The following is a 57671-nucleotide window of genomic DNA, read 5'->3' as shown; positions in this document are numbered from 1 at the left end:
TCGATGGCGTCGCGAAATACCGACAGTTCACTACGGAGCGTCGCCAGCCGGAGCGCCTCCGGCGGCCAGTACGTCTCGATCCAGCTGAGGCCCGAGACGTCGCATTCGTCGTCGAACCAATTTGCCACCTGCACGATCAGGCGACCGATCTCGTCGTTGAGGTCTTCGATGAGTTCATGCAGATCCCACGCCACCGCGGACTCGAAGATCTCGCGGCGTTCGATCGCGTCGGCGATGGACCGGGCGAGCTGTCCGGATCCGCCATGCAGCCTGACGGCGGAGTTTCCCCGCAAGTGGGGCAGGGCGCTCCGGCTCTGGGCGAGGGCATGCGCGGCCAGCGCCTCGATCGAGGACAGCTCGGCGCCTGTCGGGGTGCACGAGCTCATGCGTGATCTCCCGTTTGGAGCGATGCAGGTCGGCTCGGGTCTCGGGGTTCGAGGGCGAAGTCGCGACCTCGAACGAGGACCTTTCGGCGGAGCGGTCCGCGCGTGCGGCGCCTCTCATCGCGGATGTCCCGCAGCGCGTGAATGCGGCCCCGCACCTCGTTCATGCGCTCGTAGATCTCGCCGTCGATGCGGCCGAGCACGGGCGACTCCAACTGCCGGTCGAGCACGAAACCGCTATGCGTCAGCGCGACGAGGAGGCGCCGCGCACCGACGAAGCGGGTGGGCTCGTGCAGCCCTGCCGCGATGTAATCGGCACGCTTGCGAACATGCACCGCGTCGCCGACGTTCGACTTGCGCCGCGAGGTCGTGCCGTAAGCCAGCAGCGCGTAAGTTTGGTCGCCGATCTGCTCGATGTCGAGCACCAGGCAGGGGCGGGCCTTCGGCTTCGCGGTCTCGCCTTCCTCGGCGAGCGGGAACTTGAAAAGCACGATGTCCCCGTGGCGCAGATGATCCCGCCAGGCGGCGCTCATCCGCGGGTCGTATTGCAGTATGTCGAGCATGTTTGCTCTCCTTGTCAGCTTCGTTGCCGACACGCCCGAGCGGCCTTCCTCTCTCACCTTTCCGGCCGAGGTCGTCCGTCGTGCGCGTCACAAAGCGCGCGCACGGCGGAGGAGCCTTGGCCTCCTTGCGGGATCCCGTTTCAGACCGATTGCACATGCCTGGACGGGGCGCCGTTCTTCGCCGTCAGGCGATTTCGGGAGAGCGTCGAGAGGGTGAGGCAGCAGAGCGACCCCGGTGGGTGTCGCGGCGCTGCCGGGCCCTTTCGACCCGGCGCGGGGAGCGCGAGCAGGCGGGGGTTTGGGGGAGGAGTGCGGAACGACGCTCTCCCGGGAGCAAGGGGGTGTTGGGGCAGTGCGGAACGATGACCCGAGCCCGCCGGGAGGCGCCAGGGGGTTGGAGGGGGAGCGGCGAGCGATGGCCCTGCCGCCCTCCGCGCAGGAGCCTCCCGGGCAGGGCCCTCGGAGAGCCCCCGGAGGGCCGACGCGTATTGAGCCCCGAAGGGGCGTCTCGCAATACGCAAAGTCGGTCCCTACACCTTTTCTCCCGCAGCCCCGCAGGGCTGGTCTTGAAAGGATATCCCGAGGGCCCGGTTCGTTTTTTGCGTCACCCTCGGGGGACTAATTCCGCGTCGACGTAATCACTCGGCACGGAAAGAACACAGGAGTGCAGGGCTATCAATTTGCTCACATGGAGACATGGTCCCGTCAAGGCGGCGCGGTTCAGAATGGACGCCAGGAAACGGTGCGGCGCAACGGGCAGCGCAGCTGGTCGGCGCAGCAGATCATCGACGAGGCAGAGCGCGTTCCGGATGCCTGCGAGCACGTGCCCTATACCGGCCGTAAGCCTCTGGTCTTGGAGGGCACCTGCCGCACATTCGACGAGTTGCGAAAGGCGCACGAGGCGGCCTCGACGGTGAAACTGTCATTCCCCTACCGCGACAAGAAAACCGGCAAGACCTCGACCCGGCGGCGCCAGCTGCGGGCGGACACGCACAGCCTCTACACCGCCGTCATCTCGCTGCCGGTGACGGCCGAGGAGGCACTCGCTGATCCAGAGAAGATGCGCGAATGCATGAGCACTTTCCGTATGGCCAAGACGTTCGAACAGCGCCGGATCGAGGCCGCCGGTGGCGAGTTCGCGATGGCGGTGATCCATTATGATGAGTGCCAGGTGCACATGCATCTTTACGGGCTCGACCGGGTCCGCGGCTCGGTCAATGCACTGCATCCGGGACGCGCGGCGCTGGACGATTTCCGCGAGCGGCATGGCGCGCGATGCAAGCGCGGCACCGACCTGTTTCAGCGATCCAAGCGGGCCTACTGCGATGCGATGAGGGAGTGGCAAGGCGACCTGCATCGGGAGGTGTTTTCCAAGGTCGGACTGCTGCGGTACGGGCCGAAACGCGAGCGTCTGGGCCGCTCGGACTACATGAGGACGATGCAGGCGGCCGAGGAGCGGGCACGCATGGCCGTCGATCTGGAGGACAGCCGGAACCACAGAAAAGCTCTCTCGGGCATCGCTGCACTGCTCGACGAGCGGGATGCGGATATCGAAACGCGTGAAGACATTCTCGACACGAGGGAAGCCCAACTCACGGATCTCACTGCATCGCTTAATGAGCGTAGCGAGAAGCTGCGGGAGGCAGCCGAGAAAACGGCCCTGGCAGCTAAGGAAACAGCAGCAGCCACAGCTGGCCTCAGGTCATGTCCCTGGGCGTGGTGTAGCTGAGGCGGCCATCGGGTTTCTCGGTAGGGTCGGGTTGCGAAAGCCAACCTGAACCGAGGGATGCCCCCGATGACCAAACCCATGATGGACCTGAGAGAGCTCGTCGAGAAGAGCGGTGATGCGGATCTTCTACGCGAGATGATCGGCTTTGCCGCCGAGCGCCTGATGGAGCTCGAGGTCGGCGGCCAGACCGGCGCCGCCTATGGCGAGAAGAGCCCTGAGCGTCGGGCGCAGCGCAACGGCTACCGTGACCGGGACTGGCAGACGCGGGCCGGGAACGTGGAGCTGCGCATTCCCAAGCTGCGGACGGGAAGCTACTTCCCCTCGTTTCTCGAGCCCCGGCGAGCCGTGGAGAAGGCGCTGACGGCGGTCATTCAGGAAGCCTATGTGCATGGCGTCTCGACGCGCGCCATGGACGATCTCGTGCAGGCCATGGGCGGCACCGGCATCTCGAAGAGCCAGGTCAGTCGGCTGTGCGAGGAGATCGACGAGCGGGTCGATGCTTTCCTGACTCGACCGATCGAGGGCGAGTGGCCCTATCTCTGGATCGACGCCACCTACCTGAAAGTCCGCCAAGGCGGCCGCATCGTGTCCGTCGCCGTCACCATCGCCGTGGGTGTGAACACCGATGGCCGTCGCGAGGTGCTTGGCATGGCCATCGGGCCCTCCGAGGCGGAGACGTTCTGGACCGATTTTCTGCGCGATCTCGTGCGCCGAGGGATGTCCGGCGTGAAGCTGGTGGTCAGCGATGCCCACGAAGGCATCAAGGCCGCTACGGCTCGTGTGCTGTCCACGACCTGGCAACGGTGCCGTGTACATTTCCAGCGAAACGCCTTGGCCCATGCCGGCAAGAGCAGCCGGCGCGTGGTCTCGGCCTTCATCGCCACGGCCTTTGCCCAGCCCGACCACAGCGCGGCCAGAACGCAATGGCGCCTCGTGGCCGACCAGATGCGGGGCAAGCTGCCGAAGCTCGCCACCCTCATGGACGGGGCCGAAGAGGATGTCCTTGCCTACATGACCTTTCCTCAGCAGCACCGGGCAAAGTTGCACTCCACGAATCCGATTGAGCGATTGAACGGGGAAATCAAACGGCGCACCGATGTCGTCGGCATCTTCCCCAATGAGGCCGCCATCCGTCGCCTGGTGGGAGCGATCCTGATGGAGCAGACCGAGGAATGGGCCGTGCAGCGCTCCCGCTACATGACGCTGGAAACGCTCGCGCCAGTCTGCGACGATCCCATCGTCAGCCTGCCTGCCGCGCAGACGGACTGATCAGCTCGGCCCGCCGACACCAGTCAGGCCAGCCAAGAGCTACACCACGTCGTGGGACACGATCTGGCCTCACTGCTCGCGAGAATGCGTTGAAGGTTCGAGAAGCCGAGGCCGTGAATCGCGAAGCCGAGATCGAGCGCCAAAAGAAAAAGGTAGATGAGCGAGACAAGCGCAGCATCGAGCGTGCTACGGAGTTGGATGCTTCCCTGGCGACCGTTGAGGCGATGACGGCGGGTCTTGCCGTATACGATGAGACCAGCACGAGCCCCGGTATGCGCTCGACTGCGGCAGCCAGGAGCGACAGTGCGTGGCCTGATATCATGGCGCGAATGAAAGCGGCGCCCGCAGCTGCGTGGGCAACCGCGGGACGCATTAGCAAGAGCCTGAGTGAAGCTCGCGCGAAGGCGGCCGCTGACGGGCTTGCGGATGCACGCGCGTCAGCCCGCAAGGAGTTGCGCGACGCATTTGAAGCCGTCCGCAAGGCCTCGGATGCCTTCGGCGCAGTGCATCAGTTTGCTCTCCAGATCATTGATCGGTTGACCGGCAAAGACGACCGCGCGACCGCCAGGCAGAATTTGGAGGAACTGACCAAAAAGGCGGTGAAGGAGACCGTCGCGGTTCATGCCAAAGTGCCGAAAGCGGGTCTCGGGGACGAGGCGATCAAATGAACTCAGGTCGCTCCTCTCGGAGCCTTGGGCGGGGTCGGCAGGATGAGAGTCGGATGCGGCGCTGTTGCGCGCTGCAAAGTCTCGTAAGCCACTCGGAGGGTGCTGATCTCCTCGTAAAGAACATCGACAAGGTCCTGCAATTGATCGCGATCCTTGCAGACGTCATCCAGCGCTTTGTCCAGCGTGGCAATCCGCCTATTCAGGGGCTCCACGGCTTCGCGGGCAGTGCACTCGCGGATCTTGGCCAGTGCCATTCCGTACATACGATGGACTTCGGTCATCTCCGCGGACATCGCTTCAGCTGCACCCTCGAAGAGGGGAAGGCAGTTGTCGTTCGCTCCGGAAATATGCCGCAGCCACACCTTCCAGTGTGTCGAGGGGTGTCCCCTACGATCCAGGGCCTTGTACAAGCTGGCTTGGGTTGGCTCGGTGCCCTGCATGCGCAGGGTCATGCCTGCCGCAATGATCTCGGGCTCGGAATAAGCGGGTTTCTGAGGCATGACGTTCTCCTGATCGCTGATGATCAGGAGGTTGGTTCAGCAGCGCCGACGCCAAAGCATTGCATGGCGGACCCGAGACCGCAGCATGCTCATGCTCATGCTCATGCTCATGCTCATGCTCATGCTCACGATCCGTTAGGTCGAAGACCTTTCCCATCGATACCATCGACGAAAGTGTGGAGGGCCTAAAGGACAAATGCCGCGCGAAAGGCGTCCAGCGCGGCGACTTCATCTCCCGAGGCAAAGGCCTCCATACCGACCGGGCCGTCATAGCCCATGCCGCGGAGTGCCCGTGCCACGCCGACATAGTTGATCTCGCCGGTTCCGGGCTCGCAACGTCCGGGGACGTCGGCCACCTGCACCTCGCCGATCCAGGGCAGGCAGGCCCGGCACAGCTCGATCAGGTTCCCCTCGCCGATCTGGGCATGGTAGAGATCGAGGTTGAGGCGCAGCTGTGGTCGGTCAACCGAGGCGACCAGCGCGAGGCATTCCTCGGCGCGGGCGAAGGGGACGCCGGCATGGTCGACTGGCAGGTTGAGGTTTTCGAGCGTGAAGGTCACGTCGAGTTCCTCGGCGAGGTCGCAGATCCGGTGCAGCGTGTCTCGGGCTTTCACCCATTTCAGTGGCGTGGTGGTCTCGGCAAGTTTGGGCCGGCCGCCATCGCCGAGCCCGGTGCCGTGAAGGTTCAGCCGGGCCACGCCGAGGCGCTTGCCGACAAGCGCGGTTTCGCGCGCCGAGGCGAGCAGCATCTCGGCGCCCTCATCGTCGGCCAGCCGCCCTTCAAGGTAGCCGTTCATGATCGAGAAGGTTGCGCCAGAGCGCTCCAGCGTAGCGAGGTCGTGATCAGGCCAGTTCCACAGCCCGACCTGAAAGCCCATCTCGTGCAGCTGCGCGCAGCGCCACTCGATCGGGCGGTCGCGCCACAACATCTCGGCGCAGGCGGCGAGGGTGAACGCCATGGCTCAAGCCCCCGTCATCGCCGAGGTAACCTCGATCGGTCGGCCTTCGTGGAAGGACAGGTTCGCGGCCTCGGCCAGCGCCAGTGCATTCACGCCGTCCTGCACGGTGGCGGGGACCGGTTTGCCGTCGACGCAGGCGTCGACGAAGGCGGACCATTCGATCGCGTAGGCGCGCATGTAGCGCTCGAGGAAGAAGAAGACTGGTTTAGCCGAAACGGTGCCGGCGGCGGTCGACTTCACCACCGTGTTCTCGATCTCGTTGCGCGCTTCGAGCGTGCCCTCCGAGCCCAGCAGCTCGACCCGCTGGTCGTAGCCGTAGGGCGCGCGGCGGGAGTTGCGGATCGTGGCGATACGGCCGTCGGCATAGGTCAGCACCACGACGGCGGTATCGATATCGCCGGCTGCCCCGATTTCGGGGTCCACCAGGCAGGACCCGTGCGCCGTCACGGTCTTGGGCATGCCAAAGAGAAAGGCGCACATGTCGAAATCGTGGATCATCATGTCGCGGTAGAGCCCGCCCGAGACCTTGATGTAGCTGACCGGCGGCGGTGCGGGGTCATAGGAGGTCACGGCCAGAAGCTCGCCCTTGCCGACCTCGCCCGCCTCGAGCGCGGCCTTCACGGCGGCGAAGTTCGGGTCGAAGCGGCGGTTGAAGCCCATCATCATCGGCTTGTCATGCGTCTTGGCGATGCGCCCGATCTCGAGCGCGCGCTTCAGGTCGAGGTCGATCGGCTTTTCACAGAAGATCGCCTTCCCCGCCTTGGCCCCGGCCTCGATGAGATCGGCATGGGTGTTGGTCGACGACGCGATCAGGATCGCGTCGATGCCGGGATCGGCGAGGATGTCCTCGGGGCTGCGTACGGCGATGTTGTGCTCACGAGCGAGCGCCTGCGCGGCCTCCGGCATCACGTCGGTGACAGCGACCAGCTCGGAGCGGGGGTCCATCTTGATCGAGGCGGCGTGGACCTTGCCGATGCGGCCGGCGCCGAAGAGAGCGACTTTCATGGGGACTACCTTTCGGTTTGCGTTCAAAGAATGACGCGGCGGCCATCACGGGCCGAGACGTCGATGGCGTGGATCACCGCTTCGATGGAGAGCGCGTCGGTGAAATCGGGAAAGACCTGCGCGCCACTGGCGATGGCGCGCAGGAAGGCGGCGGCCTCGATGGTCTTGAGGTCACCGAAGCCGAGCTGGTGGCCGGGGGCAGGGCAGAAGGCGCCATAGGGCGGGTGCTCGGGACCGGTCAGGATGGTACGGAAGCCCTGCCGCGAGGCGGGGCCTTCGTTGGTATAAAGATGCAGCTCGTTCAGCCGCTCCTGGCGGAAGGCGATCATGCCCTCGGTGCCGTGTAGCTCCCAATCAAGCTTGTTCTTGCGGCCCCAGGCCGAGCGGGAGCTGCACAGTGTGCCCTGTGCGCCCGAGGTGTAGCGGATGATGGCCGAGGCCGTGTCTTCGTTCTCGACCTTGGCGCGGCCCGAGCCATCGGGGAGGGGGCGGGTGTCGTGGATGATTTGGGTGTCGGCGATCAGGCTCTCGATCGGTCCCATCAGGATCTGGCTCATCGAGACGAGGTGGCAGCCAAGATCGCCAAGCGTGCCCAGCCCGGCATCGGCCCGCTTCGCCCGCCAGCTCCATGGAAGATCGGGGTCAGCCTGGTAGTCTTCGTCGACCCAGCCGCGAAAATGGACCGGCCGGCCGATCGCGCCCTCGACCGTCAGTTTGCAGGCATGGGCGATGGCCGGATTGTGGATGTAGTTGTAACCGACCATGGTCCGGACGCCGGCCTTACGCGCGGCAGCTTCCATCTCGCGCGCGTCCTCGAGGGTGAGCGCCAGCGGCTTTTCGCAATGGACATGCTTGCCAGCGTCGATTGCGGCGAGGGCCATCTCGCGGTGCATTCCGTTCGGTGTGGTGATCGAGACGATGTCCACCCCCGGATGCGCGACCAGCGCCCGCCAGTTCTCCACGGCCTCAGGGAAGCCGAACTGGTCCGCCATCGCCTGCGCACGCGAAGCAGGCGTGTCGCACAAGGCGACGAGCTCGACCTGCGGCAGGTCGCCGAAGACCGCACGCGCATTGCGATAGGCCAGCGCATGGGCCTTGCCCATGAAGCCGGTCCCGATCAGACCCAGGCCGATACCCATGATTCCCTCCCTAATGGAATATTCATTCCATATCTCCTCATGAGATGTTAAGGGTGGACCTGTCAAGACAAGAGAACTTCATGAGCCCCACGACGGACCAGACCGCCCCGACCAACGTCACCGAAGTGCTGGAGCGCCTCGATGAGCTGATCGGAACCTTGCCCAAGCGGCTCGACCAGTGCGCGGCCTTCACCCGACGCCACCTTCACCTGATCGCGGTCTCGACCGTATCGGACATGGCGCGGGAAGCAGGGGTCGCGCCGTCGGTCTACATGCGCTTCTGCCAAGCGCTCGGCTTCTCGGGGTATTCCGAGATGCAGGCCCTGTTCCGCGTGCAATACACCGCCTTTCGGCCTGCTTATGACGAGCGCATTGCCACGTTGCGCCCAGAGATGGAGGGCGGGCCAGGCGCGCTTCTCGCGGAATTCGCGGAAGCAGGACACAAGTCACTTATGTCCTTGGCAAATACGGTGACGTCCGAAGGTCTCGGTGCCATCGCCCAAGGTATGGCTGCCGCGCCGCTTTTGCACTTGGTCGGCATGCGTCGGGCCTTCGCCGTGGTCAGCAACATGTCCTACATGCTCGGAAAGCTTGAAGTTCCGGCCGTGCTCCACAGCGATACCGGCCGGCTCGGCGGGCCGGGCGTGGTCGGGGCCGGGCAGGCCGTTTTCGCCGCGACCTTCTCGCCCTTTTCTCAGGAAACGCTGGATTTCGCCCGGCTGGCAAAGGAGCGCGGCGCCCTCGTCTACGGGCTGTCCGATGTGGAAGACTGTCCACTGGCCGAATTCGCCGATGGCCTGCTGATCGCACGCGAGAACGAGGTGGCCGGCTTTAGGTCGCTGAACGCATCGCTGACCCTGACGACGGCGCTCGTGGTCGCGATAGGGGCTCTCCAAGAAGGTAATTGACAGAAGCACCGATTCGGTCGCAAATGGAATAAATGTTCCATATGGTCGATATCAGGCCGGGACGTATCAGTTCGGCGTCGCCGAAGCGGAGTGGAGGCTCCGCAGGGTCAACAGGGAGGAACTATGACCAAGATTGCCAAAACCGCCGTGCTGCTCGCCGCGATGGGCGTGGCCGCACCCGCGCTCGCGCAGGACATCATCGTTGTCGCCCACGGGCAGGCCAACGACCCGTTCTGGTCCGTGGTCAAGAACGGTGCCGACAAGGCCGCGGAGGACACGGGGGCCAATGTCGACTTCCGCTCGCCCGAGACCTTCGACATGGTCCAGATGAGCCAGCTGATCGACGCCGCCGTGAACCAGGAGCCGGACGGGCTGGTGGTCTCGATCCCCGACGCCGACGCGCTTGGGCCCTCGATCGAGCGCGCCGTCCAGGCGGGCATCCCGGTCATCTCGATGAACTCCGGCTCCGACGTGGCCAAGGAGCTTGGCGCGCTGCTGCATGTCGGCCAGGACGAGTTCACCGCCGGCAAGGCGGCGGGCGAGAAGCTTGCCGAGATGGGCGGTACCACCGGCATCTGCGTCAACCAGGAGGTCGGCAACGTTGCGCTCGACCTGCGTTGCGAGGGCTTCGCCGAAGGCTTCGGCGGCTCGGTCGAGGTCATCCCGACCCAGAACGACCCGGCCGAGGTGCAGGCCAAGGTTCAGGCGGCCCTCGAATCGAACCCCGACGTCGACACGGTGATGGGACTTGGTGCTTCACTCGTGGGCGAGCCCGCGCTGGCCGCCGTCGAGGCGGTGGGGCGCACCGGCGAGGTGAACGTCGCGACCTTTGATCTGTCGGCGAGCTTCCTCGAGGCGGTCGCCAATGGCGAAGCCGCCTTCGCGATCGACCAGCAGCAGTTCCTTCAGGGCTACCTGCCGGTCGTGTTCCTCGCGCTCAACGCGCAATACGGCCTGGTGCCGGGCGGGGACGTGCCCTCCGGCCCGAACCTCGTGACGCAGGACAAGGCGGCCCAGGTGGTCGATCTGTCCGCGCAGGGCATCCGCTGAATCCCATTCCAGTGTGATGCCGGACGCATCGGGCCGTGGCGCACACCGCCGCGCCACGGCCTTTCTTTATTCATCGGGAGGATGAGGCCATGGCCGAAGTCGTTCAGCCTGCAATCCAGGCCGCAAAGGACGAACGTCTCAAGAAGGAAGGTTTGGGCGCGCGGCTGATGAAGCGCCCCGAGCTCGGCGCCATCGCCGGCGTGATACTGGTGACGACGTTCTTTCTGATCACCGCCGACAGCGCGATGTTCACGCTCTCGGGCATCATGAACTTCATGACACCGGCCGCCCAGCTCGGCATTCTCGCTATCGGCGCGGCGATGCTGATGATCGGCGGCGAGTTCGATCTCTCCATCGGCTCGATGGTGGCCTTCGCCGGCCTGATCTTCGGAGCCGCGACCGTAACACTCGGCCTGCCGCTCATCTTCGCGATCCCGCTCACCATGATCGTGGCGGCCATGATCGGCGCGGTGAACGGTTCGATCGTGCTCAGGACCGGTCTGCCATCCTTTATTGTGACGCTGGCATTCCTTTTCGTGCTGCGCGGTGCCTCGCTCGTCGGGCTCAAGATTGCCTCGGGTGGCTCGACCCAGCTGCGCGGCGTGCGCGACGCGGTCGAGGGCGACTGGCTCGCGCCGCTGTTCTCCGGCGACGCCTTCGGTCCGCTCTTCGTCTGGCTGGCCGAGGCCGGTGTGATCGAAACCTTCAACAACGGCGCGCCGAAGGTGCCCGGCATCCCGGTCGAGATCCTGTGGTTCGCCTTCCTTGCCTTGGTCGCCACTTACGTGCTTCTTCGCACCCCCGCCGGTAACTGGATCTTCGCGGCCGGTGGCGACAGCAATGCCGCGTCCAACTCCGGCGTGCCGGTCCGCAAGGTGAAGGTCTCGCTCTTCATGCTGACCGCGATGTGCGGTGCGCTGGTCGCGATCATTACGGTGATGGACTCGGGTTCCACAGATGCGCGGCGTGGCTTCATGAAGGAATTCGAGGCGATCATCGCAGCGGTGATCGGCGGCTGTCTTCTGACGGGGGGCTATGGCTCGGCGATCGGGGCGTTCTTCGGCGCCATCATCTTCGGCATGGTAACGATTGGCCTGACCTACACCGATTTCGATCAGGACTGGTTCCAGATCTTCCTCGGCGGGATGCTGCTGATCGCGGTGCTCTTCAACAACTTCATCCGCAAGCGTGTCACGGGGGAGCGGTGAGATGACCCAAGACTCGAAATTCCACCACGGCGACGTGTCGACTGATGCCAAGCCGATCATCGAGATGATCGATATCGAGAAGCACTTCGGCAACATCATCGCGCTGGCGGGTGTCAGCTTTGACGTGAAGCCCGGCGAATGCCATTGCCTGCTTGGTGACAACGGCGCCGGCAAGTCGACCTTCATCAAGACGATGTCCGGCGTGCACAAACCGACCCACGGCACGATCACCATCGACGGCAAGCCGATGAACTTCTCCAGTCCACGTGACGCGATGGAGGCCGGGATCGCCACGGTGTTCCAGGATCTCGCGATGATCCCGCTGATGTCGGTCACCCGCAACTTCTTCATGGGGCGCGAGCCGACCATCGGGCGCGGCCCGACCAAGCGGATGGACGTGCAGAAGATGAACGAGACGGTGGTGGAGGAGATGCGCAAGATGGGCATCAACCTGCGCGGCCCCGACCAGGCGGTCGGCACGCTCTCGGGCGGCGAGCGCCAGACCGTGGCCATCGCCCGCGCTGTCTATTTCGGGGCCCGCGTGCTGATCCTGGACGAGCCGACCTCGGCGCTCGGCGTGCGCCAGACCTCGAATGTGCTGGCCACCATTGACCGGGTGCGCAAGCAGGGCGTCGGCGTGGTCTTCATCAGCCACAACGTGCGCCATGCGCTGGCAGTGGGCGACCGCTTCACCGTACTGAACCGCGGCAAGACGCTCGGCACCGCGAAGCGCGGCGAGATCACGCCCGAAGCGCTTCAGGACCTGATGGCGGGCGGCCAAGAGTTGGCTCAACTCGAAGGGTCGCTGGAGGGCACCGTCTGATGGCCAAGGATCTCGATCTCATCACCATCGGCCGGTCCTCGGTAGACCTTTACGGCGCGCAGGTGGGCGGGCGGCTGGAGGACATGCGGTCCTTCGAGAAGTATCTCGGCGGCAGCCCGACCAACATGGCCGCCGGGACCGCGCGGCTGGGGCTCAGATCGGCGTTGCTCACCAAGGTCGGCGACGAACATATGGGGCGGTTCATCCGCGAGCAGCTTGAACGTGAGGGGGTCGACGTGTCGGGCGTGCTGACCGACCCCGAGCGGCTGACCGCGTTGGTGCTGCTGGGCATCCGCGACGAGGACAGCTTTCCGCTGATCTTCTACCGCGAGAACTGCGCCGACATGGCGCTGTCGGAGGAGGATGTCGACGAGGGGCTGATCGCCCGGGCCCGCGCCGTCGTCGCCACCGGCACGCATCTGAGCCATCCGCGCACGGAAAAGGCAGTATTGAAGGCGCTGGAACTCGCTCGCAAGCACGGTGCCAAGACCGCGCTCGACATCGACTACCGCCCGAACCTGTGGGGCGTGGCGGGCCATGGCGAAGGCGAGAGCCGCTTCGTCGAGAGCGAGACCGTCACCGCCAAGCTGCAATCGACGCTGCATCGCTTCGACCTGATCGTCGGCACCGAAGAGGAGTTCCACATCGCCGGCGGCTCGACCGATACGATTCAGGCGCTGCGCGCGGTACGGGCGGTCTCGGATGCCACCTTGGTCTGCAAGCGCGGTGCGGACGGTGCGGTCGCCTTCGAGGGTGAGATTCCCGAAAGCCTCGACGCGGGGCAGACGGGCCCCGGTTTTCCGATCGAGGTGTTCAACGTGCTCGGCGCGGGCGACGGCTTCATGTCGGGGCTCTTGAAGGGCTGGCTCGACGGCGAGGCGTGGCCACGCGCACTGGAATACGCCAATGCCTGCGGCGCCTTCGCAGTGAGCCGGCATGGCTGTACCCCGGCCTATCCTTCGCTGAAGGAACTGGAGTTCTTCCTCGCGCGCGGCGTGAAGGAGAAGGCGTTGCGCAAGGATACCCAGCTCGAGCAGATCCACTGGTCGACCAACCGGACCGGCGATTGGCCCGAAATGCGGATCTTCGCTTTCGACCACCGGATGCAGCTCGAGGATCTGACGGGCGCGACACCTGAGAAGATCGGGCGGTTCAAGGAGCTGTGCCTCGATGCCTGCGAGGCCGTGGCGCAGGGGCGGCCGGGCTACGGCCTTTTGTGCGACAACCGGCTGGGCCGCACGGCGCTGCACCGTGCGGCGGGGCAGGGGCTGTGGATCGGCCGACCGGTCGAATGGCCCGGATCGCGGCCCCTCAAGCTGGAGCCCGAGCTCGGCCCCGATTTCGGGGGCTTGTCGGAATGGCCCGCCGAGCACGTGGTGAAGTGCCTTTGCTTCTATCACCCCGACGACGACGCCGAGACGTGCGCGGCGCAAGAGGCGACGGTGACGCGGCTGTTCCACGCCGCCCGGCGCAACCGGCTTGAATTCCTGCTCGAGGTGATCCCGTCGAAGGTCGCGCCGGTGGGCGACGACACCACGGCCCGGATCATCCGCCGTTTCTACGAGATCGGCGTCTACCCGGACTGGTGGAAGCTCGAGCCGATGACCTCGGATACGGGATGGCAAGCGGCCTGCGACGCGATTCAAGAAAACGACCCGCACACCCGCGGCATCGTCGTGCTGGGCCTCGCCTCGGGCGAGGAAGCGCTGGCCAAGAGCTTCCGCTCCGCCGCACGCTTCCCATTGGTAAAAGGCTTCGCCGTTGGCCGCACGATCTTCGGCGCGGCGGCCGAGGCCTGGATGGCGGGGCGCATGGACGATGCCGAGGCGCTGCGCGACATGAAGGACAGGTATGCCCGGCTCTGCGCCCTGTGGGACGCGGCACGGGCGCAGAGGGAGGATGCGGCATGACGACGATCCGGCTCACCGCCGCCCAAGCGATGGTGAAGTATCTCGCAGCGCAGCTGAACGAGGCGGGCGAACCCTTTCTCGCCGGGATATGGGCGATCTTCGGCCACGGCAACGTGGCCGGGATCGGCGAGGCGCTGCATGCCGAGCGCGAGCGCTTCCAGACCTGGCGCGGCCATAACGAGCAGACAATGTGCCACGCCGCCATAGCCTATGCCAAGCAGTCGGGACGCAGGCGCGCGATGGCCGTCACCTCGTCGATCGGGCCAGGGGCGACCAACATGGTCACCGCCGCGGCGCTGGCGCATGTGAACCGGCTGCCGCTGCTGCTGATCCCCGGCGACGTCTTTGCGAACCGCGGTCCCGATCCGGTCTTGCAGCAGATCGAGGATTTCGAGGACGGCACCGTGTCGGTGAACGACTGCTTCCGCCCCGTGACCCGTTACTTCGATCGCATCACCCGGCCCGAACAGCTGCTGACCGCGCTGCCGCGTGCCTTCCGGGTGATGACCGATCCGGCGGAATGCGGCCCTGTCTGCCTGTCCTTCTGCCAGGACGTGCAGGCCGAAGCTTACGACTGGCCCGAGCGCTTCTTCGCGCCGAAGGTCTGGCGCACCCGCCGACCGCAGCCGGACCCGGTCGAGCTCGACGCGGTGACGGAGATGCTGAAGGGCGCGAGGCGCCCGGTGATCGTCGCCGGTGGCGGCGTGCATTACGCGGGCGCGGCCGAGGCGCTCGCCGCCTTCACCGAGGCGCACCGCATCCCCGTGGTCGAGAGCCAGGCCGGCAAGTCGGCGCTGCCCTGGGACCATGCGCTGAACTTCGGCCCCGTGGGCGTCACCGGCGCGGCCTCGGCCAACGCGGTCTGCGCCACAGCCGATCTCGTCCTCGGCGTCGGCACGAGGTTCCAGGATTTCACCACCGGTTCATGGACAGTGTTCCAGAACCCGGCGCGGCAGCTCGTCTCGCTCAACGTCGCGGCCTACGACGCCATGAAGCACGGGGCGGAGCCCTTGTGCTGCGACGCGCTGGCAGGGCTCGAGGCGCTCACCCGTAAGCTTGGCGACCACGTCTTCGCGGCGCCGGATGCGTCGCTCAAGAAAGAATGGTTCGCGGCCGTCGACCCACTTACCGATGCCCCGCAGGGCAACGATACCTTGCCCACCGACCAGCAGGTCATCGGCGCGGTGCAACGGGCCTCGGGGCCGGACACCGTAGTGATGTGCGCCGCCGGTACCATGCCGGGCGAGCTGCACAAGCTGTGGAAGGCGCCGCGGCCCGGGGCCTATCACATGGAATACGGCTTCTCTTGCATGGGCTACGAGATCGCCGGCGCGATTGGCATCAAGATGGCCGAGCCCGGTCGCGATGTGGTCTGCATGGTCGGCGACGGCTCCTACATGATGGCCAATTCCGAGCTGGCGACGGCGGCGATGCTGGGCCTCGACCTGACCGTGGTGATCACCGACAACCGTGGCTACGGCTGCATCAACCGGCTCCAGATCGGCACCGGCGGAGCGGAGTTCAACAACATGCTCGACCACTCGCATCACGTGAACCCGTCGAAGATCGACTTCGCCGCACACGCGGCGTCAATGGGGGCGAAGGCGGTGCATGTCGGCTCGATCCATGAGCTCGAGGAAGCTCTTACACGTCGTGAGACGGGCCAGGAGCCTTTCGTAGTGGTGATCGACACCGACCCCTATCCCTCGACCCCCGATGGCGGCCACTGGTGGGACGTCGCCGTTCCCGAGGTCTCGCAGCGCCCGCAGGTGCGCGAGAAGCGCCAGGCCTACGAGGCGCAGATCCGGGCCCGCACGCTCAATTGAGCCCGGAGCACCGGGGCCGCGCGCGGATGCCTCCCGCCGCGCGCGGCCGTCTCCCTTCACTTTCCCAATCGAAAGACAGACAAGATGAGCGTCCGGATCGGCATTTCCCCCATCGCCTGGCAGAACGACGACCTGCCCGACCTCACAGCCGCCTTCACCATGGAGCAGGCGCTGCGCGAGGCGCGCGAGATCGGTTACACCGGCATCGAGCGTGGCCGCCGCATGCCCTCGGGCACCGAGGAGCTACGCCGCTACCTCGACGGCCACGGGCTCGCGCTCTGCGGCGGCTGGTGCTCTGGCAACCTTCTGGTCAACGACGTCGCGACCGAGAAGGCCGCCATCGCCGGGCAGGTGGAGCAGTTCGCCGCGCTCGGCGCGCCCTGTCTGGTCTATGCCGAGTGCTCGAACACCGTGCAAGGCGACCGTGCCACGCCGGTGAATGCCCGGCCCAAGCTCTCGCGCGACGAGCTGACGGGCTACGCGCGCAAGCTGACAGAGCTGGCCAAGTGGATGGGCGACAAGGGGCTGCCCCTAACCTATCACCACCACATGGGCGCGATCGTCGAGGACGCGGACGATATCGACTGGCTGATGGAGGGCTCGGGGCCGGAGGTCGGGCTGCTCTACGACACCGGGCACCTGGTCTTCGGCGGCGGCGATCCGATGGCCGTTCTCGACCGCTGGGGCGACCGGATTGGCCATGTCCACTACAAGGACCTGCGCGCCGAGGTGGCGCGCAAGGCACGGGCCGAGGCGTGGTCGTTCCTCGACGCGGTGGTGGCGGGAGCCTTCACCGTGCCCGGTGACCCGGACGGCTCGATCGACTTCGCCGCTGTGACCGACCGGCTGGCATCGATGGGGTATGACGGCTGGATCGTGGTCGAGGCCGAGCAGGACCCGGGCAAGGTCGGGCCCTATGACGCGTCGAAGCTCGGCTACGACAAGATCCGCGACCTCTGCGCGCGGGCTGGGCTGACCGTCGAAGACCGGGTACCGGCGCCGCAGGGCTGAAACCGGTCCAGGGCCCGGCGGGCCTGCGCCCTGACGCGCATGGCCGCCCCGGCCGCCGCAAGGGCCATGACATGCATGACGACAAGGACGAAACCTCATGACCAGCCAGCTGCAACGCAAGCCCTTCGGCACCCGTGGCGAGGTGCACCGGATCACGCCCGAGAGCGCCGGTTGGCGCTATGTGGGCTTTTCGCTGCATAGGCTGCGCGCAGGCGACCGGGTCGAGGACGTCACCGGCGACCGCGAGGTGATCCTCGTCATGGTCGAGGGCAAGGCCCGGATCGCGGGCGCCGGCCGCGACTGGGGTGAACTCGGCGAGCGGATGAACGTGTTCGAAAAGACCCCGCCGCATTGCCTCTATCTGCCGAACGACAGCGACTGGACCGCGGAGGCCACCACCGACTGCACTATCGCGGTCTGCTCGGCACCCGGCAAGGGCGGCCACGCGGCGCGGCGCATCGGTCCGGACGGCATCACCCTCACCGAGCGGGGAAAGGGCACGAACACGCGCCATATCAACAACATCGCGATGGAGCACGAGGACTACGCCGACAGTTTGCTGGTCACCGAGGTGTTCACTCCGGCCGGGCACTGGTCGTCCTACCCGAGCCACCGCCACGACGAGGACGACTTCCCGCGCATCACCTATCTCGAGGAGACCTACTACCACCGCCTGAACCCGGCCTCGGGCTTCGGCGTGCAGCGGGTCTACACCGATGACGGCTCGCTCGACGAGACCATGGCGGTGAAGGACCACGACGTAGTGCTGGTGCCGCGTGGGCATCACCCCTGCGGCGCGCCCTATGGCTTCGAGATGTACTACCTCAACGTCATGGCCGGCCCCCGCCGTAACTGGCGCTTCGTGCCCGCGTCGGAGGTGGAGTGGATCATGGAGCGGGATGGATAAAAACGGCCATTCAGGTGATCGAGGCGTGACTGGTATGGGTGCCATCGGCCAAGGGTACTCAGAACTGTGCAGCAGGCGCCCTTATCGATTGCCATTGGTCGACTTCACCGAAACGGGGGCATCCGCCATAGTGGCAGAGAGACGACGTGCGCCTATGCCTCTGCTGTCCTCTGCCGATGGTGCTTGAGTTTTTAACTCTCAGTCGAAACTTGTTGCCGTATGGTTCATAAGCCTCTTACAGGGCAGCAGATTTCGGTGGCCTCAGGCTCCCGCAACCAAATCCACTAGCATAGAGACAAACCGCGCGTCAGGCGCATGGTCTGAAGGGCCAAGGCCGTCTCGGAAACGCTCCAATGGAGCGTTTCAGGCCGTAGCGGGCGGAGCCCAGGCGCAGGTTCAAATCCTGTCCCCGCAACCAACAAGCGCGTACCGAACCCAGAACCGCCGTGTCCCGCAAGGGCGCGGCGGTTCCGCGTTGCGGATCCCTCCGAAACGAAGGCCAGAACCGAGACCAAAGTACCTTCGATTGGCAAGTAGCCCTTCTGTGTTGGGCAGGCTGCCCAGCAGTGTGGCTACCCCTCTGTGATCACTTGCTTGGTCCGTGGTCAGGGAGAAGCGGACGGGGGCGCTCATGCGTATTGGTGACGGCATGCGACACAGAATTTGTGCCGTCACTAGTGGGGCCGATCAGACGGTCGTGCCTTCATTATGGTCGCAGGCCGGTCGCCCTACAGGGTGCCTTGGGTCGGTAGCGTCGACCATGAGCGTCTCTCTATCCGAGCTTTTGGGCCCAGATCTTTCATCGGTGAAGAAACAGACGCTTTCATCGCGCGGCGTTGAGGGGATTGCCTTTCTTCGATGGCTCGGTAGCACTGGGCTTCGGCACGTCGTGCCGGACCCGCGGGCCGGTCTGCCCGTTTCGTCAGATGGATCCTGAAGTGATCATCGATCTTGGAGCCGCCGCGCCCTATGCGGCCCTTGCGCTGCTCGCCCTTGTTTTCGTCACCTTCACGCTCGAAATCCGTTCTGCCGACATGGTCGCCTTCTGCGGTGCCGTGGGTGCCTTGCTGCTCGGGTTGGTGCAGGTGGATGATGTTCTCGCAGCGCTCGCCAACCCGGCGCCGGCCACCATTGCCACCATGTTCGTGCTGTCAGCGGCGCTGGTGCGTACCGGAGTGCTGGACAGCGCGACCACGCTGCTGCGCGGCGGCATGGCAAGATACCCGCGCCGTACCATCGCTATCTTTCTTGTGACTGCCGCCGTGGCTTCCGCTTTCATGAACAACACGCCCGTGGTGCTGGTGCTGATCCCGGTCGTGATCGGGCTCGCGCGCGAAGCGGGGATGGCGCCGACGCGGTTGCTGATCCCGCTTTCCTACATGGTGATCCTTGGGGGGACCTGCACGCTGATCGGCACCTCGACCAACCTGCTGATCGACGGTGTGACACGGGATATGGGGCTGGCACCTTTCGGCCTGTTCGAGATCGCGCCGCTGGGCTTCGTCGTGGCCGTGGTGGGCGGTGGATTTCTGGCGCTGGCCGGGCCCCATCTATTACCGGCACGACGCGGGGGAGCCGCCGTCGCGAGCGAGACGGGCGAGAGTTGGCTTGTGCGGATGAAAGTGCCGGAAGGCTCGGTGTTGATCGGACGCGCGCCCGACGAGGTCGAAGCGTTCCGCCGCAGCGGCACTCATCTGGTCGATCTGCTGCGTGGCGCGGAGTCGCTGCGTAACCGGATGGCAGAGATCCGGATCGCGGCGGGCGACTTGGTCGTGCTGCGCTGCCCGGAAAGCGAGGTGGCGGCGTTGCGCGACGGCCGCGTGCCAGGGCTGCACCTGCTGGATGAAAGCGGGGAACGGCCGCGCCGCAGCCATGCCGCCAGTCTTCTCGTCGGACCCGTCGCGCGCAGCCTGAACCGGCCGCTGTCGCGTCTGCAATGGCGCCGCCGCTACGGCGTCTACCTGCTCGCCACCGACCGCTCGGGCGAAGCGCGGCCAGAAGCACTAGAGCGGCTCAGGGTGGGCGACAGGCTTCTTGTTGAGGGACGCCTCGAGGACATCGCCCGAATGACGCACGAGGAGCGGTTGATGTCGCTTGGCAGCTTCGAGGCGCGCGCCTTCCGGCGCGGCAAGGCGCCGATCGCCATCGCGACCATGGCCGCCGTGGTCGTGCTCGCCGCCTTCGGGGCGGCGCCGATCCTCGCACTTGGACTGGTCGGTGCCGCGGTGGTGCTGCTCACCGATTGCATCGATGCCGATGAGGGGGTGGGGGCGATCGATGGTCGACTGCTCCTGCTGATCGTGTCGATGCTGGTGCTGGGGCAGGCGATGGATCGCTCGGGCGCGTTGGTCATGGCGGTCGAGGCGCTGCGCCCGCTGCTGGCCATGGCGCCGCCATTGCTCGCGCTGGCGGCGGTCTATGCGGCCACATCGGTCCTTACCGAAATCGTGACCAACAACGCGGTGGCGGTGCTGATGGCGCCGATCGCGGCGGGGCTTGCCGCGGGACTCGGGCTCGACCCGCGGCCCTTCTTGGTCGCGGTGATGTTCGGGGCCTCGGCCAGCTTCGCCACGCCGATCGGCTATCAGACCAACACGCTCGTCCATGCCGCGGGCGGCTATCGCTTCTCCGACTTCCTGCGCATCGGCCTGCCGATGAACATCGTTGTCGGCATCGTCACGGTGCTGGTGGTGCCGCTGCTCTGGCCATTGCGGGGCTGAGCCGGGGCGAATCACTCCGATCGCGTGCCCGTCCGTCATTAACAACAATGTGGCATGGAGGGTGGCATTGTTTCGCCATGGCCCCCTCGGTCGAGCGTGCGCCATGAGAATGCCTCGCTTCCGCCGGCGAGCCGAACGATCTCGGGCAGCGGCCGGCGCGGGCCGCGCGCGATGGGAGAGGAAATGGCGCATTGGGAGAGGTCCCGTTTCCTCTCCGGCGCCAGTTCGCCATGGTGGCCCGGTATGGTGCGGGGGCTATGACAATCCGGCCGGATTTGCGCAGGCCGAAGTCGGGGCAACGCGTCGTATCGGCCCGGGAATTTCTCGCAATTACCGAGATTTAGAAACCCGCGACGTACCGGAATTCTTGGCCGTTGGCGGGGCTGGCCCTAACTTCGACCGGGACGGTGAAACCGGGACTGATCCGGCGCACCGGTCACGATGTTGCCGCAAACGGCGAGGGCGAAGGGCCTGAGATGAAGACCATGGCAGTGAATACCGGACTGACGAATCTGCGGCAGGTCATGCCGTCCTCCGACAGGTTCGTGCGGGATATGGGCCCATCGGGGCGTCTGGACCGGGTCGGCCCCGTCAGGGACGGACTCTATCGGCGCCGCGCCAAGCGCTGGCTCGACATTGGGCTGACGGTATTGCTCGTCCTGCCGGTCACCCTGATCGTGGCGATCATCGCCTTGCTGGTCGCGATCGATGGCGGACGGCCCTTTTACGTGCAGCCCCGGGTCGGGCGCGGCGGGCGGACTTTCCCGATGTTCAAGATCCGCACCATGGTGCGCGATGCCGAGGCGGTGTTGAAGCGTCATCTCGAGGACGACCCATCGGCCCGCGCCGAGTGGCTTCACCGCCAGAAGCTGCGTCACGACCCGCGCATCACGCCACTCGGGCGCTTCCTGCGTCGCACATCGCTCGATGAGCTGCCGCAGTTCTACAACGTGCTGCGCGGCGACATGACCCTCGTGGGCCCGCGTCCGTTCCTGCCAGAGCAGAAGGCCTATTACGACGGCGAGGAATACTATCTGATGCGACCCGGCATCACCGGCTTCTGGCAGACCTCCGAGCGCAACGAGGCGAGCTTCGTCCAGCGTGTCGCCTATGACCGGTGCTACTACCACGCGCTCTCGCCGCTCACTGATATTCGAGTGATCGGCCGGACTCTAAAGGTGGTGCTGCGCGGCACCGGCATGTGAGGCGGCACCCCTTGCGCCGCGTCGGCAACGGGTGTTGCCTGAACCGTGACGCCCGCTGATCGCCATCGCGGCGTCACGACTTCGTCCGGACATCGTGCCAAGGTCGGGATGACACGCTGAACAGGGGCCGCATGCCGAACGCCGTCGCTTCGATCGCCCTGCTGGCTTGGCCACTGGTCACGCTGGTACTGTTCGGGCGCCTGCGGCCGGGCGTGGCACTGGTGGCGAGCCTGCTGGGGGGCTACCTGCTGCTGCCTCCGCTGCCAGCGGAGTTCGACCCGCCGCTGCTGCCATCGCTCAACAAGGACACGATCCCCAGCCTCTCGGTTCTGCTGGCCGCCCTCATGTTGCGGCGGGTGCAGCTGCGCGAGCTTCTGCCGCGCCAGCGATTGATGCGGCTGGCGCTGGCAGTGTTTCTCCTGTCGCCGCTGATGACCGTGCTGGGCAATGGCGATCCTCTGGTCTTCGGGCCGCTGGTGCTGCCCGGGCTGCGGCTGGCCGAAGTGCCGGGGCTGCTGATCCAGCAGGGGTTTCTCGTGGTGCCGCTGCTCCTCGCGCGGGTCTTCCTGCGCGAGGAGCGCGAGCACCGCATGATGCTTTGGGCGCTGGTGGTGGGAGGTCTGGCCTACACCTTGCCGATCCTGGCCGAGGTGCGGCTCAGCCCGCAGCTCAACACCTGGATCTACGGCTATTTCCAGCACAGCTTCGAGCAGATGATGCGCGGCGATGGGTTCCGCCCGATCGTGTTCCTATATCACGGACTCTGGGTGGCGTTCTTCATCGCGATGGCGGTGCTCGCCGCGACGGGGCTGGCGCGCAGCGCACAGAAGGGGCGCGCTCCCCTTCTGTGGGCCGTGGCAGGGCTCCTCGGCGTCGTGCTCGTGCTGTGCAAATCCATGGCGGCGCTGGTCTATACGATGGTGCTCGTTCCGGCTTTGGCCTTCGCGCCGCGCCGGCTGCAGCTCTTCGGCGCCGCGGCGATGGCGGCGCTGTCCCTGGCCTACCCGCTGCTCAAGGGCGCCGATCTGGTGCCGCAGGAGCGGCTTCTCGAATGGGCCGGATCGGTAAGCGCGGACCGGGCCCAGTCGCTCGGCTTTCGCTTCGACAACGAAGACGTGCTCTTGGAGCGCGCCATGGAGCGGCCGGTTTTCGGCTGGGGAATCTGGGGTCGCAACATGCTTTACGACCGCCAGAGCGGACGCGAAATCACCGTGACTGACGGGCGTTGGCTGGTGGTGATCGGCGTGTTCGGCTGGGTCGGTTTCCTTGCCGAGTTCGGCCTTCTGGCCTTTCCGGTGCTGCGACTCTGGGGGGGCTCCGGACGATCGCCGCCCGGTCCCGCCACGGTGACGCTCGCCGTGATCCTCGGCATGAACCTCGTCGACCTGTTGCCCAACGCCACGTTGACGCCGCTGACCTTTCTGGCGGCGGGGGCGGCGTTGGGACTGATCGAGACGGCACCGCGTCATGGGCCGCGGCCCGAGGCTGCGCCACGCCGGCCTGCGCCGATCCGGACCGTCCTGTGAAGGGGCTGGCGGGCCTCGCCGCGCTGCTCCTTTGCGTAGCGCTTGCCGGCCTGCCTGCTCGGGCCGCGCCGCTTCTGGGCATGAACCTCGCGGGCATCTCGGACTGGTCCACCGAGCATCCGTTTCTCGACCTGATGAAAACCTCGCGGCCCTGGATCGGTCATGGCGATGACCAATGGGGCGCGATGAGCGCCGAGCAACTGGTTGCCGAGGGGCATGTCGATCGTACCGGACGCCTGCTCTCGATCCCCGAGGGTATCGCCCGGGTCGGCACGCTGATCCTCACCGACCAGCCCGAAGCGGCGATCTCGCTCGCGGGGCGCTACGTGCTGCGCTACGACGGGCAGGGCGACATCGCGGTAAGAGGGCGCGGCCGCGTGGTCTCGCAGATCCTCGGGGAGATTCGCTTCGACTACGATCCGGGACCGGGCGCGGTCGAGATCGAGGTTGCCGCGATCGACGCGGCGGACCCGCTGCGCGAGATCACGGTGGTGCGCGAGGACCGGCTCGGCCATGCGGCGGCGGGCGCGCTGTTCAATCCCGACTGGCTGGAGCGGGTCTCGGATCTGCGACTGTTGCGCTTCATGGACTGGATGGAGACCAACGGCTCCCCGCAACATCGCTGGGACGACCGGCCACGCCCCGGGGATCAGCGCTGGGTCGATGCTGTGCCGGTCGAGGTGATCACCCGGCTCGCCAATGAGATCGGCGTCGATCCATGGGTGACGCTGCCGCACATGGCCGATGACGACTACGTGCGCAGCTTCGCAGCCTATATGCGGGACCATCTCGATCCCCGGCTCAGGATCCACGCGGAGTGGTCGAACGAGGTCTGGAATTTCGGGTTCGAACAGGCGCATTGGGCACAGGCGCGCGCGCGTGACCTGTGGGGCGAGGATGCGCCCGGAGATGCCTGGATGCAGTTTGCGGGATGGAGGGCGGCGCGGGTGGCGGACATCTGGGCAGAAACCTTTGGCGCGGGCGCCGAAGAGCGGCTGGTGCGGATATTCGCCACCCAGACCGGTTGGCCGGGGCTGGAGGCCGCGGCCCTCGAAGCGCCGCTGGCCGTGGACGAGGGGGCGAGCCCGCCCGCCACGAGCTTCGACGCCTATGCCGTCACGGGATATCTCGGCCATGATGTCGGCGCTGACGATCACCTCGATGAACTGCGCGCGCGACTTGTCGACGGCACCGCGCAGGCCCATGCGCTGGCTCTCCTCGAAGACGACCTTGCCGAGTTGACGCAGAGGTTCTGGCCGCATCACGCCGGCGTCGCGGCCCGGCATGGGCTGCGGTTGGTGATGTATGAGGCCGGACCGCATCTGGTGGCGGGCCCGGCGGGGCGCGACGACGCGGCCGTGACCGATTTCCTGACAGAGCTGTCCTACGCTCCGGAAATGGCGGCACTGATCGACGATCTCATGGCGGGCTGGCAAGCGGTGGGTGGTACCCAAGCCACAGCCTATCTTGACATCGCCGCCCCGTCGCGCTGGGGCAGCTGGGGCGCGCTGCGCCATCTCGACGATGCCTCCCCCCGCTGGGACGCTTGGATGCGCCACAATCGCGAGGGTGCGGATTGGGAAAGCCGGGCGCCGGGAAGCTTCGATGACGGGGTGACGCTGCAGGGAGGCGACAGGGCGGAACGGCTGGTCGGTACGCTCGAGGAAGACCTCCTGCTGGGCGGTGGCGGCGATGATGTGATCCATGCCGGGCCCGGCGATCGTGTCGATGGCGGGGCGGGACATGATCGGGCGGTGCTGCCTGCGGCACTACGCGACCTGCCCGTGACGCGCGAGGGCGAACGGCTGGCGATCGGTGCCGGGCCTTCGCGGCTGCTTCTGGCGGGGATCGAGGAGATCGCCTATGTGGAGCAATCCGCGACCCTGACGGAGACGCCGCGATGACCGCGCCGATGCCGATGGATATCCTGATTCCGGCCAGCAACGAGGCCGGTCTGATCGAAGGCTGTCTCTCGGCGCTGGCCGCCAGCGAGCCGCTGCCCGCTCCCGTACGCGTCACCGTCATAGCCAATGGCTGTCGCGACGCCACCGCCGACGTCGCGCGCGCCGCCGGCGCGGCTCTTGGCGCACGCGACTGGGCGCTGCGGGTGATCGAGCTGGCGCAGGGGTCGAAGATCGCTGCGCTGAACGCGGGCGAGGCGGCGCTGACCCACCCGGCGATCCGGGTCTACCTCGATGCGGATGTGACGGTATCGCCGCCATTGCTATTGCAATTGCACCGGGCGCTGGACCGCCCGGAGCCGCTTTATGCCAGCGGTTTGCCCCGGATCACCGGTCAGGGCCGTATCGCGCGCGCCTATGCGCGGCTCTGGGCGCGGCTGCCCTTCATGACGCATGGGGCGCCGGGTTGTGGCCTCTTCGCGGTCAATCCCGCCGGGCGGGCCCGCTGGGACATGTTCCCGGACCTCATTTCCGATGACGGTTTCGTGCGGCTGTGCTTCTCGCCGGATGAGCGGATTGCCGTGCCGGCGCGTTACGACTGGCCCGTCGCCGAGGGGTTCGCGGCGCTGCTGCGGGTGCGCCGACGGCAGGATGCGGGCATGGCGCAGATCGCGCGATGTCACCCCGATATGCTGGCACGCGAAGACAAGCCTGCGCTCGGTCCTCGGGGCGTCGCGCGCCTCGCCCTGCGCGATCCGGCAGGGTTCGCGGTCTATGGCGCGGTGGCGCTGAGCGTCCGGCTTCGGCCCGCCCCGTCGGACTGGAGCCGCGGCCGGTGAGCGCGGCATTGATCGGTCACCTGCGCTCGCGCGGCATCGGTGGTCGGGCGCTGCGATCGGCCGCGATCATCATCGCGGGTTTCGGGGCGGGGCAGGGTCTGCGCCTCATCTCCAATCTCGCGCTCACTCGGCTGCTCTTTCCCGAGGCCTTTGGCACCATGGCGATCGTCATGGTCTTCATGATGGCGCTGGGCATGTTCTCGGATGTCGGCATTTCTCCCGCGATCATGCAAAGTCGGCGTGGCGACGATCCCGATTTCCTTGACACCGCCTGGACGATCCAGATCGGGCGGGGGTTGGGATTGTGGTTTGCGGCGTTGGGTCTCGCCTGGCCCGTGGCGCAGTGGTATGGCGAGCCCGACCTCGCGCGGTATCTGCCGGTGGCGGCGCTCGCGCTGATCCTCAACGGCTTCAACCCGACCAAGCTCGAAACCGCGCACCGGCATTTGCGCGCCGGTCGCGTGACGCTGATCGAGCTGGCAACCCAAAGCACCCAGCTGGTCACCGGCGTCGTTCTGGCGTGGAGCTGGGGCTCGATCTGGGCGCTGGTGGTGGCGGGGCTGGTCGGCGCGATGGCGCAGCTCGTATATCTCAACCTGTTCCTGCCGGGGCCGCGTAACCGGCTGCGCCTCGAACCTGCCGCCGCGCGAGAGCTGGTGCATTTCGGCAAGTGGATCTTCCTCTCGACCGTGGCAGGGTTCCTGCTGGGCCAGAGCGACCGTGTGCTGCTTGGAGGCTATCTCTCACTGGCGGATTTCGGGGTCTACAATATCGGCTTGTTCCTCGCGACCTTTCCCCTGCTGCTCGGTCACCTCGTAACGCGACGGGTGCTGATCCCGGTCTACCGCGAAAGCCCGCCGGCCGAGAGCCGGGCCAATTTCCTGCGGCTTCAGCGGCTCAGGACGCTGGCGACATCGGGGCTCCTCGCGGCGACGGCGGTGCTGGCGCTGTCGGGCAACCAGCTGATCGGGGTGATGTATGACGGGCGCTACGCGATGGCGGGGGGCGTGGTGGTGCTGATGGCGGTGCTGCAGATCCCGGTGCTGGTCGGGCTGACCTACGAGCAGGCGGCACTGGCCTCGGGGCGCTCGCGCCGTTTCTTCGTGCTGCAAGCCTCGCGCGCGGGGCTGACCATCGCCGGCCTGGCGCTGGGCCTTGCCTTGGGCGGCTTTCTTGGCGGGTTGATCGGGCAGGGCGTGGCCGCGCTGCTGGCCTACCCGGTGCTGGTCTGGGTCGCACGACGAGAGAAGGCATGGGATCCGCGCCACGACGCCTTGGCTGCTCTGGCCGGGATTGCGATCGCCGCTCTGGCCCTGACATTGAACTGGCCTGCCGTGGCAGCGCTGGCTGCGGTCGCGCCGGGATAGCCAGCATGGCCGCAAGCCGGTATCCCGTCGGAAAAGTGCCGCATTCGCAGTCTAGCCAGTTTGCGCAACCACACGGGGCAGGGGAAGAGATCATGCAGGAGGCGAAGGAACGGGATACGGGCGATATCGCCATCACCGGCATGGCCGTGGACCTGCCCGGCGCTGACACGCTCGAGGCGTTCTGGGGGATGCTGGCGGGAGGACGCAGCGCGATCCGTCGCCTTACCCCCGAAGAACTGGCCCGTGCGGGGGTGAGCGAGTCCGAGAGCCGCCGCCCCAATTACGTCCCTTTCGGCGCGCCGCTCGCGGGGCATGACCTGTTCGATGCGGGATTCTTCGGCCTGACACCGCGCGAGGCCGAGATCATGGATCCGCAGCACCGGCGCTTCATCGAGACGGCCTGGTCGGCGCTAGAGAACGCGGGCCATGTGCCCGAAGCTTTCGCGGGCGCGATCGGCGTCTTTGCGGGCTGCGGTGCCAACGACTATTACATGCGCAACATCATGGGCAATGCCGAGCTCGTGGAGAACACCGGCGCCTTCCTGTTGCGCCATACCGGCAATGACAAGGATTTCCTCGCCACCCGTCTGGCGCACATGCTCGATCTGACCGGCCCGGCGGTCTCGGTGCAGACCGCATGTTCGACTTCGCTCGTGGCCATCCACATGGCGGCGCAGGCGCTGCTGACCGGCGAATGCGACATAGCTCTGGCGGGCGGTGTCACGATCGAACAGCCGCATGGCAGGGGCTATCTGTGGCGCGAGGGAGAAATCCTGTCGCCGGATGGGGCATGCCGCGCCTTCGATCACCGTGCCGCCGGCACCGTGTTCGGCTCGGGGGCGGCGGCGGTGGTCCTCCGCAGGCTCGAAGACGCGCTGGCCGATGGCGACCATGTTTGGGCCGTGTTGAAGGGCAGCGCCATCAATAACGACGGTGCCCGTAAGGCCAACTACCTCGCCCCCTCGGTCGAGGGGCAGGCGCGGGCGGTGGCGATGGCCCATCGCATGGCGGGCATCGAGGCCGGTTCCATCGGTTTCGTCGAATGCCATGGTACCGGCACGCCTCTGGGCGATCCGATCGAGGTGGCGGCGCTGACCCGCGCCTTTCGCGAAACGACCGAGGCCGCCGGCTTCTGCCGGATCGGCTCGGTCAAGACCGGGATCGGTCACACCGACACCGCTGCCGGCGCTGCGGGACTGATCAAGGCGGCGCTGGCTCTGCACCATCGGAAGATTCCCGGCACGCCGGGCTTCGAAGCGCCGAACCCGGCACTGGCGCTCGACGGATCGCCCTTCGAGGTCGCGGCGGAAACGGTACCTTGGCCGCAGGGCGCCACGCCCCGCCGCGCCGGGGTCAATTCGCTCGGGGTCGGTGGCACCAATGCCCACGCGGTGCTGGAGGAGGCACCGGAGCCCGTATCCCCGGCCGAAAGCGAGTGGCCGTTCCAGCTGCTCCGGGTCTCCGGCCGCTCCCGCGCCGCGCTCGATGCCACGGCAGCGCGGCTGGCGGCGCATCTGCGCGCGCATCCCGAGCAGCCGCTGGCCGATGTGGCGCATACGCTGGCGGTCGGGCGCCGGGCGCTGCCGCATCGTCGCGTGCTCGTCGCCGAGAGCCATGCCGAGGCCGCCGCATTGCTCGAACGGTCCGATCCGCGCGTCGCGCCCACGCATCTGGCACAGGATGCGCCGGAAGTGGTGTTCATGTTCCCCGGCGGCGGCGCGCAGCAACCGGGCATGGGGCGCGACCTCTACGAAACCGAGCCGGTGTTTCGAGACTGGATCGATCGCGGCTTCGCCGCCATGGGCGCCGAGGGCAAGACGTTGCGTGCGCTGTGGGACCCGGCACCCGGCGACGAGGCGCAGGCCGAGGCCATGCTGCGCCGCCCTTCGCTGCAACTGCCGCTGCTTCTGATCGTCGAGCACGCGCTGGCGCAACTCTGGATCGGTTGGGGCGTGATGCCGGACCGGCTGGTCGGTCATTCGATGGGCGAGAACACGGCGGCGGTGCTCGCCGGCGTCATGTCCTTCGAAGAGGGTCTGGAACTGGTGCGGATGCGCGGCACGCTGTTCGAGCGGACCGAGCCCGGCGCGATGCTTTCGGTGGCGCTCGGCGCAGATGCGCTGCGCGAGGAGTTGGGCCCCGATCTCGATCTCGCGGCGATCAATGCGCCCGGGCTCTGCGTCGCCTCGGGGCCGGTGGCCGCGATCGAGGACCTTGCGGCGCGGCTCGAGCTTCGGGGAATCGAGAGCCGCCGTGTGCCGATCGAAGTCGCCGCCCATAGCCGCCTGCTCGATCCGATCCTGCCGCGCTTCGAGGCGCATCTGCGAAGCATGACGTTGTCGCCCCCGCGGATTCCGATCATCTCCAACCGCAGCGGCCACCTCCTGACCGATGCCGAGGCGACCGATCCCGCGTACTGGGTCGGCCATCTCCGCCATGCCGTCGATTTCGACGGGGCACTCCACAACATGGGCGAGGCCGCGCGGATCTGCATCGAGATGGGCCCCGGCGGCGTGCTTGGCATGCTGGCCGGGCAACAACCCGGGATCGGTCATGAGCGGGTGCTGCCGGGGCTGCGGCCGCCGCAGGAGCCGGGCGGCGATGACCGCTGGATGGTCCTGGCGCTGGGCCGTCTATGGGCGATGGGCGGCCGCTTCGACGAGGCGCAGCTCGCGGGCGTCGGTCGCCGTCGCCTGCCGTTGCCGGGCTATGCCTTCGAGCGGACGCGTCATCATGTCGAACCTGTCCGCTCCGTGGCTGCCCCGGCCGTGGCGCCGCCGGTGCCGCGAGAGGAGGATGTCGCGCGCTGGGCCTGGCAGCCTGCTTGGGTGCGCCGCTATCCCGAGGGCACATTCGAGGCAGGGGACGATCTCGCGGAACTGCCGTCCGAGACCTGGCTCATCTTTCTCGATCGCACCGGGCTGGGCGCCGCCCTTGCGACGCGGCTGCGGGCTGCGGGGCACCGTGTCGCGACCGTGACGGCGGCCGGGTTCGAGGCGCGCGCCGGCAGCGATAGCTGGCAGCTGCCGCCGGAGGCGGGCCAAGCGCCCGTCGAGCGCCTCTTGGCGGCGCTTGAGCGCGAAGATCTGCTGCCGGACCGGGTGCTGCACCTGTGGAGCGTCACCGAGGCCACCGGTCCGGACCTGTCGCCGCTGCACGTCCAGTTGCTGCAGGAGCGCGGCTTCCTGAGCCTGATGCATCTCGCGCAGGCCTGGCACGCCACGCAGGGCGACAGGCCATTGCGTCTTCTGGCGGTAAGCAGCGGTGCGCATGCCGTGCGTCCGGGCGAGCGGCCCGATCCGGCCAAGGCGATGCTCGACGGGCCCGCGCTGGTGATCCCGAGGGAGCTGCCGGGACTTGCCTGTTCGCGGCTCGATCTCGCGCCGCCGCGCCGTGCCACGCTTCGATCTCAGGTCGAGGCGGTGCTGGAAGAGGCGCTGTCGCCGCCCGAATCCGCGCCGGTGGCTTGGCGCGACGGCATTCGCCGGGTCCGGACGCCGCAGCGCGCCGCACTCCCCGCGACGCCCGGGCTGCCATTGCGTCGCGGCGGTGCGGTAATGATCACCGGTGGCCTTGGCGGTATCGGCCTGACCTTGGCCGAGACCCTGATCCGCGATTGGGACGCGCCAGTCGCGATCATCTCGCGCCGCCCCATACCTCCGCGCGAAGATTGGTCCAGCCATGTCGCCACGGGCGGTCCGATGTCCGAGGCGCTGCGTGCGCTGCTGCGGCTCGAAGCCCTGGGCGGGCGGATCGAAAGCTATTGCGCCGATGTCACCGATCCCGATGCGATGCGCATCGCCCTTGCCGAGGCCGAGGCAAGGCTCGGTCCGATCAGCGGCGTCATCCATGCGGCCGGACGTCTCGACGACGCGCCGGTGCTGGGCCGCGCGGCCGAGGCGAGCGAGGCGGTGATCGCTCCCAAGCTGCAAGGGCTGATGGTGCTCGACACGCTGTTCCCCGATGGTCGGCTCGACTGGATGGCCCTCTGCGCCTCCAGTTCGGCCTGGACCGCTCCGGCGGGGCAGGCGGATTACGTTGCCGCAAACGTCGCACTCGACGCCTTCGCGCTGGCCCGCTCGGGCGGCGCGACCCGTGTGGTGGCGATCGACTGGGGCATCTGGGCCGATACCGGCATGGCAGCCGGGGCGGCCGTGCCGGATGCGGAAGAGGCGGGGGGCGCGCCCATTGCCCTGCCGATGCTGGAGCGTCGCGAGATCATCGAGACGGCGATCGGCGAGGAAACTGTCTTCACGGCTCGGTGGACGCCTTCCGAGCGTTGGTTTCTCGACCAGCATCGGACAAGGGCGGGTGACGCCTTGCTGCCCGGCGCGGGCTATGCCGAGCTTCTGGCCGAGGCGGTTGGCCCCGAGGGCTTCACGCCGTTCGAACTGCGCGATCTGCGGTTTCTGGCCCCGCTGCGCACGCCCGATGGCGGCGCGACCCGGCTGCGGCTGCGGCTGTCGCCGGGCGACGACGCAGGCTGGGTCGAGGTCGAGGCCGCGCCACCGGGCGAGCCATGGGGACCTGTCGCCATGGCCCGGCTGCTGGCGACAGGTGGCACACCGGGCCGCATCGATCCGGCGGCCATCGCAGCGCGGCTGCCGGCGCCCGGACCGTTGAGCCTGCCGCAGGCGGCGCATCTCGATTTCGGAGCCCAGTGGCAGGTCACGGGCGAGGCGGCGCTGAGCAAGGATGAAGGGCTGGCTCGGCTTCGGCTGCCGCCGGATGCGAGCACCGGCCTCGCGCTGCATCCGGGGCTCTTGGACATCGCGACCGGCTGGGCGATCGGAATGATCGCGGGCTATGATCCGGCGCGGCTCTGGGTGCCGGCCGGTTATGCGCGGCTGAGCGTCCATGCGCCGTTGCCCTCGGAGATCCTGAGCCATGTCCGGCTGGTCGATCAGGCGACCGGCATGGCCCGGTTCGACATCGTGCTGGCCACCCCCGAGGGCAAGATTTGTGCCGAGATGTCTGGCTTCGAGCTGCACCTGCTGCCGGCGGAGGCCGGTTTTGCTGCCGGCGCGAAGGCCCTGACCTTGGAACAGCCAGTGCCGCAGGACCGGCTGAGCGATGCCCGCCGCCATGGCATCCGGCGCGAGGAGGGCGGGCGCGCCTTCATCGCGGCGATGGGGGCGGGGCTGTCGCAGGTCGCCATGACGGCGCAGCCTTTGTCCGCTTTGATCGCGGAGGCGGCGGTCTCGCCCCCGGCTTCGGAACCGGTCGCGCCCGCCGATCCTGTCGCCGCGGGGTTCGAGACCGAGATGGAAGCGCGGCTCGCCGCGCAATGGAGCGCGCTGCTCGGCGTGGCCGATATCGGTCCAGATGACAGCTTCTTCGACCTCGGCGGACATTCACTGATCGCGGTGCGGCTCTTCGCGGCGATAAGGCGGGAAACCGGTACCGCGCTGCCGATCTCGGCGCTGTTCGAAACGCCGACGATCCGCGGCCTCGCGGCGCGGCTTGCAGGAGACGCCTCCGCTCCGGCAGCAGTGGAGGCGACCGGAAGGCCGGGCGCGGCCCCGGCGATGATCTCCGGCCTAGGCGACGCGGTGCATCTCGTGCCGCTGAGCCAAGGCGGCCCGGGGGCACCGCTCTTCCTCGCGGCGGGCATGTTCGGCAACGTGATGAACCTGCGTCATCTCGCGCAGCATCTGGGCGAAGACCGGCCGGTCTGGGGTCTGCAAGCACGCGGCGTCGCCGGCGATGTCCCGCCGCATCAGGATTTCGTCGCGGCGGCACGCGATTGCCTTGCCGAAATGCGTCGCGTTCATCCCGACGGGCCTTGGTTGCTGGGCGGCTATTCGGGCGGTGGCATCACGGCACTCGAAATCGCCCGGCAGCTGCGCGCAGAAGGCGACAAGGCGGAGGCGTTGCTGTTGCTCGATACGCCGCTGCCGGTCCGGCCGTCGCTAAGTCTGCGTGACCGGATCGCGATCCAGGCGATCGAGCTGCGCAGGGGAGGGCTGCGCTATCCAGCGCAGTGGGCATCGCGGCGCCTGCGCTGGGAGATCGACCGCCGCCGCTTTGGGCGAGACGCCGCGCGCCCGGTCGAAAATCAAGCGGACGCCGCTCTGGAAACCGCCTTCTACGTCGCCTCCGCCGCCTATAGATTGGAGCCTTGGGACGGGCCCATGACGCTGTTCCGACCGCCGCTGAAGGGGCAATGGCGATTGCCGGGCGGGCGACTGGTGAACAAGGAACGGCAATACGTGGTGCATGACAATTACTGGGGCGAATGGGCGTCCGCGCTCGAAGTGGTCGAAGTGCCGGGCGATCACGACACCATGGTGCTCGAACCCAATGCGCGCGCTCTCGCGGCCCGGATGAAGGCGGCGCTCGAAAGCGCCGTCGCTGGGGACGTGCTGAAACTACATGCGGCGGAGTAGCGCGCGATGACATCTGTTCTGACGGTGATCCTGAACTGGCGCACGCCGGAGATGACACTGCGCGCCGCCGAAAGCGCGGTGGTCGCGATGGCCGGGATCGAGGGCGGGATCGTGATCGTCGACAACGATTCCGGCGATGGCTCGGAAGAGCGGCTGCGCGCCGGCGTGGCCGCGCGCGGCTGGGGGGACCGGGTGCGCGTGGTGCAATCCGGCCGCAATGGTGGCTTCGGCGCGGGCAACAACGCGGGCATCCGCGACGCCCTCGCCAAGGGCGAGCGTCCGGACCTCGTCTACATCCTCAACTCCGACGCCTTTCCCGAGCCCGGGGCGATCGCCGCTCTCGTCAAGCACTTGGCGGCCCATTCCGCGGCGGGTCTTGCCGGGAGCCTGATAAGCGATCCGGACGGTACGCCGCATCTCGCGGCCTTCCGCTTCCCCTCGCTCTTGTCCGAGATCGAGGGACCGTTGCGTTTCGGCCCTGTCTCGCGGCTTTTGTCGCGACGAAGGGTATGGATGGAGGTGCCGGAGCAGACCTGTCGGGTGGACTGGGTCTCGGGGGCCAGCCTGATGATCCGGCACGAACTGTTCGAGCGGATCGGCGGTTTCGACGAAACCTTCTTTCTCTACTTCGAGGAAACCGACCTCTGTCGCCGCGCGCGCGACGCGGGCTTCGAGACCCATTTCGTGCGCGAAAGCCGCGTCACCCATATCGGATCGGTCTCGACCAGGATGAACGAGTGGCGCCGCGTTCCCGACTACTGGTTCGAGTCGCGCCGGCACTATTTCCGCAAGCATCACGGCGATGCGGGTGCGGCCGTAGCGACGCTGCTGCATCTCGCGGCAGGGGGGCTTCACCGGCTTCGCTGCGTTGCGATGCGGCGCGATCCGGGCGATCCGCCGCGATATCTGCGCGACTTGCTGCGTCACGAATTGCGTCATTTGCGGGCGACCCGGGCAAGGGAGGAGGCGGCATGAGCGGCAGCGTTGCACTGATCGGCGCCACCGCGCTGAGCCTCGAGGCCGCGCGGTCGCTGCGCGAAGCGGGTTTTCGGCTGGCGCTGGTGGCGAGCCGCTACCCGGAGCTGGATGCCTTCGCCGAGGAGCACGGCATCCCCCGGCACGATCCCGACCGGCTCGACGACCTGCCCGAAGGCATCGACTGGCTTCTCAGCGCCGGGAATCTCGACTTGGTGCCGGCCCCCGCGCTGGCGCGCTTCGCCGCAGGTGCCATCAATTTTCATGATGGACCGCTGCCCGAGAGGGTCGGGCGCAATGCTCCGGTCTGGGCGCTGCTCGAAGGCGCACGTCGCCATGCGGTATCGTGGCACATGATGACGCCGGGCGTGGATGCGGGGGACATCCTGATCCGTCGGGATTTCGACATCGACCCGGACGAGACCGCGCAGAGCCTCAATGCCCGTTGCTTTGCGCTGGCGCTCGAAACCCTGCCGGAGTTGATCGATCAGATGCGCCACGGGCTCCGGCGCCGACCGCAGCCTGCGATGGAAGGCCGGATGCACCGCGCCGCCGACCGGCCGGATGCAGATGCGCTGATCGACGGGCGTGGCCCGGTCGATGCGGCACTGCGATTGGTCCGGGCGCTCGATCACGGTGCGCATCCGAACCCGCTCTGCTGTCCCAAGCTCTCGCATGAAGGTCGGTTGCTGCTGATCGGCACGGCGCAGCTGCTGGAGTCGGGGGCGCAGCCCGAACCGCCCGGCACGATCCGCGCGGCCATGGACGACGCGTTGGAGCTGGTCTTCGAAGACGGTGTGCTGCGGCTTTCGGGACTATCTCGGCCAGATGGAGCGCCAGTCGCGCTGCCCAAGGCCGGTACCCGGTTGGCGCCGATCCGCGACGCTGCGGCACTCACCATGCGTATGCAGCATGTCGCACGGGCCGAGCGGGGCTGGCGAAGGCGATTGGAGGCGCTGCGTCCGGTGCCGCTGCCCGGCCTCGCGACGGCTCTTCCGATGCGTCCCGACATGGCTGAGGAGCGCCGGGCGCTCGAACCGCGTGGGTCGGCGCGCCTTCGCGCCGCGGCCTGGGCGCTGTTGGCGGCGAGGCTCTGCGACGGTGCTGCCGATCTGGCGCTGGTTCGGCCCGCCGCAGAAGACCCTCATGTGGCGGACTGGGTTCCCCTGCGTGTCATTCCGGAACCGGGAGAAAGCCTGTCGCGCTTTTCCGACCGATTCGACGCGGAAATGCGCGCCGCATGCGCCGAAGTCGGTTTCGCGGCGGATCTGCCGATGCGGCTGGGCCTCGTCCCGCCCGCATTGGCACTGGGGCCGACGCGGGCGCCCGGGGCGCGTCTCGGCTTCGATCCCGAGGCTGGCATCCTGCGAGCGGCGGGCGGCACGCTGCTACCCGGTGCGCTGGATCTGCTCGCGGCGCGGCTCATGGCCATGATCGACGCCGATCCCGATACGGCCTGCACGGCGCTGCCCGCGATGTCGCCGGGCGAGCGTGTGCTACTCATCGAGGACTGGAACGACACCGCGGGTCCGGTGCCCGAGGGGACGATTCACGCCGCCATCGCCCGTCGCGCCGCCACCGCGCCGGAGGCCGTCGCGCTGGTCTTCGGTGAGGAGCGCCTCACCCATGCGGAACTGGAGGCGCGCTCCAACCGCATGGCGCGGGTGCTGCGCGAGATGGGGGCGGGCCCGGGCATGCGCGTCGGGCTGCATATGGGCCGCTCGATCGAAATGGTGGTGGCGGCGCTGGCGGTCATGAAGTCCGGCGCCGCCTATCTGCCGCTCGACCCGGCCTATCCACGCGAACGGCTCGCGCTCTATCTCGAAGACAGCTCTGCCGCGATCGTGGTCAGCGCCCCCGACATCGCGTCGGATCTGCCAGCCGGCGAGGCGGCATTGCTGCGGCTCGACGACCCGCGACTGGGCACGGCCGAGTCCGCGCCGCTCGATGAGGCCCCCACGGGTTCGGATCTTGCCTATCTGATCTATACCTCGGGCTCCACGGGCCGTCCCAAGGGGGTGATGATCGAGCACCGCCACGTGCTGAATTTCTTCGAGGGGATGGACGAGCGGGTGCCGCACCGTCCCGGCGACGCGCTGCTCGCCGTCACCTCGATCTCGTTCGATATCTCGGTGCTCGAACTGTTCTGGTCTTTGTCGCGCGGCCTCAAGGTCGTGGTCCAGGGCGACGAGGAGCGGCTCTTGACCTCCTCGGAGACGACGCCAGTGACCGCTGTGGCCGGGCCGTCGCTGAGCCTGTTCTACTGGGGCCACGAGGCGGGGGACACGGACGACTATTCCCTGTTGCTCGACGGGGCCCGCTTTGCCGACGCGCATGGGTTCGAGGCGGTCTGGACGCCCGAGCGGCATTTCCACGGCTTCGGCGCGGCCTATCCCAACCCGGCGGTGACCGGTGCGGCGGTGGCGGCCGTCACTTCGCATGTGGCGATCCGCGCGGGCAGCTGCGTCGCGCCGCTGCATCACCCGGCGCGGATCGCCGAAGACTGGGCGGTGATCGACCGGCTGTCGGGCGGGCGTGCAGGGGTGGCGCTGGCGGCGGGCTGGCAGCCTCAGGACTTCGTGCTGCGCCCCGAGGCGGCGCCGCCCGCCAACCGCAAGGCGCTGCGCGACGCGGCCGATGCCGTGCGCCGTCTGTGGCGGGGCGAGGCGGTGGCCTTTCCCGACGCGGCAGGCGAAATGCAGGAGGTTCAGACCCGACCGCGCCCGGTCTCGTCAGAGCTTCCCTTGTGGATCACCGTTGCGGGCAACCCCGCGAGCTGGCGCGAGGCGGGGCTGGCGGGCGCCAATGTGCTGACGCATCTTCTGGGCCAGAGCGTCGCGGATCTGTCCTCACGGATCGCCGAATGGCGCGCTGCGCTGATCGAGGCTGGGCACGATCCGGCGTCGCGGCGGGTGACGGTGATGCTGCACACCTATCTCGCCGAGAGCCGCGCCGCCGCGCGCGAGGTGGCGCGCGGCCCGATGATCGATTATCTGCGCTCGGCCAACGGGCTCATTGCGCGACATGCCGCGGAATTCCCGGCGTTTCGTCGTGGAAGGGGCGATGCGGTCGATCCCGGCGCTTTGACGCCTGAAGAGGAAACGGCGGTCCTCGACCACGCCTTCGAGCGGTATTTTGAAGAGCAGGGGCTGTTCGGCACAGTCGAAGACGGCTTGGCCCGGATCAAGATGCTGCAGGCCGCCGGGGTGGACGAGATCGCCTGCCTTATCGATTTCGGGATCGCACCGGCCCAGGTGATGGAGGGGCTGCCGCGTCTCGCGGCGTTGGTGCAGCCGGGGCGTCCTGCGGTCGATGATGCCGGGCCACCCCCGAGCGACCGGTCGATCGCGGCGCAGATCCGCCGCCATGATATCACCCATCTGCAATGCACCCCCTCGATGGCCCGGATGCTTGCCGCCGACGCGGTGAGCCGCGCCGCGCTGGGAGGTCTGCGGCACATGCTCGTGGGCGGCGAGGCGCTGCCCGCCGCGCTGGTCGAGGAATTGCGCGGAGCCGGGGTCATGCATCTGGAAAACATGTACGGTCCGACCGAGACCACGATCTGGTCCACCAGCGCCACGATAGAGGCGGGTCTGCCGGCCTCGGTGATCGGTCGGCCGATCCGCAACACCCGGACCTATGTACTTGACGCGCAGATGTCGCCCTGCCCGGTGGGGGCGGAAGGCGAGCTGTGGATCGGCGGCGCGGGCGTGGCGCGCGGTTATTGGGAGCGGGCCGAACTGACCGCCGAGCGGTTCCGCCCCGACCCCTTCCGGCCGGGCGAGCGGATCTACCGAACCGGGGATCTCGCACGCTGGCGCTCCGATGGGGTGCTCGATTTCATCGGCCGCGCCGATGGGCAGGTGAAGCTTCGCGGCCACCGGATCGAGTTGGGCGAGGTCGAAGCGGCCCTCGACGCGATCTCGGGTTTTGGCCCCTGCGTCGCCGTGATGCGCGAGGACACTCCCGGCGATACGCGGCTCGTGGCATATCTGGAGACCACGGAGACAATCGACGAGGCGGAGTTGCGACGCGAACTGGCGACGCGTCTGCCGGCGATCATGGTGCCGACGCGGATCGTTGCTCTCGAGCGGTTTCCGCTGACGCCCAATCGCAAGACCGACCGCGCCGCCTTGCCGCCGCCGCCGGCACACCGTACCGCAGTCTCGCCCACGCCCACGCTCACGCCCACGCCCATGCCCGCAGACCCTGCGCCGAGCCCGGCAACCATCAAGGTCGCGGGCTTGCGTCGCGGTGCCGCCGCAACCGAGATCGCGGAGATCTGGCGGGAGCTTCTGGGGATCGAGGCCGTTTCGCCGAACGATAGTTTCTTCGATCTCGGCGGCCATTCCCTGCTGGCGGTGCGGGCGCATCGCGAAATTCGCGATCGGCTCGGCCTGCCGGATCTGAGGATCACCGATATCTTCGGCCTGCCGCGCCTGGCCGATCTCGCGGCCCGGATCGAGGCGGAGCTGACCGCGCCCGAGGCCGCCGAACCGGTCGCACCGCTCGCTTCGGCGAATGCACGGGACGAGATCATGGCGCGCCGCAGGCAGCTGCGGGCCCGGCGCCAAGGTCTTGGTTGAGCTTGCCGCCCTGATCGAGAGGCTTGGCGGTACTGGCACCGCCGCCGCGGTGGTGCGCATCGGTGCCGGACATGTGCTCTGGCCCGAAGAGGCGCCAGCCATGGCGCGGGCCCGTCCCGCCCGGCAAGCGGAGTTCGCCGCCGGGCGGGCGGCGGCGCGGCTGGCGATGGAACGGCTCGACCTGCCGCCGCGGGCGGTCCCGATGGGACCGGATCGCGCGCCTGTCTGGCCCCAGGGGATGCACGGCTCGATCAGCCATGATGACGGCCTCGCGGTGGCCGCTCTATGCCGGGGGGGCGATCTCGGTCTGGATCTGTCCGCCGCCTTGCCGCTGGAGCCCGCGCTCTGGCCCGAGATCGTCCTTCCGGGCGAAATCGAGGTCACCGGGCTGGAGCCGGGCCTTGCGGCCCGGCTCGTCTTCGGGGCCAAGGAGGCTGCCTACAAGGCGCAATATCCTCGGAGCCGTGCCCTGCTCGGCTTCGATGCCATGCGCGTTCAGGTCACGGGCGAGGGCCTTGCGGCACGGCTGTTGCGAACGGCCGGACCTTATGGGGCCGGGACCGTATTTCGCGGGGGGTGGGGGATATGTTCCGATCGCCTGATCGTGGTCATGCGGGCGCCGCCCGGGTTTCGCGGCCTGCAACAGTGAGTTGACCGGGCGGTTCGCCATGGTCAGATGATGCCCGAGGCCCTAGATTGTGGCTTGGGTGTGGCGGAAATTGGACCGGCGCGGGTGGCCTTCGGCCCTCGCGACGAACGGGAGCTGGTCATGGAACATCTTGCCTCACTGCGCGACCTGCGCGGCGCGCTGCGCCGCCGGGCTTGGGCCATCGCCCTTGTCTGCGTTCTGGGAATTCCATTCGTTCTCTGGTTCGCGATGACGCGTCCGCCGGTCTTTCAGGCAACGGCGGTGATCCAGATCGAGACGCCGCTGGTCGATGCCGGGGGCGACGCCGCCGTCATCGCCGACACGCAGCTCGACCTGATCGAGCAGCAGGTGATGGCGCGCGAGAAGATCCTCGAACTGGCCGAGCGGTTCGATCTGTTCGCCCTCTTGCCGCCGCATGAGCGGCTGGTGCAGACCCGCGCCTCGATCGAGATCACCAAGCTGGTGAACCCGGCCTTGGCCTGGCGCCCCGAAACCGTGCCCTCCGGCTTGTCGATCACGGTCGAACTCGACGAGCCACAGCTGGCTGCCGATCTCGCCAATGCCCTGTTGCAAGAGATCGTTACCGCCGCGCAGAGCCGGCGCGAGGGCCGCACGGCGCGCACGCTCGATTTCTTCGAAAGCGAGGAGGCGCGGCTCGGCGCGGAACTGGCCGCGCTCGAGGAGGAGTTCGCGCGGTTCCAAGAGGCCCGCTTCGACTCGCTGCCCGGCAGCCTTCCGGCCCAGCGCGAACAGCTCTCGGGGCTCGTGGCGCAGCGGATCGACCTCGAACAGCAGATCATCGCCTTCGAGACCAGTTCGGACCGGCTGCGGGAGGACGAGCTGACGCGTCGCCGCAGCCTGCTCGAACAGCAACGGCAGCTGATCGCCGACAATATCGCCCGGATCGAGGCGGCACTCGCGGCCGCGCCTGAGACCGAGCGCCGCTACAACGATTTCGTGCGCCGCCGCGAACAGCTGCAGCAGGCGCTCTCGGCGGTCACCGCCCGGCGCACAGAGGCCGCGATGGCGCAGCTGCTCGAAAGCCGTGACGAGACCACGCGCTTCGAGATCCTCGAACGGGCGGTGCCGCCCGATTACGCGGTCTCCTCCTCGCGCCGAAAGATCGCGGTCGCAGGCGGGTTCGGCGTGCTTCTGGCGGCGCTCGGCCTCGCGCTTTCGCTCGAGGCGGTGAACCCGCAGATCCGCACCGCCGCGCAGATGGAGCGGGCGCTCGGCGTGCGGCCCGTCGTGGTGATTCCCGAATTGGATCGGCGTCAGGCGCGGCGTCGCGCCCGGGCAGCGCAGCGGCGGGATGCCGGGCGTTTTCTGGGGATTTGGGGCCGGCTGCGCAGCGGCATGCGGGGGTGGTGGCGCCGGTTGCCGATCTGATCTCCTAGCCGCTGCCCGAGGCGCGGTCCTCCTCGGCACGGTTCAGGATCATGCCGAGGATCGGCTTGTCCTCGCCGATGCGGCGCACGGCTTCGCGGATCTGCTCGGCGCTGTTGTGGCCGCCGCCCACTACCATCAACACGCAGTCGTAGCGGCTTCGGAACGCGGTCACGTCGTCCTGGCTCAGCGCGGGGGGCAGGTCGAACAGCACCGCGTCGGGGGCGATCTCCTCCTGCATCTGGTCGAGCACGGCCGCGGTCTTGGGGTCCTGCAGCAGCTCGGCCGCATAGGTCTCGGAACGGTCGTTGAGGCCGACCGCGAGCCCGCCGATGCCAAGCAGGTTCTGCCCGACGCGCTGCAACTGGGTGCTGCTGGACGTGGCACCGCGCAACCAGTCGGCGATCGGTCCCGGCGCCGGTGCGCCCATAACCTCGGCGAGTCCCGGCGCCCTCAGGTCGAGATCGAGCAGCACGGTGCGGCGGTTTTCATAGCGCGACAAGGCGATGGCGAGATTGGCGGCGGTGAAGGTCTTGCCACAGCCCCGCGTCGGCGACGTGATCGCCACACGTTTCCAACCATGCTCGTCGAGCGCCTGCAGCAGGCGGGTCCGCAGCAGGTCGAAGGCGGTATGGGCGGGGTCGCGGCGACTTGCGGTGATGACGAGGTTGCTCTCGAGGACGGCTTCGTTCACCGGGATCCGGCGCAGGCTGCCCCACAGGTCATGCAGCTGCGGCAGCCGGACCTCGTCCTTGCCCAGCACGGCGGCGCGCAGCGCCCGGGTGGTGTCGTCGGTTTCGGCCGGGGCTGGCCCGGCGGGCGAGGGAGACGCGGGCTTTGGCTGCAGCGCCGCGATCCGGTCGAGAATCGCCGTGCGCGCCCCGGGCTCAAGCCGCCTCCGTCCGTCGCGCCTGCTGCGTTCGCTCATCTCCGCCATTCCCGTCACCGGCCAAATCGGCGCGAGGATAGACCGGAAACGGGGGCGAGAATAAGCCCCGATCGGGCCGTGCCCGGCGCGGTGGCTAGCGGTACTCTATCAGTCGCATTTCGCGTTTGCGCAGCCGACGCAGCCGGTAGGTCAGCATGCCCTGCGCATTCGGAAACTTCGACAGGACCAAGAGCCCTGCGAGGCCGAGGGCGCGCCGACGCGGCTGGCCCGTCCGCCGCAGCCTCAGCGCGCTGCGCCCCCAGCTCATCGCCAACAATGCCGTCGCGATCAGAAGCGCCGCCGCGCCCCATGCGATCATTCCGGCCAGAGCCGCCGCAGGAAGCGCCATTCCCCATAGCCGCACCCGGCGTCGCTCGGCCCTGAAATGTCCGGGGTGGCGGTCGCCCACCTCGGCAAAGCCGTGGCCCGCGCGTACCGCGCGACGCCACCACTGGCCCAAACGGGTCATCGCGATGTCGTGGCGGGTCATGACTCGCGGCAGGCGGTGCACGCGCAGACCGAGGCCCCGCACCCGCAGGCACAGATCCTCGTCCTCCGAGCAGATGATCGCGCCGTCGAAGCCGCCGATCCGCTCGAACAGCTCGGTGCGCAGCATCATGTCGCCGCCGCAGGCCGGGATGTCGCCGGCAGGGCGGTGCCACTCCCATTCGGCCATGGCATTGTAGACCGTGGCCTCGGGGGCGATCTCGCTGCGCCAGCCGGTCACGATGCCGATGCCCGGATCGGCGACAAGTGCCGACGCGCCCGCCTCCAGCCAGCCCTGTTCGAGCGTGCAATCGCCATCGACGAACTGCACGAACTCGGGCAGACCTGCCTCCCGCAATGCTTCGAAGCCTGCATTGCGGGCGCGGGCCGCGGTAAAGGGGGCTCCGGCGTCGAGTTCGATGATCCGCGCTCCGGCCGCTTGGGCGATGTCGAGGCTGCCATCGGTCGATCCGGAATCGACATAGACCACCCGCGCCCCGCTGTTTTCGAGCGAGGCGAGGCAGGCGCCGAGCCGCGCGCCTTCGTTTCGGCCGATGACCACGACGCCGATCCGCGCGGTCATGCGATCAGTTCCGGGCGGACCGGTCCGCCGGGGCCGTCGCACAGCAGCCGCGCCAGCCGCGCCGCCTCGCTGGCGGCGTCGAACTCGGCCAGCACCCGGGCCCGCCCCTCGGCCCCCATCGCGCTACGGCGCGCCGCGTCGCCCGCGAGAGCGACCATTGCCGCTGCCAGCGGCATCTCGGCTCCCGGCGGCACCAGAAGGCCGGAACGGCCGTCACCGACCAGTTCGCTCACGCCGCCCACCCGGGTGGCGATCACCGGCCGGCCAGCGGCCATCGCCTCCATCAGCACCACCGGTACCCCTTCGGCGAAAGAGGGAAGGATCAGAACGCCCGTCTCCTTCAGCATCCGTGCCACCTCGGCCTGTCCCTTGTAGCCGTGGAACCGCACCGCGGCTTCGAGGCCGAGTTGGCGAGCCATGGCCTCCAACGCCGCGCGGTTCTCTCCGTCACCCACGAGGTCGAGCGTCAGCTCCGGTCGCCTAGCCCGTGATTGTGCCAGCGCCTGCAACAGCACCGGCACGCCCTTGACCGCCGCCAGCCGGCCGATGAAGAGCATCCGGTCCCCGGGCGGGGGCGGAGCATCTGCATAGAGATCCGGGTCCACGCCGCAATGCACCACGTGCAGCTTGTGCCAGTGGGCGGGGTCCGAGAACAGCATTGCCTGCGACCGCGCGAAATCCGAGATGCAGGCAACGAAGCGCGCACGCGCGATCTTCTCGCCCAAGGCCCAGTGTTCCGGGGCGAAGAAGATGTCCGGGCCGTGCAGGGTGAAGCTGTGCGGGATGCCCGATATCTCGGAAGCGAGCATCGCGACGGTGCCGGAGGATTTGGCGATGTGGTTGTGCAGATGCGTGATGCCGCGCGCCTTCATGCGTTGCGCCAGGACCAGCGCCTCACCGAAATAGATCAGGTTGTAGATGCGGCCCCGCAGCCCCTTGGGCGCCGTGCGCCATGCCAGCGCCAGGGCACGCAGGAAACGGCCCGGGTTCCGCAATGCCGACAGCTTGGCCCGGGCCATGCGCCACGGGTTCAGCGCGGCCTCCAACAGGTGAAAGGTTGCCGCGGCCTCGGCGCGCTGCTCGGGGCCGACATGGTGCGACGGGTCGGTGCGACGCACCGAGGCGGTCTCGACCGCGACACCGAGGTGGCGCAGCGCCGCGACCTCGCGCTGGATGAAGGTGTCGGTGGCGCGGGGGTACTCCCCGGTAAGCCACATCACCGGTCCGAGGCCGGTCATGCCCGGGCCCGCCGCGCATCGGCCATCGCCGCCTCGAACCCGGCTTCGGCCCGGAAGCCCAGCGCATGGGCGCGGGCATTGGCGTATCGCAGCGGCATCAGCCGCGCGCGCAGTACCTCGCGTCGCAGCAGCCCCGGCGGGCGCGAGCCCAGCGGTGCCAACGCGCGGGCCGCCATGTCGAATCCGTGCCAGCCGAGCGGCAGGCCGCGCCGGCCCAGCGCTGCAAGGAAGCGCGCCCTGTCGGGGCGATCATCGTCGAGCGCATGGATCGGTTCGATTGTCTGCGCCTGCGGTCGAGTCGCCGCGAGCACGAGGATCTGCGCGGCATGCGGCAGCCAGCACAGCGGCAACTCGCCCGCGTGGCGCGGCCCGAGGACCAGCCGCCCCAGTTCGATCCCCATATGCGCGTTCCACAGCCGACCCGGCCCTAAAATCGCCCCGGGCCGGACGATCCGAAGCTGCGCGCCGTATCGCGCCGAGATTTCGCACGCGTCTCTCTCCTGCGCGAGCTTGGCGCGGGTATAGGCGTCGCGCCGATCGGGGTGTGGCTCGACGGGCGTCGCCTCGTCCACGAGGGCAAATGGCGCGAGATCCCGGGTTCCCAGCACCGAGATCGAGCTGATCAGCACCAGCCTTGCGCCGGCCTGCGCGGCCCGCTGCAACAGCGCGGCACTCGGCGTTACCGTATCGCGGGCCTGCGCCGCGTCATCGCCCGACATCCGCGCGGCGGCATGGATCACCGCCGCCGCGCCGTCGAGCGGTGGCAGTTCGCGGCGCAGATCGGCGCGGATCACCTCGATGCCGGGATCGGTCGCCCAAGCCTCGGGAGGATCGCCGCGCAGGATCGCACGCACCGGAAAGTTCTCTTCCCGTGCCCGCGCGACCACGGCGCGGCCCAGGAACCCACCCGCCCCGGTGACGGCGATCACGTCGCCCACGGCATCGGCTCCATGGGATCGCAGCGCGTTTTCATGTCGCGCACGGCCCCCTCCTGGATCGCCAGCGTCACCTCGGTCAGGTGCAGCGCGTAGTCTCCGGCAAGGCGGCTCTCGCGGCCTGCCGCGATGGCGTCGAGCATCTCGGCGGGCCCAAGCGCGAAGTCCATCCGCGCCGCACCACGGCGGCGGGGCTTCGGCTGATGCGTGCCCTTGAGCGATACGTCGCGCGCCAGCGGGCTTTCCAGCAGGCGGCGACGCAGCCGCATCCGTCGGCGAAATCGCACCGGCGCGTGGTTGTCCCAGGCACGGCCCACTTCGATCACGCCCTCATCGCCGAAGATCCGCAGCCGATGGTCGTGCGGCGCCGCGATCGAGCAGGTGAGCCGTGCCACCGGGCCGCTTTCGAAGAACAGCGCCGCGACCGAGAAGTCCGGGGCCGCGTGCCGCAGCCCGGGCTTGTCGGGAACGACCTCGGCCGCAGCCGAGGCCACGCGGCGCACCGGCCCCAGATGCGCGATCAGCCAGGACAGCCAGTAGCCTGCATGTTCCAGCGTGCAGCCGGTGGCGAACTCGTCCTCGGCGGGCCAGGGCGCCCCGCTCTCGCTCTTCCAGTCGCGATAGGGCGCCTGCGGGATGAAGCCGTCATCGAGCTCGGCATAGATCAGCCGCGGCGTACCGCCGACGCCCATGCGCAGCGCCCGCCCCAGCCCCTGCGCGGACTGCGACAATACCGACGAGGGTGCCGAGGCCAGCTGCCGTCCGCGGGAGCGGGCGAGATCGTGCAGCGACTGGGCGGTCTCCATGTCGGTGACCAGCGGCTTTTCGGACCAGACGTGGCGGCGGGCGCGCAGGCAGCCGCGAATGATCGTCTCGTGGCTCTTGGGATTGGTCAGGTTCAGCACCAGCCCCTCGGCGGGCAGTGCCTCGCAGGCCGCGGCCGGGTCCGGCAGTGGCGTCAGGCCCCAATGCGCGCAGAAGGCAGCCTGCCGCGCGGCGTCGCGGTCATGCGCCCCCAGCACCCGGATTTCGGGATGCGCGGTCAGGCTTCGCATGTAGAGATCGGCGACATAGCCGCATCCGATCACTGTAACGTCCTTCATCGCGGCGCGGCTCCGTTGTGTCGCATCGGGCTCCGGCACGCTTGCCGGTCCGGAGCCGCTCGGTACAGAAGGGAGATGGCGACAATCGGGCGGCCAAGTTTCCCCGCCCGTATCGCTAAGCGAGTGCGGCCCGCGCGCCAAGGGGCCGGATCGCGATCCGGCGGAGCCAGAGGAAAGAGCGATGGAATTCGATCACGGCGCCGGGCTGGTCCGGGTGAACATCACCGATCAGGCGGCGCTCTTGGCCGAAATCGGTGCGCGTTTCGCGGCGCGACGCGGCTTCGCGCTGGCTACGCTCAACCTCGACCATCTGGTGAAGCTGCGTGCTGACGCGGGCTTTCGCGCAGCCTATGCGGCTCAGGACCTCGTGACGGCCGACGGCAACCCGGTGGTCTGGCTGTCGCGTCTGGCAGGTTGCCAAGTGGCGCTTCTACCCGGTGCCGACCTGATCGTGCCGCTCGCGCGATTGGCGGCGGCTCGGGGCGTTCGGGTGGCCTTTATCGGTAGTACGGAGGACAGCCTCCGGCGGGCGGCGGATGCGTTGGCGCGGCAGGTGCCGGGATTGGAGGTGGTGGAGCGAATCGCGCCGCCGATGGGCTTCGATCCCGACGGGGAGGCTGCCGATGCCGCGCTTGATTCGGTGGCCCGGAGCGGCGCCGGTCTCGTGTTTCTCGCGTTGGGCGCGCCCAAGCAGGAGCGGCTGGCGGCGCGGGGCCGGGCGCGGCATCCGCAGCTGGGCTTCGTCTCGATCGGCGCCGGGCTCGATTTCCTCGCGGGCCACCAGCGTCGGGCGCCATCATTGGTGCGGCGGCTGGCGCTCGAATGGCTCTGGCGCGCGGCCTCAAACCCCTCCCGCCTTGCCGGGCGATATGCGCGCTGCGCCGCGATCCTGCCGGGCGAGGCGTTCAGGGCGTGGCGGCTGCGAAGCCGTTGAGAGGCGTTCCCATCGGTTCCGGCCGACAGCCCTGTGCGCTGATGCGCGGAGATCGCGGTATCGCCGGGGTTTCGTGTGCAACGGCCCGCCGTTATCGTCCCGGCAATTCCATAGAAGGCTCCGTAGCATGGCCCCCATCGTGTCGGTCCGTGACCTGACCAAGACCTATGCGGGCGGTTTCACCGCCCTCGACGGCGTGTCGCTCGATATCGAGGAGGGCGAAATCATCGCGCTGCTCGGACCGAACGGTGCTGGCAAGACGACGCTGATCTCGACGATCTGCGGCATCACCATGCCCACGGGCGGCACCGTCGAGGTCGGCGGCCACGACGTGGTGCGCGACTGGCGGCGGGCCCGCGACCTGATCGGGCTGGTGCCGCAGGAGATCGCGCTCGAGCCGTTTTCGACCGTGTGGAACAACGTGCGCTTCACCCGCGGCCTGTTCGACCGGCCGCGCGACGATGCGCATCTGGAGCGGCTGCTGCGCGACCTGTCGCTCTGGGAAAAGCGCGACGCCAAGGTGATGGAGCTGTCGGGCGGCATGAAGCGCCGGGTGCTGATCGCCAAGGCGCTGAGCCATGGTCCACGAATACTGTTTCTCGACGAGCCGACGGCCGGGGTCGACGTGGAACTCAGGCGCGACATGTGGCGCGTGGTCGAACGGCTGCGCGGGGAGGGGGTCACGATCATCCTCACCACCCATTACATCGAGGAGGCCGAGGCCATCGCCGACCGGATCGGCGTCATCTCCAAGGGCCGGATCATGCTGGTCGAACGGACCGAGGACCTGATGCGGCGGCTGGGCCGCAAGGAGCTCCGGATCGAGCTGGCCGAGCCGGTGGAGGCGCTGCCCGACACGCTGCGCCGCGAAGGGTTGGAGCGGGTCGATGGCGGCCAGGCGCTGGTCTATACTTATGACACGCATGCCGAACGCACCGGCATCACCGCGCTTCTCGCCGACCTGCAGGCGGCCGGTCTGCAGCTGGCCGATCTCTCCACATCCAATTCCAGCCTCGAAGAGATTTTCGTCGGACTGGTGAAGGAGGACGCGGCATGAACTTCGGCGCCGTATCCGCGATCTACAGGGCCGAGATGGCCCGCTTCTTCCGTACGCTGCTGCAGAGCTTCATCTCGCCGGTGATTTCGACCTCGCTCTATTTCGTGGTGTTCGGCTCGGCCATCGGCGGCCGCATCCAGGAGGTCGAGGGCATCGCCTATGCCGCTTTCATCGTGCCGGGGCTCGTCATGCTCTCGGTGATGACGCAGGCCACCTCGAATGCCAGCTTCGCGATCTATTTCCCGAAATTCATCGGCACGATGTACGAGTATCTCTCGGCCCCGATCAGCTTCTTCGAGATCACGTTGGGCTTCGTGGGCGCGGCGGCGACCAAGGCGCTGTTCATCGGGCTGGTGATCCTCGCCACCGCGACGCTCTTCGTCGATCTCACGATCCTGCATCCGGTCTCGATGCTGGCCTTCCTGATCCTGACCTGCATCAGCTTCTCGCTCTTGGGCTTCATCATCGGCATATGGGCCAAGAATTTCGAGCAGCTGCAGTTGATCCCGCTTCTGGTGATCACGCCGCTCGTCTTCCTCGGCGGCAGCTTCTACTCGATCTCGATGCTGCCTCCAGCCTGGCAGGTGGTCACTCGCTTCAACCCCGTGGTGTATCTGATCTCGGGCTTCCGCTGGTCCTTCTTCGGGCAGGCCGACGTGCCGATCGGGGTGAGTCTTCTGGCGATCTCGGGCTTCACCGCGCTGTGCCTCGGGATCATCTGGCTGATCTTCCGCACCGGCTGGCGGATCCGCTCCTGACCTTGTGATGGGGCAGGGCGGGGCCTAGATGTCGGAGCATGATGCACTGGCTGCCGTTCCGCCCCAAGGGCCCCGTCGTTTCCGTCATTCGCCTGCAGGGCGCCATCGGCATCGCCGGGCGTGGCCTCGACGATGCGGGCACCGCCGCGATGATCGAGAAGGCCTTCAAGCGCGGCAAGCCCGCCGCCGTCGCCATCGAGATCAATTCGCCCGGCGGCTCGCCGGTGCAATCGGCGCTGATCGCCGCGCGAATCCGCCGGCTGTCGGAGGAAAAGGGCGTGCCGGTGCTGGCCTTCGTCGAGGACGTCGCGGCCTCGGGTGGCTACTGGCTCGCGGCGGCGGCGGACGAGATTTTCGCCGATCGCGGCTCGATCATGGGCTCGATCGGGGTGATATCTGCGGGCTTCGGCGCGCATGAGTTGCTCGAGCGCCAGGGCATCGAGCGGCGCGTGCATACCGCCGGCAAGTCGAAGAGCTTTCTCGACCCGTTCCGCCCCGAAAAGCCCGAGGATGTGGCCCGGCTGGAGCGCTGGCTCTCCGAGATGCACGACTACTTCATCGACCACGTGAAGAGCCGTCGTGGCACCCGGATCGCCGATGACCCGGACCTGTTCACCGGCGAGATATGGATCGGCCAGAAGGCGGTCGAGAAGGGGCTTGCCGACGGGATCGGCCATCTCGTGCCGACCCTCAAGGCGCGGTTCGGCGACAAGGTGCGGCTGCGGCGCTATGCCAAGCGGCGGCCCTTCCTGAGCCGCTTCGGTGCGGCGCTGGCCGGGGAGACGATGGGCATGATCGAGGAGCGCGCGGGTTTCGCCCGCTTCGGTCTTTGATGCTGATCAAGATCGTCACGCTGTTTCTGGTGGGCATGGTGGTGCTCGCGATGTTCGGAAAGCTGCGGCTCCCGAAGCCCAAGGGTCCGAAGGGCCTGCTCGGGCGGGGGAACTGCGCCGCCTGCGGGCGGCCGAGGATAGGCAAGGGGCCCTGCCCCTGCGGAAAGGACAGGACCTGATGGATTGGCTGATGGTGGCGGCGGGGCTGGTGCTCCTCGTCTTCGCGGGCGACGCTTTGGTGAAGGGCGCGGTGAATTTGGCGCTGCGCCTGGGCATACCGGCGTTGATCGTGTCGCTGACGGTGGTGGCCTTCGGCACCTCGGCGCCGGAGCTGCTGGTTTCCGTGGACGCGATCCTCAAGGGCACTCCCGGCATCGCGCTGGGCAATGTCGTCGGCTCGAACGTCGCCAATGTGCTGTTGGTCCTCGGCATTCCCGCCCTGATCACCACACTGCACGCCAGCGGCGGCTCGGACACCCGGTCGAGCTTTCTGCAGATGATGGGGGCCACCTTCCTGTTCATGGCGCTGGCCTTCACCGGCGTGCTGTCCTGGGGCGCGGGCCTGCTGCTGCTGGCGGCGCTGGCGGCGATGCTGATCTATGCCGCCCGCGTGGCGCACAAGCACCGCAACGGCAATGGCGGCGAACTCTCCGAGGAGGAGGTCGAGGGCGCCGACCCGAGGATGCGCGGCTGGAAGGTCGCGGCCTATCTGCTGGCCGGTGTCATCGGCCTGCCGGTGGGCGCCGACCTGCTGGTGACTGGCGCGGTGTCCATCGCCGAGACCTTCGGCGTCTCGGATGCCGCCATCGGTCTCACCCTCGTCGCGATCGGCACATCTCTACCGGAGCTTGCAACGACCGTCATGGCCGCTATCCGTCGGGAAGCCGATGTGGCGATGGGCAACGTGATTGGATCGAACATGTTCAACCTCCTTGGAATTCTGGGCGTGGCGAGCCTCGTGGGACCGATCCCCGTGGGCGCCGAGTTCCTCGGCTTCGACCTGTGGGTGATGCTGGCGGCCTCGCTGCTGCTGGTGCCCTTCGTCTACTGGGGGCGCGACGTGACGCGCGGCTGGGGCGTTGCGCTGACCGCGCTCTACGTCGCCTATGGCGTGACGGTGCTGGCATGAAGGCGCGGGCACTCGTCACCGGCGCGGGCGCGCGGCTGGGCCGCGCCATGGCGCTCGATCTGGGCCGCCGCGGCTTCGACGTGATCGTGCATTACAACACCTCCAAAGGCCCCGCCGAGGAAGTGGTGGCCGAGATTCGCGCCATGGGCCGCGAGGCGCATGCGCTGGAGGCCGACCTGCTCGACGAGGCGGCGACCCAGGCGCTGGTGCCGCGTGCCGTGGAGGCGCTGGGCGGGCCGATCACCTGCCTCGTCAACTCCGCCTCGATCTTCGAATATGACAGCATCGAGAGCGCGACCCGCGAAAGCTGGGACCGCCATATCGAAAGCAACCTGCGCGCGCCCTTCGTGCTGACCCAGAGAATTGCCGAGGGGATCACCGCGCCGGGCCGCGATGCGCGGGGCGAGCCGGTGGCGCAGGGCCTCGTTGTCAACATCATCGACCAACGGGTGCGCAAGCTGACGCCGGATTTCATGTCCTACACCATCGCCAAGATGGGGCTCTGGGCCTTCACCCGCACCGCCGCGCAGGCGCTGGCACCGCGGCTGCGCGTCAACGCCATCGGCCCCGGCCCGACGCTGCAGGGTGCGAAGCAGAGCGACGAGCACTATGCCGCGCAGCGCGCCAACACCGTGCTGCAGCGCGGCTCCAACCCCGAGGACATCTGCGCGGCGCTGGGCTACTTCCTCGACGCGCCCGGCGTCACCGGGCAGCTTCTCTGCGTCGATGGCGGCCAGCATCTGGGCTGGCAGACGCCCGATATCCAAGGTCACAACTGATCTTGCGCACGGCCCCGTCCACCGGTTCGTCCACCGGGGCTGTGCGCAATCCATCCGATCGCGGCGTGGGGATGAAATCTTCGCGATCCCCTCGGGTTTCCCCTGCAAAAACAGCGGATTGGCGGCGCCCAAAAAACAGGCATATTCATCAACCCTCTGACTCTCCAAGCCGAATCCACACCCTCCCGGCGCTGTCCACCAGCTTATCCCCAGAAACGGTGGACAGCTTTGCACATGGCGTTGGGACAGCTAGATTGCAGGGCTCGCGCATGATGCCGATATGGACCGCATGACCGAGACCCAGACCGATACCCCGAAGGCACCACTGACCGGACATGAGCTGATCCGCTCGCAGCTGCGGCTGATCGACGGCTCGCCCGGCGTCTACCGGATGCTCGATGCCGAAAGCCGGGTGCTCTATGTCGGCAAGGCGCGCAACCTGCGGGCCCGGGTGTCGAGCTATGCCCGCCCCACCGGACATTCGGGCCGGATCGCGCGGATGATCCGCGAGACCGCCTCAATGATGTTTCTCACCACGCGGACCGAGACCGAGGCGCTGCTGCTGGAGCAGAACCTCATCAAGCAGCTCAAGCCGCGCTACAACGTGCTCTTGCGCGACGACAAGTCGTTCCCCAACATCCACATTTCGGATCACGCGTTTCCGCAGATCGGCAAGCATCGCGGCGCCCGCAAGGGGCCGGGGCAGTTCTTCGGACCCTTCGCCAGTGCCGGCGCGGTGAACCGGACGCTGAACCAGCTGCAGAAGGCGTTCCTCCTGCGCAACTGCACGGATTCGGTGTTCGAGGGCCGCACCCGACCCTGCCTGCTGCACCAGATCAAGCGCTGTTCGGCGCCCTGCACCGGCGAGATCAGCGCCGAGGATTACGCGCGTTCGGTCGATGACGCGGTGCGGTTCTTGTCGGGCAAGTCGACGCAGGTGCAGGAGGTGCTCGGCCGCCAGATGGCCGAGGCCTCGGAGAACATGGAGTTCGAGCGCGCCGCCGCCCTGCGCGACCGGATTCGCGCGCTGACGCAGGTGCAGACCGCGCAGGGCATCAACCCGCGCGGCGTTTCCGAGGCCGACGTGATCGCGCTTCATCTCGAGGGCGGACAGGCCTGCGTGCAAGTGTTCTTCATTCGCGGCAACCAGAACTGGGGCAACCGCGACTACTACCCCCGCGTTTCGGGGGAGGAGGACCCTGCCGAGGTGATGCAGGCCTTCGTGGGCCAGTTCTACGCGGACCGCGAACCGCCGCGCCAGCTGATCCTGAGCCATGGGCTCGACGATCCCGATCTGGTGGTCGAGGCGCTGAGCGAGAAGCTTGGCCGCAAGGTCGAGGTTCTGGTGCCGCAGCGGGGCGAGAAGGCCGAGCTTGTCGAGGGCGCCCAGCGCAACGCGCGCGAGAGCCTCGCACGGCGGATGTCCGAGACGGCGACGCAGGCAAAGCTGCTGCGCGGCCTCGCCGAGGCTTTCGGTCTCGACGAGGCGCCGCGCCGGATCGAGGTCTACGACAACTCTCACATCATGGGCACCGACGCGGTCGGCGGCATGATCGTCGCGGGACCCGAGGGTTTCGAGAAGAGCCAGTACCGCAAGTTCAACATCAAGGGCACCGAGATCACGCCGGGCGACGATTTCGGCATGATGAAGGAGGTGCTGACGCGTCGTTTCTCACGGCTGCTCAAGGAGGATCCGAACCGCGAGAGCCCGTCCTGGCCGGACCTGCTGCTGATCGATGGCGGCGCCGGGCAGGTCAGCGCGGTGCAGCAGATCCTCGACGAATTGGGTGTCGACGACGTGGCGATGATCGGCGTCGCCAAGGGGGTGGATCGCGACCACGGCAAGGAGGAGTTCCACCGCACCGGCATGCGGCCCTTCGCGCTGCCGCGCAACGACCCGGTGCTCTACTTCATCCAGCGGCTGCGCGACGAGGCGCACCGTTTCGCCATCGGCACGCACCGGGCCAAGCGGTCCAAATCCGTGGGCGCGACGCCACTGGACGAAATCGCCGGCGTGGGCGCCACGCGCAAGCGCGCGCTGCTGGCGCATTTCGGCTCGGCCAAGGCGGTGAGCCGCGCCAACCTCGCCGATCTCAAGGCGGTGCAAGGCATCTCGGAGAGCCTCGCGGAGAAGATCTACGGCCATTTCCACGAGAACGGCTGATCGCTTCGCAGCGACTTTGTTCCGAAAATACGCCCGCCGGAGGCGGACACCCGGCTCACCACGGGCACGCCCCTGACCGGCCGGGCGCCATGCGTATTTGAAGAACAAAGTCGAGGCATGGCGCGCCAATCATCGATCGGCCGCTGGCTATGGCAAGACCGGGGGGAGCGCGCTATCTCTTGGCCCATGACATGGACCCTGCCCAATATCCTCACCGTGCTTCGCCTGTTCGCCGCGCCCGGCGTCGCGGTGATGTTCCTCTTCTTCATCCGGCCATGGGCCGACTGGTTCGCGCTGGTGCTTTTCGTCACCGCGGCGGTGACCGATTTCGTCGATGGCTACCTTGCCCGCGCCTGGAAACAGGAATCGAAGTTCGGCGCGATGCTCGACCCGATCGCCGACAAGGCGATGGTGATCATCGCGCTTCTGGTCATCACCGGCTTTTCGGGGATGAACCCGTGGATTCTGCTGCCCGCGACGCTGATCCTGTTCCGCGAGGTCTTCGTCTCGGGGCTGCGCGAGTTTCTTGGCTCCAAGGCGGGGCTGTTAAAGGTAACGAAGCTCGCCAAGTGGAAGACCACCGCGCAGATGGTGGCCATCGCTGTTCTATTTTCTACTGGTGCCTTCGAGCATTATTTCGTTATGGAGAGCATCGGCATGGACGAGACCATGGTCGACTCGATCCTGTCGGGTGGCACGCCTGACGAGGTCGGGCTGGTCTGGAAATACTGGGGCATGATCATCAGCTGGTGGACCGGCATCGTGCTCTTGTGGCTGGCGGCGATCCTGACGCTGATGACCGGCTGGGACTACTTCTCCAAGGCGCTGCCTTTCCTGCGCGACGCGCCGCAGCCCGACCCCTCCGAGAGGCATGCGCCATGATCGACGTCGTCTATTTCGCTTGGGTGCGCGAACGCATCGGCCTGCCGCGTGAGCGGATCGAGACCGAGGCCGCCACCGTCGCCGATCTGGTCGCGGAGTTGCGGGGCCGCGAAGAGCGCTACGCCGCGGCCTTCGCCGACATCTCGGCGCTGCGGGTGGCGCTTGATCAGGAGCTGTCGGAGTTCGACGCGGACCTCGCCGGCGTGCGCGAGGTCGCCTTCTTCCCGCCGATGACCGGGGGCTGAGATGAAGATCTCGGTGCAGGAGGGGCCGTTCGACGCGGGCGCCGAGCTCGACGCCTTCAGCCATGGCCGTCACGAGGTCGGGGCCATCGTCAGCTTTACCGGCATCGTGCGCGACCGCGAAGGCGGGCTGGTGCGCATGGAGATCGAGCATTACCCGGGCATGACCGAGAAGGCGATCACCGAGATCGCCGAGCAGGCCAAGGCGCGCTGGGCGCTTGCGGACCTCCTGGTGATCCACCGCCACGGGGCGCTGCCGCTGGGCCAGCCGATCATGATGGTGGCGACGGCGGCGGCGCATCGCCGCGCCGCTTTCGACGCCGCCGAATACCTGATGGACTATCTCAAATCCCGTGCGCCCTTCTGGAAGAAGGAGGTGACGCGGACCGGCGAGCATTGGGTCGAGGCCACGCCCGAGGACGAGGACGCGTTGTCGCGCTGGTAGCACCGTTCACCCGGTATTAGGACGGAAAGCGACAGGATCGCGGAGCCATCCCAGTCAGGGGCTCGCCATGCCGTCCGAGGCCGACCCGCCCGCCGATCCCTTCGCCCATGCCATGGCGCTCGACGCGGCCGACATCCCATAGCTCGTGCGCGCCGCGCTGGCCGAGCGGCACACCGAGCTTGCCTATCAGCCGGTGATCGTGGCGAAGACCGGGGCCACCATCTTTCACGAGGGGCTGATCCGGCTGCGCGACCAAGCCGGGCGGCTGCTGCCGGCACGGCATTTCCTGCCGGGGGTCGAGGAAACGGATCTGGGCCGCGATCTTGATCGCGCGGCGTTGCGAGAGGGACTCGAGGCGCTGCGACGCGACCTGCAGCTCAGGCTCTCGATCAACATGTCGGCCCGTTCGATCGGCGATGGGCGCTGGCGTCGGACGCTGCAGGATGGGCTCGACCGCGGGCCCGATCTCGGGGAGCGGCTGATCCTCGAGATCTCGGAAGGCTCGGCGATGATCCTGCCCGAACTGGTTGGCCGTTTCATGAGCGAGATACGGCCCCGCGGGGTGAGCTTTGCCCTCGACGAATTCGGGGCGGGCCGTACGGCGTTCCGGCACCTGCGCGGCTTCCTGTTCGACATCGCCAAGATCGACCCGCATTTCGTGCGTGGCATCGGCGGCGACCCCGACAATCAGGTGCTTTGCGGCGCGCTGGTCGCCGTGGCGCGGCAGCTTGGCATGGCCTCGATCGCCTGCGGTGTCGAAACCGAAGCGGAGGCACGGATGCTGGGTCGGATCGGCGTGGACTGCATGCAGGGCTATCTCTGGGGGCGTCCGGCCAGGCAGCCCCGCCCGGCGGTCCGAATGCCGTTGCCCTGACGGCAGAGGCTGGTAGGCTCGGCTCCGATCCGGGTTCCCCGGCGTGAGCCGGCCCCGCCTGTCAGGGAGAGTTTCATGACCAATGTCGTAATCGCCTCGGCCGCTCGCACCGCGGTGGGCAGCTTCGGTGGCGCTTTTGCCAATACCCCCGCGCACCAGCTCGGCGCGGCCGTGCTCGAGGAGGTCGTGTCGCGCGCCGGCGTCGACAAGTCCGAGGTGAGCGAGACGATCCTGGGGCAGGTGCTGACCGCCGCGCAGGGCCAGAACCCGGCCCGGCAGGCGCATATCCTCGCCGGCCTGCCGCAGGAATCGGCGGCTTGGGGGCTGAACCAGGTCTGCGGCTCGGGGCTGCGCGCGGTGGCGCTCGGCGCCCAGCACATCCAGCTCGGCGATGCCGGGATCGTCTGCGCCGGCGGTCAGGAGAGCATGTCGATGGCGCCGCATGCCCAGACCCTGCGTCAGGGCCAGAAGATGGGCGACATGAAGCTCGTCGACACGATGATCAAGGACGGCCTCTGGGACGCCTTCAACGACTACCACATGGGCACCACTGCCGAGAACGTGGCGAGCCGTCACCAGATCACCCGCGACATGCAGGACGAGTTCGCGGTGAAAAGCCAGAACAAGGCCGAGGCGGCGCAGAAGGACGGCCGGTTCAAGGACGAGATCGTCCCATTCACCGTCAAGACCCGCAAGGGCGACATCGTCACCGATGCCGACGAATACATCCGCCACGGCGCCACGATCGACGCCATGGCCAAGCTGCGCCCGGCCTTTGCCAAGGACGGTTCGGTCACCGCGGGCAACGCCTCGGGCCTCAATGACGGTGCTGCCGCGACCCTGCTGATGTCGCTCGACGAGGCGAACCGGCGCGGGATCAAGCCGCTCGGCCGCATCGCC

46 protein-coding genes (2 of these 46 running past the window's edge) are annotated in these 57671 nt (G+C 67.9%); 35 read left to right on the top strand and 11 right to left on the bottom strand.

Annotation, left to right across the window (positions count from 1 at the left end):
• Positions 1 to 386 carry the 5' portion of a hypothetical protein gene (locus tag ACRAQ3_RS14045; RefSeq protein ID WP_432254398.1) on the bottom strand. Its footprint begins 88 nt before the window's first position, so the window shows 386 of its 474 coding nt (coding positions 1-386); it begins with the start codon at positions 384 to 386; its stop codon lies off the left edge, out of view.
• Entirely contained in the window at positions 383 to 946 is a 564-nt protein-coding gene (locus tag ACRAQ3_RS14040) for a hypothetical protein (protein ID WP_432254397.1), read from the bottom strand. The genes ACRAQ3_RS14045 and ACRAQ3_RS14040 overlap by 4 nt, the downstream gene beginning before the upstream one ends.
• A gap of 688 nt (positions 947 to 1634) precedes the next feature.
• Here ACRAQ3_RS14040 and ACRAQ3_RS14035 point away from each other — a divergent pair.
• The 3 genes from ACRAQ3_RS14035 (at position 1635) to ACRAQ3_RS14025 (ending at position 4612) form a co-directional block, all read left to right on the top strand.
• Positions 1635 to 2675: a hypothetical protein gene (locus ACRAQ3_RS14035; protein WP_432255035.1), complete on the top strand. Its 1041-nt coding sequence runs from the start codon at positions 1635 to 1637 to the stop codon at positions 2673 to 2675.
• Positions 2676 to 2741: 66 nt separating this feature from the next.
• The gene (locus ACRAQ3_RS14030) at positions 2742 to 3944 is read left to right on the top strand and encodes an IS256 family transposase (RefSeq protein ID WP_432254231.1); all 1203 of its coding nucleotides are present in this window, start codon (positions 2742 to 2744) and stop codon (positions 3942 to 3944) included.
• Between the two features lie 113 nt (positions 3945 to 4057).
• Entirely contained in the window at positions 4058 to 4612 is a 555-nt protein-coding gene (locus ACRAQ3_RS14025; protein WP_432255034.1) for a hypothetical protein, read from the top strand.
• Positions 4613 to 4614: 2 nt separating this feature from the next.
• Here the strand turns inward: ACRAQ3_RS14025 and ACRAQ3_RS14020 are convergent, their stop codons facing one another.
• From ACRAQ3_RS14020 to ACRAQ3_RS14005, 4 genes are all read right to left on the bottom strand, one after another.
• Positions 4615 to 5112: a hypothetical protein gene (locus ACRAQ3_RS14020; RefSeq protein WP_432255033.1), complete on the bottom strand. Its 498-nt coding sequence runs from the start codon at positions 5110 to 5112 to the stop codon at positions 4615 to 4617.
• Positions 5113 to 5297: 185 nt separating this feature from the next.
• A complete protein-coding gene (locus ACRAQ3_RS14015; RefSeq protein ID WP_432255032.1) occupies positions 5298 to 6071 on the bottom strand; it encodes a TIM barrel protein in 774 nt (257 codons plus the stop codon).
• Positions 6072 to 6074: 3 nt separating this feature from the next.
• The gene (gene iolG, locus ACRAQ3_RS14010) at positions 6075 to 7076 is read right to left on the bottom strand and encodes an inositol 2-dehydrogenase (protein ID WP_432255031.1); all 1002 of its coding nucleotides are present in this window, start codon (positions 7074 to 7076) and stop codon (positions 6075 to 6077) included.
• Positions 7077 to 7099: 23 nt separating this feature from the next.
• On the bottom strand, positions 7100 to 8215 hold the full coding sequence (locus tag ACRAQ3_RS14005) for a Gfo/Idh/MocA family protein (RefSeq protein ID WP_432255030.1): 1116 nt from the start codon (positions 8213 to 8215) through the stop codon (positions 7100 to 7102).
• 80 nt (positions 8216 to 8295) lie between these two features.
• Here ACRAQ3_RS14005 and ACRAQ3_RS14000 point away from each other — a divergent pair, with 80 nt between their 5' ends.
• The 19 genes from ACRAQ3_RS14000 to ACRAQ3_RS13910 all read left to right on the top strand — a co-directional run bounded on the left by ACRAQ3_RS14000 (position 8296) and on the right by ACRAQ3_RS13910 (position 41404).
• Positions 8296 to 9123, top strand: a complete 828-nt coding sequence (locus ACRAQ3_RS14000; RefSeq protein ID WP_269398594.1) for a MurR/RpiR family transcriptional regulator — start codon at positions 8296 to 8298, stop codon at positions 9121 to 9123.
• Between the two features lie 123 nt (positions 9124 to 9246).
• Positions 9247 to 10173 carry a sugar ABC transporter substrate-binding protein gene (locus ACRAQ3_RS13995; RefSeq protein ID WP_269398595.1) on the top strand — a complete coding sequence of 309 codons (927 nt, stop codon included), beginning with the start codon at positions 9247 to 9249 and terminating at the stop codon, positions 10171 to 10173.
• A gap of 89 nt (positions 10174 to 10262) precedes the next feature.
• Positions 10263 to 11381 (top strand): ABC transporter permease, encoded by a 1119-nt coding sequence (locus tag ACRAQ3_RS13990; protein WP_269398596.1) that lies wholly within the window; start codon positions 10263 to 10265, stop codon positions 11379 to 11381.
• 1 nt (position 11382) lies between these two features.
• Complete coding sequence (locus tag ACRAQ3_RS13985) at positions 11383 to 12204, top strand: ATP-binding cassette domain-containing protein (RefSeq protein ID WP_269398597.1); 822 nt, start codon at positions 11383 to 11385, stop codon at positions 12202 to 12204.
• Positions 12204 to 14114, top strand: a complete 1911-nt coding sequence (locus ACRAQ3_RS13980; protein WP_432255029.1) for a bifunctional 5-dehydro-2-deoxygluconokinase/5-dehydro-2-deoxyphosphogluconate aldolase — start codon at positions 12204 to 12206, stop codon at positions 14112 to 14114. The genes ACRAQ3_RS13985 and ACRAQ3_RS13980 overlap by 1 nt, the downstream gene beginning before the upstream one ends.
• Entirely contained in the window at positions 14111 to 15940 is a 1830-nt protein-coding gene (iolD, locus tag ACRAQ3_RS13975; protein ID WP_269398599.1) for a 3D-(3,5/4)-trihydroxycyclohexane-1,2-dione acylhydrolase (decyclizing), read from the top strand. Before ACRAQ3_RS13980 ends, iolD begins: the two co-directional genes overlap by 4 nt.
• Before the next feature lie 84 nt (positions 15941 to 16024).
• Entirely contained in the window at positions 16025 to 16951 is a 927-nt protein-coding gene (gene iolE, locus ACRAQ3_RS13970) for a myo-inosose-2 dehydratase (RefSeq protein WP_432255028.1), read from the top strand.
• A 97-nt stretch (positions 16952 to 17048) separates the two neighbouring features.
• Positions 17049 to 17858, top strand: coding sequence for a 5-deoxy-glucuronate isomerase (gene iolB, locus ACRAQ3_RS13965; protein ID WP_432255027.1), 810 nt, complete (start codon positions 17049 to 17051; stop codon positions 17856 to 17858).
• 938 nt (positions 17859 to 18796) lie between these two features.
• Positions 18797 to 20578 (top strand): SLC13 family permease, encoded by a 1782-nt coding sequence (locus tag ACRAQ3_RS13960; protein ID WP_432255026.1) that lies wholly within the window; start codon positions 18797 to 18799, stop codon positions 20576 to 20578.
• A gap of 476 nt (positions 20579 to 21054) precedes the next feature.
• On the top strand, positions 21055 to 21783 hold the full coding sequence (locus tag ACRAQ3_RS13955) for a sugar transferase (RefSeq protein ID WP_432255025.1): 729 nt from the start codon (positions 21055 to 21057) through the stop codon (positions 21781 to 21783).
• A 131-nt stretch (positions 21784 to 21914) separates the two neighbouring features.
• Complete coding sequence (locus ACRAQ3_RS13950) at positions 21915 to 23309, top strand: hypothetical protein (protein ID WP_432255024.1); 1395 nt, start codon at positions 21915 to 21917, stop codon at positions 23307 to 23309.
• Complete coding sequence (locus tag ACRAQ3_RS13945; RefSeq protein WP_432255023.1) at positions 23306 to 25213, top strand: hypothetical protein; 1908 nt, start codon at positions 23306 to 23308, stop codon at positions 25211 to 25213. Before ACRAQ3_RS13950 ends, ACRAQ3_RS13945 begins: the two co-directional genes overlap by 4 nt.
• The gene (locus ACRAQ3_RS13940; RefSeq protein WP_432255022.1) at positions 25210 to 26049 is read left to right on the top strand and encodes a glycosyltransferase; all 840 of its coding nucleotides are present in this window, start codon (positions 25210 to 25212) and stop codon (positions 26047 to 26049) included. The genes ACRAQ3_RS13945 and ACRAQ3_RS13940 overlap by 4 nt, the downstream gene beginning before the upstream one ends.
• Complete coding sequence (locus ACRAQ3_RS13935) at positions 26046 to 27416, top strand: oligosaccharide flippase family protein (RefSeq protein WP_269395631.1); 1371 nt, start codon at positions 26046 to 26048, stop codon at positions 27414 to 27416. Before ACRAQ3_RS13940 ends, ACRAQ3_RS13935 begins: the two co-directional genes overlap by 4 nt.
• 92 nt (positions 27417 to 27508) lie before the next feature.
• Entirely contained in the window at positions 27509 to 33805 is a 6297-nt protein-coding gene (locus ACRAQ3_RS13930; protein ID WP_432255021.1) for a type I polyketide synthase, read from the top strand.
• A gap of 6 nt (positions 33806 to 33811) precedes the next feature.
• Complete coding sequence (locus ACRAQ3_RS13925; protein ID WP_432255020.1) at positions 33812 to 34780, top strand: glycosyltransferase; 969 nt, start codon at positions 33812 to 33814, stop codon at positions 34778 to 34780.
• On the top strand, positions 34777 to 39366 hold the full coding sequence (locus ACRAQ3_RS13920) for a MupA/Atu3671 family FMN-dependent luciferase-like monooxygenase (RefSeq protein WP_432255019.1): 4590 nt from the start codon (positions 34777 to 34779) through the stop codon (positions 39364 to 39366). The genes ACRAQ3_RS13925 and ACRAQ3_RS13920 overlap by 4 nt, the downstream gene beginning before the upstream one ends.
• On the top strand, positions 39359 to 40015 hold the full coding sequence (locus ACRAQ3_RS13915; protein ID WP_269395635.1) for a 4'-phosphopantetheinyl transferase family protein: 657 nt from the start codon (positions 39359 to 39361) through the stop codon (positions 40013 to 40015). Before ACRAQ3_RS13920 ends, ACRAQ3_RS13915 begins: the two co-directional genes overlap by 8 nt.
• 120 nt (positions 40016 to 40135) lie before the next feature.
• Entirely contained in the window at positions 40136 to 41404 is a 1269-nt protein-coding gene (locus tag ACRAQ3_RS13910) for a Wzz/FepE/Etk N-terminal domain-containing protein (RefSeq protein WP_269395636.1), read from the top strand.
• Positions 41405 to 41408: 4 nt separating this feature from the next.
• On the opposite strand, the gene ACRAQ3_RS13905 is transcribed toward ACRAQ3_RS13910, so the two are convergent.
• The 5 genes from ACRAQ3_RS13905 to ACRAQ3_RS13885 form a co-directional block, all read right to left on the bottom strand.
• Positions 41409 to 42329 (bottom strand): CpsD/CapB family tyrosine-protein kinase, encoded by a 921-nt coding sequence (locus tag ACRAQ3_RS13905; protein WP_432255018.1) that lies wholly within the window; start codon positions 42327 to 42329, stop codon positions 41409 to 41411.
• 94 nt (positions 42330 to 42423) lie between these two features.
• The gene (locus ACRAQ3_RS13900) at positions 42424 to 43398 is read right to left on the bottom strand and encodes a glycosyltransferase (protein WP_432255017.1); all 975 of its coding nucleotides are present in this window, start codon (positions 43396 to 43398) and stop codon (positions 42424 to 42426) included.
• Positions 43395 to 44636: a glycosyltransferase gene (locus tag ACRAQ3_RS13895; RefSeq protein ID WP_432255016.1), complete on the bottom strand. Its 1242-nt coding sequence runs from the start codon at positions 44634 to 44636 to the stop codon at positions 43395 to 43397. The genes ACRAQ3_RS13900 and ACRAQ3_RS13895 overlap by 4 nt, the downstream gene beginning before the upstream one ends.
• Positions 44633 to 45574, bottom strand: coding sequence for an NAD-dependent epimerase/dehydratase family protein (locus tag ACRAQ3_RS13890; protein ID WP_432255015.1), 942 nt, complete (start codon positions 45572 to 45574; stop codon positions 44633 to 44635). Before ACRAQ3_RS13890 ends, ACRAQ3_RS13895 begins: the two co-directional genes overlap by 4 nt.
• The gene (locus ACRAQ3_RS13885; RefSeq protein ID WP_432255014.1) at positions 45562 to 46674 is read right to left on the bottom strand and encodes a Gfo/Idh/MocA family protein; all 1113 of its coding nucleotides are present in this window, start codon (positions 46672 to 46674) and stop codon (positions 45562 to 45564) included. Before ACRAQ3_RS13885 ends, ACRAQ3_RS13890 begins: the two co-directional genes overlap by 13 nt.
• 181 nt (positions 46675 to 46855) lie before the next feature.
• On the opposite strand from ACRAQ3_RS13885, the gene ACRAQ3_RS13880 reads away from it, so the two are divergent.
• From ACRAQ3_RS13880 to ACRAQ3_RS13820, 13 genes are all read left to right on the top strand, one after another.
• Positions 46856 to 47608, top strand: coding sequence for a WecB/TagA/CpsF family glycosyltransferase (locus ACRAQ3_RS13880; RefSeq protein WP_269395642.1), 753 nt, complete (start codon positions 46856 to 46858; stop codon positions 47606 to 47608).
• 127 nt (positions 47609 to 47735) lie between these two features.
• Positions 47736 to 48665 (top strand): ABC transporter ATP-binding protein, encoded by a 930-nt coding sequence (locus ACRAQ3_RS13875; protein WP_432255013.1) that lies wholly within the window; start codon positions 47736 to 47738, stop codon positions 48663 to 48665.
• Positions 48662 to 49423, top strand: coding sequence for an ABC transporter permease (locus tag ACRAQ3_RS13870; RefSeq protein ID WP_269395644.1), 762 nt, complete (start codon positions 48662 to 48664; stop codon positions 49421 to 49423). The genes ACRAQ3_RS13875 and ACRAQ3_RS13870 overlap by 4 nt, the downstream gene beginning before the upstream one ends.
• A 38-nt stretch (positions 49424 to 49461) precedes the next feature.
• A complete protein-coding gene (locus tag ACRAQ3_RS13865; RefSeq protein ID WP_432255012.1) occupies positions 49462 to 50256 on the top strand; it encodes a S49 family peptidase in 795 nt (264 codons plus the stop codon).
• Positions 50256 to 50435: a hypothetical protein gene (locus ACRAQ3_RS13860; RefSeq protein ID WP_085896244.1), complete on the top strand. Its 180-nt coding sequence runs from the start codon at positions 50256 to 50258 to the stop codon at positions 50433 to 50435. Before ACRAQ3_RS13865 ends, ACRAQ3_RS13860 begins: the two co-directional genes overlap by 1 nt.
• The gene (locus ACRAQ3_RS13855; protein ID WP_269395646.1) at positions 50435 to 51385 is read left to right on the top strand and encodes a calcium/sodium antiporter; all 951 of its coding nucleotides are present in this window, start codon (positions 50435 to 50437) and stop codon (positions 51383 to 51385) included. Before ACRAQ3_RS13860 ends, ACRAQ3_RS13855 begins: the two co-directional genes overlap by 1 nt.
• Entirely contained in the window at positions 51382 to 52164 is a 783-nt protein-coding gene (locus ACRAQ3_RS13850) for an SDR family oxidoreductase (RefSeq protein WP_432255011.1), read from the top strand. Before ACRAQ3_RS13855 ends, ACRAQ3_RS13850 begins: the two co-directional genes overlap by 4 nt.
• A gap of 280 nt (positions 52165 to 52444) precedes the next feature.
• A complete protein-coding gene (gene uvrC, locus ACRAQ3_RS13845) occupies positions 52445 to 54328 on the top strand; it encodes an excinuclease ABC subunit UvrC (RefSeq protein ID WP_432255010.1) in 1884 nt (627 codons plus the stop codon).
• 186 nt (positions 54329 to 54514) lie between these two features.
• Positions 54515 to 55210, top strand: coding sequence for a CDP-diacylglycerol--glycerol-3-phosphate 3-phosphatidyltransferase (pgsA, locus tag ACRAQ3_RS13840; RefSeq protein WP_085896241.1), 696 nt, complete (start codon positions 54515 to 54517; stop codon positions 55208 to 55210).
• Positions 55207 to 55455, top strand: a complete 249-nt coding sequence (gene moaD / locus ACRAQ3_RS13835) for a molybdopterin converting factor subunit 1 (RefSeq protein ID WP_432255009.1) — start codon at positions 55207 to 55209, stop codon at positions 55453 to 55455. The genes pgsA and moaD overlap by 4 nt, the downstream gene beginning before the upstream one ends.
• A gap of 1 nt (position 55456) precedes the next feature.
• Entirely contained in the window at positions 55457 to 55897 is a 441-nt protein-coding gene (locus ACRAQ3_RS13830; RefSeq protein ID WP_432255008.1) for a molybdenum cofactor biosynthesis protein MoaE, read from the top strand.
• A 145-nt stretch (positions 55898 to 56042) separates the two neighbouring features.
• Entirely contained in the window at positions 56043 to 56771 is a 729-nt protein-coding gene (locus tag ACRAQ3_RS13825) for an EAL domain-containing protein (protein ID WP_432255007.1), read from the top strand.
• 75 nt (positions 56772 to 56846) lie between these two features.
• A protein-coding gene (locus tag ACRAQ3_RS13820) for an acetyl-CoA C-acetyltransferase (protein ID WP_269395653.1) crosses the window boundary here: on the top strand, positions 56847 to 57671 show its 5' portion. It continues 351 nt past the right edge of the window; the window shows 825 of its 1176 coding nt (coding positions 1-825); the start codon lies at positions 56847 to 56849; its stop codon lies beyond the right edge, outside the window.

Source organism: Limimaricola sp. AA108-03, assembly GCF_050847355.1.
Taxonomy (GTDB): domain Bacteria; phylum Pseudomonadota; class Alphaproteobacteria; order Rhodobacterales; family Rhodobacteraceae; genus Limimaricola.
This window is presented reverse-complemented; position numbering and strand designations above follow the sequence as displayed.

Coding starts and splice junctions, on each gene's coding strand:
- ACRAQ3_RS14040 (WP_432254397.1), bottom strand. CDS start 946: ATGCTCGACATACTGCAATACGACCCGCGGATGAGCGCCGCCTGGCGG.
- ACRAQ3_RS14035 (WP_432255035.1), top strand. CDS start 1,635: ATGGAGACATGGTCCCGTCAAGGCGGCGCGGTTCAGAATGGACGCCAG.
- ACRAQ3_RS14030 (WP_432254231.1), top strand. CDS start 2,742: ATGACCAAACCCATGATGGACCTGAGAGAGCTCGTCGAGAAGAGCGGT.
- ACRAQ3_RS14020 (WP_432255033.1), bottom strand. CDS start 5,112: ATGCCTCAGAAACCCGCTTATTCCGAGCCCGAGATCATTGCGGCAGGC.
- ACRAQ3_RS14015 (WP_432255032.1), bottom strand. CDS start 6,071: ATGGCGTTCACCCTCGCCGCCTGCGCCGAGATGTTGTGGCGCGACCGC.
- iolG (WP_432255031.1), bottom strand. CDS start 7,076: ATGAAAGTCGCTCTCTTCGGCGCCGGCCGCATCGGCAAGGTCCACGCC.
- ACRAQ3_RS14005 (WP_432255030.1), bottom strand. CDS start 8,215: ATGGGTATCGGCCTGGGTCTGATCGGGACCGGCTTCATGGGCAAGGCC.
- ACRAQ3_RS14000 (WP_269398594.1), top strand. CDS start 8,296: ATGAGCCCCACGACGGACCAGACCGCCCCGACCAACGTCACCGAAGTG.
- ACRAQ3_RS13995 (WP_269398595.1), top strand. CDS start 9,247: ATGACCAAGATTGCCAAAACCGCCGTGCTGCTCGCCGCGATGGGCGTG.
- ACRAQ3_RS13990 (WP_269398596.1), top strand. CDS start 10,263: ATGGCCGAAGTCGTTCAGCCTGCAATCCAGGCCGCAAAGGACGAACGT.
- ACRAQ3_RS13985 (WP_269398597.1), top strand. CDS start 11,383: ATGACCCAAGACTCGAAATTCCACCACGGCGACGTGTCGACTGATGCC.
- ACRAQ3_RS13980 (WP_432255029.1), top strand. CDS start 12,204: ATGGCCAAGGATCTCGATCTCATCACCATCGGCCGGTCCTCGGTAGAC.
- iolD (WP_269398599.1), top strand. CDS start 14,111: ATGACGACGATCCGGCTCACCGCCGCCCAAGCGATGGTGAAGTATCTC.
- iolE (WP_432255028.1), top strand. CDS start 16,025: ATGAGCGTCCGGATCGGCATTTCCCCCATCGCCTGGCAGAACGACGAC.
- iolB (WP_432255027.1), top strand. CDS start 17,049: ATGACCAGCCAGCTGCAACGCAAGCCCTTCGGCACCCGTGGCGAGGTG.
- ACRAQ3_RS13955 (WP_432255025.1), top strand. CDS start 21,055: ATGAAGACCATGGCAGTGAATACCGGACTGACGAATCTGCGGCAGGTC.
- ACRAQ3_RS13950 (WP_432255024.1), top strand. CDS start 21,915: ATGCCGAACGCCGTCGCTTCGATCGCCCTGCTGGCTTGGCCACTGGTC.
- ACRAQ3_RS13940 (WP_432255022.1), top strand. CDS start 25,210: ATGACCGCGCCGATGCCGATGGATATCCTGATTCCGGCCAGCAACGAG.
- ACRAQ3_RS13930 (WP_432255021.1), top strand. CDS start 27,509: ATGCAGGAGGCGAAGGAACGGGATACGGGCGATATCGCCATCACCGGC.
- ACRAQ3_RS13925 (WP_432255020.1), top strand. CDS start 33,812: ATGACATCTGTTCTGACGGTGATCCTGAACTGGCGCACGCCGGAGATG.
- ACRAQ3_RS13920 (WP_432255019.1), top strand. CDS start 34,777: ATGAGCGGCAGCGTTGCACTGATCGGCGCCACCGCGCTGAGCCTCGAG.
- ACRAQ3_RS13910 (WP_269395636.1), top strand. CDS start 40,136: ATGGAACATCTTGCCTCACTGCGCGACCTGCGCGGCGCGCTGCGCCGC.
- ACRAQ3_RS13905 (WP_432255018.1), bottom strand. CDS start 42,329: ATGAGCGAACGCAGCAGGCGCGACGGACGGAGGCGGCTTGAGCCCGGG.
- ACRAQ3_RS13900 (WP_432255017.1), bottom strand. CDS start 43,398: ATGACCGCGCGGATCGGCGTCGTGGTCATCGGCCGAAACGAAGGCGCG.
- ACRAQ3_RS13895 (WP_432255016.1), bottom strand. CDS start 44,636: ATGACCGGCCTCGGACCGGTGATGTGGCTTACCGGGGAGTACCCCCGC.
- ACRAQ3_RS13885 (WP_432255014.1), bottom strand. CDS start 46,674: ATGAAGGACGTTACAGTGATCGGATGCGGCTATGTCGCCGATCTCTAC.
- ACRAQ3_RS13880 (WP_269395642.1), top strand. CDS start 46,856: ATGGAATTCGATCACGGCGCCGGGCTGGTCCGGGTGAACATCACCGAT.
- ACRAQ3_RS13875 (WP_432255013.1), top strand. CDS start 47,736: ATGGCCCCCATCGTGTCGGTCCGTGACCTGACCAAGACCTATGCGGGC.
- ACRAQ3_RS13870 (WP_269395644.1), top strand. CDS start 48,662: ATGAACTTCGGCGCCGTATCCGCGATCTACAGGGCCGAGATGGCCCGC.
- ACRAQ3_RS13865 (WP_432255012.1), top strand. CDS start 49,462: ATGATGCACTGGCTGCCGTTCCGCCCCAAGGGCCCCGTCGTTTCCGTC.
- ACRAQ3_RS13860 (WP_085896244.1), top strand. CDS start 50,256: ATGCTGATCAAGATCGTCACGCTGTTTCTGGTGGGCATGGTGGTGCTC.
- ACRAQ3_RS13855 (WP_269395646.1), top strand. CDS start 50,435: ATGGATTGGCTGATGGTGGCGGCGGGGCTGGTGCTCCTCGTCTTCGCG.
- ACRAQ3_RS13850 (WP_432255011.1), top strand. CDS start 51,382: ATGAAGGCGCGGGCACTCGTCACCGGCGCGGGCGCGCGGCTGGGCCGC.
- uvrC (WP_432255010.1), top strand. CDS start 52,445: ATGGACCGCATGACCGAGACCCAGACCGATACCCCGAAGGCACCACTG.
- pgsA (WP_085896241.1), top strand. CDS start 54,515: ATGACATGGACCCTGCCCAATATCCTCACCGTGCTTCGCCTGTTCGCC.
- moaD (WP_432255009.1), top strand. CDS start 55,207: ATGATCGACGTCGTCTATTTCGCTTGGGTGCGCGAACGCATCGGCCTG.
- ACRAQ3_RS13830 (WP_432255008.1), top strand. CDS start 55,457: ATGAAGATCTCGGTGCAGGAGGGGCCGTTCGACGCGGGCGCCGAGCTC.